Below are 57,671 nucleotides of genomic sequence, written 5' to 3'. Positions count from 1 at the left end.
TATTGGCACTGGGTACACTGAGTAAGATTGCCTGCAATGATAGCAAAACAATTTAAACAATACTTTCGTGAATCAGTTACTGCTTGGGTATTCATTTTCTTCAGTCACTCATGATATTCCTCATTGTAGCGGAAATCAGGATATTTTGCTGTGACTGCCCTCTCTAAAATCTGAATCTGAAGTGAAAGCAAGCTCTCACGTTTCCTCTTTATACCCGAGACTTGTCTCGCTCAAACAGGCAATGTCTGTGATAATGTTAACTATTGAAATATAACTTTACAAAACTTAATTTTTGAGCTATAATCTGGCTATCGCTGGGTTCAAGGAGAGATTCAAATGGTAAGGTTATTGGATAAGGAGCTTAATTTTTTATTGGAACTGATACTCATTTTTCTTTTGAGTGCCTCGTTTTTTCCAGCTTTGCGCTGGGCTTCTGCTCAAGCTGGGCAGTTTATCTTGCTCAATCCCCTCCAAATACAAATCAGTAATCATCCATAGTGTGCATTGGGCGATTCCTGTCAGTGTTTTCATCTATACTGGTATGAACTCGTAACAGGAGGAGCCTTTGCAATGAAAAATTTACGTTTAAAAAATCCAGAATTCAAGCAATTGCAGGCCTTGTTAAAACAACCCGCACAGGATTGGAATCAGTTCTCAGAAGCTGAAAAAGTGGAGTTGAGTTTGAAATTCTTGGCTTTGCCTGAAATTAAACGTCAGGGTTCGCTCAGTGAGCAAACCAAACAGTTTTTGGCTCCGTCTGCATCAGATTTATATCCGCAGGTGAATCAATTGCTCAGTGAAATGCCTTTGGCCTTTGCTTCGATTGAAGACCTACTAAATCAGACAGCGGGACTGTTTCTGCTCTCAACGGGCGAAGACTGACGCGAACTACCAGCGTCCTCCACCCAGGGTGGTCGCAAAGAACTGTTGCATTTGTTTGATGCCTTTGTCAAAGCCAATTTGACCCATATAATTGCCAGCACGGTGAGATTCCACGCGGTTGGGAAAGACCTTATAAATCATGCGATCTTTTGGCAATTGGTATTCATTGCCCTCAATTTGCCCGCCTTTTTTGGACATAATATAGGATAAAATATCCAGGCTTTCAAGCCGTACAGCTTCTTTCATGGCATAGAATTTGGATTCCCGAATAATATCTTCGATGTCCTGGCCATTAAAATCTGAGGGTTGGGGCAGAATAGAGGTATCTACTTTGCCATGTATATCTGTAATTTTTGAATAGAGCTTTTTAAAGGCTTCGCAATTTCTTACAAAAAGGTCCTGATCAGTAACGACACGGGATTGAAGTTTGATTAAAGTTCCAGAGTAATCAACCCCAATGCCCATCGAAAGCACAGAGTTTGTTTTTTCAATCATTGACATGGCACGGGATAAATAGGTATACAAACGGGTAAAATGATGCTCAATAAATTCAGCGTCCTCAAGCAATTTTAAGCGTCCTGCGCTGAGTTCTACAAAACCATCCTCCACCTCATCGGGTTCAACTTTGACATGAGGCGGTAATCCCATCGCGGGCATTAAATGGTGCCACCATTCAATATTGGTAAGCGGGCTGGACGTGATGACCAGGCCACCGAACTCAATCTCAATTTTTTCTAAAGGGGTAAGATATCCGTAAGTCAAAGGGTCAATTCGAAAGCGGTGTTCGGTTTCCCATTTGCCAGTAAAACCTACTGTGCTCTGAATCATTTCGCGGGTATCCATCAGAGTCCTTAAACCTTTCTACATCTCAAGCCCAGTGCTTTGTTCAGCGCAAAGAACTCAGTTTCCTGAAGGGCTGAATTCTTGACTGGTACCAGTATACCATTCTGACGGGCTTCCGTCTCTTTCACAGCGAACAGAATTCAGCGCAGATCAGGGAGATGTAGAATCTGTCGCTTGACTGGGATTTGACTCAATTACTTTGACTGGGATTTCGTTTTGACTGTAGTATCCCAAACGCTTACGTGCAAGTTCTTCAATGCCTTGAGGGGTATTGAAATATTTGAGCGCTGTTTTTAGTGATTCCTGTTCTTTTCGTGCGACCAGGAGTTCCTGATCCAGAGAGACGGTATACTTTTGCAATCTAAACTCCTGGGTAATGAGATTTACCAGGTTTCCCGTTAAGTAGACAAAGGCCGCGATAAACAAAAGATGGTTTTTTTTCATGATTTCAATCCGCTCAGAAAATCTCTATTTAAGCCTAACACAGGCTTTTGTGTGAGAGATGTACAAATGACACAAAAAGGGTGACTTCTGAGACCTGATCGGGCCTGTTATACTTTGCAAAGTTTTACACAGGAGTTCAAAATGCATCCCGAAGATTTGTTGAGTGAATGGCTTCAGCTCTTAAAGATTGAAGAATCAACTGAAAAAGAGGCCTATCAAAAACAGGTTCTTGAAACCCCGCTCAAACTGCGAAAAGCCCAGGGAACCTGTTGGTATCCCGTTGTTATTAAACATACAGAGATAGGCTTTGGGCAAAATTTAGTTTTGGAATTGGAACGCACCACAGAATTGGACAAGCCCCACAGTTTTCAAAATGGCCAGATTTTGGCGCTTTTCAGTCAGACACATACCCAGCAAACCCCGTTGACAGGGGTTGCAAGTTCAGTGAGTAAAAATAAATTAAAATGGGTCTACTCTGGCGAAGAATTGCCGGATTGGTTAGACGATGGCAAATTGGGACTTGACCTCTGTTACGATGAAACGACCTATCGAGAAATGAGAAGAGCCGTTGAACGTCTGATTGGCGCGCAAAAATCACCCCTCAAACAGCTGCGCGAAGTCTTGTTTGGAGTCGTTTCGCCCATCGCCTATCCCCGCAGTCAATTTGCCGATCCGAGCCTGAATCCAGCCCAAACCGCTGCCGTGCAAAAAGTATTGGAAGCTGAAGATTTGGCCTTGATACACGGCCCACCGGGTACGGGAAAGACCACAACGCTGATTGCTGCTATTTCAGCGGTATTGAAATTGGAGGAGCAGGTTCTGGTCTCAGCACCCAGCAATACGGCCACGGATCTTCTCTGTTTGAAATTGTCTCAGGCTGGAGTTTCTGTCGTGCGTCTCGGGCATCCAGCCAGAATGTCAGAAGAGATTCTGGCCTTTACCCTTGAGCAGCAAATAAGTCAGCATCCTGGATATCCAGCACTTGAACTTTTAAGAAAAGAAGCGCGGCTTTTGCGTCAAAGGGCGCTGCGCTTTAAACGCAATTTTGGGCCAGCAGAACGTGCTCAACGCAGAGAAGAATTACAGGACGCACGAAAGATGTTGGCCCAGGCCCGTGAAATGGAACAGGGCATAGTGAACCATATTTTAGATCGCTCTCAAGCCATTCTCTGCACTTTGGTAGGGGCCTCCTATGAGGTTTTGTGGAAAAGACACTTCAATACTGTTTTTATCGATGAAGCGGCTCAGGCCCTGTTGGGTGGGAGTTTGATTCCCATTCAAAGGGCGCGACGAGTTGTTCTTGCTGGCGATCATTGTCAATTGCCGCCCACCGTAAAATCGCAAAGGGCTTTGGCGGGAGGGTTTAATCGGACTTTGTTTGAAATCTGTATTGAAGAACATCCCCAGGCTGCTGCACTCTTAAATATTCAATACCGCATGCATGAAGAGATCATGGGATTTTCAAGTCAGGAGTTCTATCAGGGACAACTGCTTGCAGATCCACTGGTTGCAGAACGAACTTTGCCCGAGAATTCAGAGCAGGCTTGGATTTCTCGTCCGCTTGAGTTTCTGGACACAGCGGGGTGTGGGCATGAGGAGGAAATGAACCCAGAAACACGTAGCCTTTCAAACTCTGGAGAAGCTGAATTGCTGATCAAACATTTGTTTCAGTTGGGCGAGGGCTTGCCGCGTCTTGAAACTGAAGCAGAGAGATTAACTCTGGGAATTATCTCACCCTATCGCGAACAGGTAAATCTATTGCAGTCCTTGCTAGAGAAAAGACCTGAGATCCAAGAATTCTTTCAAATCAGCATTGACACGGTGGATGGATTTCAAGGCCAAGAGCGGGATCTGATCTATATCTCTCTGGTAAGAAGCAATGATCAGGGGGAAATTGGGTTTTTAAAAGATACCCGACGCATGAATGTGGCGATGACGCGCGCGAAGAAAAAGCTTGTGGTGGTGGGGGACAGTGCAACCTTGGCCCATCACTCCTTTTATAAAGATTTTCTGGATTATTGTGAAGCGCTTGATGCCTGTCGCAGTGGCTGGGAATTTTTTTGAATTATTCCCATGCCTGAAAGATCCTGTCTGAACTTCGTTTTCAGTCAATACAAGCTGCTCTGCGGTACAATTACAGAAACGATCCGCGAATCTATTGTTTGAATTTTTGGAGAGCATGCTTCGAATGAAACACCCGTATCAAGATTTTATTACCCAAGTAGAGAAACCCGGACGCTATCTGGGGGGAGAATATCAATCCATTGTTAAGGATTGGGCAGAAACGCCTGTGCGCATTGGCCTTTCCTTTCCAGATCTTTACGAAATAGGCATGTCCCATATGGGCATGAAAATTCTCTATTCAATTTTAAACAAAGAACCCGATATTTTGGCTGAACGGGCTTATACTCCCTGGTTTGACATGGAGAAGGAATTACGTGATCGGCAATTGCCGATTTACAGTATGGAAAATGTAAAACCTCTCAATGCCTTTGATATTTTGGGCTTTTCTTTACAATATGAAATGACCTTTACCAATGTCCTCACCATGTTGGATCTGAGTGGAATCCCCATTTTGGCAGCTGATCGCGATACCCGTCAGCCATTGATCATTGCGGGGGGGCCTTGTGCCATGAATCCAGAACCCATGTCACGTTTTATTGATGCCTTTGTCATTGGCGATGGCGAAGAAATCTTTATCAAACTGGCAAGAACCTATGTTGCACTGCGGGATGCAGGAAAATCTAAAACTGAAATTTTAATTGCCCTTTCGCAACTGGGGGGGATTTATTGTCCTGCACTCTACGCGACACGGGAAGAGGAATTTACTGGCCTGACCGTTGTCGATCAGCCACTTTATGAGGGCGTTCCTGCCCTCGTGAAGCGCAATATTATTGAAAATATCAACGACTATCCCTATCCCGATGATTCACCTGTGCCCTTGACGGAAGCCGTTTTTGATCGCACCACCATGGAGATTGCCAGAGGCTGTACGGAGGGTTGTCGTTTTTGTCAGGCAGGGATCATTTACCGTCCGGTTCGCGAACGGGATCCTGATCAGATTATCAGCAGTGTTTTAAGCAGCATTGAAAAAGCTGGGTATGATGAGAGCAGTCTGACCTCGCTTTCTACAGCTGACTTCAGCTGTGTTTCACCCTTGGTAAAAAATTTGATGGAGAAACTGAAACAGAAGCGTGTTTCACTTTCGGTCTCTTCGCTGCGGGCTTATGGTTTAACCGGGGATTTGCTGGATGAAATTGCAGATGTTCGCAATACCAGTCTGACCTTTGCTCCTGAGGCTGGAACTCAGCGCATGCGGGATGTGATCAATAAAAATATTACTGAAGAAGACATTGCCCAGAGTGCCCATAATATTTTTGCACGGGGTTGGCGCAAAATGAAACTCTATTTCATGATTGGCTTGCCCACTGAAATGGATGAAGATGTGGTGGGAATTGCTGATACCGCCGCTCGGATGTTGGATATCGCGAAAAAGTATTATAAAAATTGGAAGATGGTAAATGTTACCGCTTCAATCTCCTCTTTTGTGCCCAAACCACATACCCCCTTCCAATGGTGCCAAATGATGGATTTGCCTGAAATTCAGCGCAAACAGGGCCTGTTGATGGGCTTGGCACGAAAATACCAGATTGGTCTCAAGTGGCATGAGTCTTTAATCAGCCATATCGAGGGCATCATTGCCCGTGGGGATCGAAAAGTAGGAGCTGTAATTGAGGGCGCCTGGAGAAAAGGGGCCCGTTTGGACGGTTGGGGAAACTTTTTGAAGTTTGATGATTGGATGGCGGCCATTGAGGAAGCCGGGATCGATAAATATACCTATTTGCGAACTCTCCCGCTTGATTCTCAATTGCCCTGGGGACATATCCATGTAGGTGTTGAGCCTAAATTTATTATTCAAGAATATAAACGAGCGCTCAAAGATCGGCTTTCTCCCCCCTGTGGCAAACCTTTTACTGCAAAGGTACATTCTACCAATCTTGCTGATCATGAAGCGGATCAACGCAAATTGATCTGTTATTCCTGTGGAATTGCCTGTGATATGAAGCAGATGCGAGAAGAGCGGGGAGAGTATCTTGTAAAATTGGGGGCGCTTGAAAAACGCGAAGTTCTTGAAACACCTGAGGTTGGGCAGGTGAGAGCGCCCAAATTAGAGAAGTTTGAACAGTCAGAACCCTTTACCTATCGGGCTTTGTATACAAAATTAAAAAGGGCACAATTTGTAAGCCATTCTGATTTGATTCGATCCTTGCCAAGAATCATTCGCAGGGCGAATCTTGAGGCTTATTATTCGCAAGGTTATCACCCCAAACCCGTGATGGTTTTCGCACCTGCTTTAAGTTTGGGGGTTCCCAGTTTTGGGGAGTATCTTGATTTTCAATTGGTTGAAGATTTGCCTGTCAATCAAGTGCTTGAGCGTTTAAATGCCGTCTGTCCTGAGGGGATTCAATTTCTCTCGATTGAAAAGGTAGAAAACAACAATAAAGATTTGGCAAAACGGATCAATGGCGCTACCTATCTGGTAGGGATTCAAAAATCTACGCTGATGGGTTTGATGCAAGTACGCGAAGATCATTTGCTAGAAACCTTAGCAAAGCGCATTCAGGCAATTTTGGAAAGCGAGCATTTATGGGTTACCCGAAAACGGCGGGATCGCGTCCGCGAAGTGGATATTCGGCCTTTGCTTGGCAAAATTGAAATAATGGATTCTGAAGACTTAGCAAGCATGCTTTCTCAATTGGATTGGGAAACAGATCAGCTCTTTCTGCGTATGGAAATGCAAATTGCAGGCACAGACAGCTTGAAGCCCGAAGAAATTCTTAAATCTTTGTTTGGGCACGATGATTTTTATTATGCGACAGCCCGGCTTTCGCTTCAGCCGTTTCAAGCAGAACTTCAACTCGAAACCGTTGAGGTTTAAATGAGCGTTTGGGAACTTTTATTCGCACGAATTCATCTTTTGTATTAAAGTGATGAAATTAACACTTACGAAAGCTATATCGAGGAGGCAAAATCTGTGAAAAATTCAAAATTCCTGGTCAGACTGATGTTGGCCACTGCCCTGGCAACGGGTAGTTTAAGTTATTCACTTTCGCTCACGCAACCTGTTCAGGCCCAGGCCATTCAAACCATGGGGGCAGGCACGATTGATTGGACCAATGGCTCCATGAAGGTTACGGGTTCGGGGGCTCCCCCTGCCAAAGGCAGTGCTGCCCAAAAAAGATTGATGGCACGTCGTGCTGCTGTCGCTGATGGTTACAGACAGTTAGCCGAGTTGATAAATGGGGTACGTGTAGATTCTGAAACCATCGTAAAAGATTTTGTAACTGAAAGCGATACGATTCGCACCCAGGTTTCTGCTTTGATCAAAGGCGCAAAAATTGGCGATACCCGGTATCTGTCTGACGGAAGCGTTGAAGTGGATATGATGTTGGGCATGTATGGCCGCAACAGCCTGTCTTCTGTGGTTCAGCCCACCGTATTAAAAGATCACCAAGTCAACCACCCCACACCCGCCAAAACGCCTGAACCGACCGTGGTGAGAACCCCTGAGCCCCCGATAGAACCCAGTACCCCAGATTATAGTGGCACAGGCTATACCGGCGTGATTATCGATTGCAAAGGTTTGGGCGTGGCCCCTGGTATGAGCCCCATGATTATGGATGCAAATGGCAAAGAAGTGTATATCGGAGATCGTCCGATTGACCCCGACATGGTTGTAAACATTGGCATTGTTGGCTATATGCGTTCAATGAGTGAAGCCAAATCCAGCAGCCGTGTAGGTAAGAATCCCTTGGTGATTCGTGCCAATCAAGCAGGTGGCAAGACCCGTGTAGATGCTGTTCTTTCCAGCCAAAATGCTCAGCTATTGCTTCAGGCAGACAGCCGGAAATCCTTTTTAAGTGAATCGAAAGTGATTTTCGTAATCGATTAGTATACTTTGATAAAAAGGCCAGTTGAATTTTCAACTGGCCTTTTTTATTGGCGCTCAGATTTTATTGAGCCTCAGAGGTTTACTTTGACTTCTTTTTGATAGCTTAATTGCTGGGTGTTTGGGAGGGTGAGGGTATAGTTTATAAAGACCGTTTCACCTATGAGGGCCTGGCGTTGAGAATCCAAGGGTACGGTAAAAGGTTCATTGCTTTGTGTGAGCACAGATTTGCCAGAAGTGATCAGTTCACCTGCTGCACTGCTGCCATTTGTTATTACAGATTGTGCCAGATAATACTCTACCTGGACCACTCCCCAATTCCAGACGATCGGTGCGCCACTTAATTTAAACAACATGAAATTGAGCTCAATGCCCGTGGGTTTGCGTTTGAGAAAGATATCGGTACCTTTTGCTTCATCCAGAGCAGGATCATACAGGGGGGTGGCCGTTGGGCTGGGGGTGGGGAGGGGAGTGGCTGAAACTGTTGCTTCAGGAGTGGGCGAGGGGAGGCCTGAGGCTTGAGGCTGGAGAGTCGCGTCAGGGACTGGGGTGGGGCTGGGTGAGGAGAGCGTGTCTGGAGGTAAAAAATAGGGGGTGCTGGAGGCTTGTGGCGTGAGGGTAGATGGATTTTCACCGTTTGGAAGTGGCTGGGCTTCCAGGGCGAGATCCTGAACCTGTTTTGACGATTTCAGGGCAACCGTCACTGCCTGAGGTTGGTAGCCTGGTGCTTCAGCAATCAATTTCATTTCGCCGATTTCAAGGTTTTCAAAAGCAAAAAATCCTGTTTGATCGGTTTGGGTTTCAAGCGTATTCAGACGGACCTTGACACCCGCAAGCAAGGCTTGCGTTTTCGCGTTTTTGACAATGCCGGTCAGTTGAACTTTTGTTCCCGCTGCTTGCGGAACGAGTGTGGCTGAACTTGCTGAAATGGGCTCTGCAGTTAGCGGTTGGTTTTCAATCACAGGATCCAGGCAACTGGCAAGACTGAAGAGACTCAGTCCCAGAAGACAAAGTTTATTAGTGCTCAAGCCGTGCATTCCCCATTCCTGACTTTTCATCTATTGTGGCACTTTCGGCGCGCAAAAATCCACTCAATAGTGCGTTTTATCCACATACATTGACGATCACATATTCAAAATCAAGCTATTTGTTATATTCTTAAGATAGGGTTATTTATCAAAATTTAATTTTTCCCTTGAAAATGAGCTGCAAAGTGAGAATCTGCCTATGTGTCAAGCGAAAATTATTCTGAGTATGGTATTGGCCATAAGTACTTTGGGAAGCACTTTACCTGCTTCAGCGCATGAAGACACTGAAAACTGGTTAAGTGCCAGCGCAAAGCAGGAATCCAATTTTCGTTTGATTCCCTCGAAGGTGGTGGGAGTGAATGATGCTGAACGAGAAGCCGGTGTGATTGGGTTTAAGGATTTGCTTCCCCATTTGCAAAAGGTCAATGAGCGTTTTCATATTTTTTCTCCCCAAGCCTATCAACATTTTGTAGAAAACTTTCACTATCCTTTTCGCCAAAGTTTTGATCTGAATGAGAAAAAACCTCCGACACAAGTTGTTTTGCACTGGACAGCCAATAAACGAACAGATATTCCCCTCTATACACTTTCTGCTTTTTTGCGTCGCATGCAACGTGGCAGAGTCGTTGAACGTCCGCATGCCTATAAAAATGTTTCAAACTATTTTTTGACAGGCAATATTGCCCAGACAGAGAGTGGGGCTCAAGCGCAATTGGTCAAGATGACCCGTGGGGATTTAAGCCATGGCGGAGATATTCCGCGTGTGACAGCTTATCCCACAGGGGATGCTTGGGATGATAATAAATATGATGGACGTGGAGCAATTGGGATTGAAATTGAAAGTCCTGATTTCACTACCTTTTATCAGAATTCTAGCCAAAGAGAAAAATTACATAATTTTTTAATTCTTGTTCTGAAGGAACGGGGAGTTCTCAAGCAGTTTCAAGAAATTCGTGAGTCTGCAGCTTGGGACGATTTGCTGAAGATTCATGCTTATTTAAGCCAGAATCTGAAAGCATTGGATGTGCAGTCGAATGGTGGAATTCCTCGAAATTGGCAGCTTTTACACCTGATCTCGCGGAATATTCCAGGTATTCAATCAGAGAGTTTGAAAACAGCGGAATCAATCTTTCAGTTTATTTCTGGGCATGGCGTTATTGCACATGAATATAACCGTCGCATGGTTCAGGCCGGCCGTCCCAAAGAGGCAGATTACGATAAAATCGATTTTACTGGACCCCATGTTTTTTTGGTGGCCATGGATTTATTGAAGAGTGAAATGCATTACCTTGGCAACGAGGCCTATCAAAATTATGATTTGGCCACCCAACGTTTAATTGATGCACAAAAACAAACCCGCACTGTGTCTGATCTTTCTCCTGTTTCTCATGACGTGGGGAGTATTTCTGGCCCCCCCTTGCTTTTTTACCAGGCTTTTCCCAGCAGTGATGAACCCAATGCCGTCCACGAACCTCATTAAACCTGGGGTACAATGATTAAAAATTGACGGAGAGGAACATCAAGTGTTGAAGCGCTATCTTGCCGCACTTGTTGGGCTTTTGCTCTGGACGGGGCCGGCCCAAGCCCTTTGGGTGCCCGCACAGTCGGTTCCGGGCGAGGGCAAATTATCTGGACATAAGCACGAAATTTTCAGTGTCGCCTTTAGTCCAGATGGAAATTATCTCGCTTCAGGCAGTTTTGATGGCACGACTCGGATTTGGGAAACCAAAAATTGGAGTTTGCTGCATGAGCTGGCAGGTCATGCCAATTGGATTTCTGCAGTGGCCTTCAGCCCGGATGGAAGATGGTTAGCTACTGCTGGCTTGGATCGTCGCGTTCAAATCTGGGATCTGATTACGGGAGCGAATCTCTTTTCCTCCATGGAGCATACCAAGGGCGTACTCAGTCTGGTTTTTAGCCCCGATGGCAAACAACTGGCCAGTGGCGGGCTCGATGGCCGTATCCTGATTCATCAATTATCCGATTGGAAAAATCTTAAAACCTTAGCCCCCCAATCGGGTGGCATTGCTGCTTTGACCTATAGTCCCGATGGAAAATATCTTGTTTCGAGTGCCTATGATGATACTGCGATTCGGATGTGGGATGCGCTCTCTGGGGAAGCTGGGCCTGTTTTGCCAGGGCATTTGAAGGAAGTTTACGCCTTAAGTTTCAGCCCTGATGGAAAATATCTTGCCAGTGCTGGGGAAGATCGAATGATTCGGCTCTGGGATATGCACGAAAAAAAAACGATTTCAAAATTTGCCGGCCATTCTCAACCTATCTGGACTTTGGCGTTTAGCCCCGATGGTCGCTTTCTGAGCAGTGGCAGTTTGGGAGATCAATCCCTACGTTTTTGGACGGTTCCGCAGGGGGTCAATACCCAGTCTCTCTATGGAATTCCTGCTAAGACCTATGCTTTAAGTTTCAACCCGGTTCAACCGCTCTTGGCAAGTGGTCACAATGACCCAGACATCCGTATTTGGGAAAATATTCAACCCGGCTCTGCACCCGCGATGGGAAGTGCTTCTGCTCGGGCCATCGCCAATTGGTTCAATCCTGCTTTATCCTTGCGTTTAGTCGGCATTGACGATGATGCCAAAGACAATTCAAACGGGAATCACAATCATCGCATTGAGCCGGGTGAGCTGATAGAAATTGTCTTGGCGCTTGAGAACGAAGGGACTTCCCCGCTGAAAAACCTCAAAATTGATCTCAAACTGAATTCTGAACAGGCCCTTTTTCAAGGGGAAAGTACAGCGTATCAACTTGAGGAATTGGCAATGGGTGAACAAGTTCCTTTGGTTTTACCCGTGTTTATTCCGAAAAAATTTGCTGATAAGGTTTTGAATATCCAAGTCTCTATGCAGGCAGCCAATTTATCCAAGCCCATACTTCAAAACCTGAGTATTGATCTGACACTTGCTTATCCTTTGCCCGAAGTGAAAGGTGAAAAACCATGAGGAGCTGTGTGGTTGTTGGGGCCGGAATTTCTGGAATTATCGCTGCGCGACGCTTACAGAAGAAGGGTGTTGCAGTCAAAGTGATTGAAAAATCGAAAGGTTTTGGTGGACGCATGGCCACGCGCAGAGTGGGCGAGGCTGTTTTTGATCATGGGGCTCAGTATCTCACTGTGCATGGAATGTTTTTTCGCGTCGTGATTGAAGATTTGCAGGATCAGGGCTTGGTGAAGGAGTGGGGGCGCGGCTTTTTAAATGGTGACAAAATTTTGAATATGGATGGCTATTTGCGTTTTTTTGGCAGCCAGGGCATGGCTTCGATTGCACAAAAATTAGCCGAACCGCTTGAGATTTGTTTAGAAGAGAATATAGTCTCTTTGCAAGCAAAGGATTCAGAATGGATACTTCAATCTGAATCTGGGGGAAGCTGGCAGGCCGATGCTGTGATTTTATCGCCCCCGCTGCCGCAGTCTCTGACACTTTTAAATAAATCTGGAATTGAACCAGAAGAAGAAATATTGCAGCGCTTAAAAGCCGTCAAGTTTGATCCCTGCATTGTGGTCATGGCTGAATTAGAAGCACCCAGTACTTTGCCCTCTCCAGGGGCTCTGTCGCAAAAAGATCCAATGAGCCCGATTGCTTGGATTGCAGATAACCAGGCCAAGGGCATTTCACCCGTGCCAGCACTGACCATTCAAGCCACAGCTCACTTCAGTCGCAGCCATTGGAAGGAGGAAAAAGAGGCTGTGGGTTTGAAGCTTTGGGAGGCTGCCCAGAAATATAATTCTGTAAATTATGTCGCCTTAGATGTGCACAAGTGGCGTTTTGCCCAGGTTCAAAACCCGCTGCAGGAAAATTATTTTGAGTTAAATCACCCCTTGCCACTTTATCTGGCTGGGGATGCCTTTGGCGACCCCTTTAATCCTGTGGAAGGTGCCGCAGTTTCTGGTCTGGAATCAGCGAAGGCGCTTTTGAAGCGATGGGCTTAATGGCATCGCCAATTTTCAGATGCCCCTGGGGCTCATGCGCGATCAGGTTTTCGCCAAATATCGCTTGATTTTGCCAGCTGATTTGCGTCTGTAATTGCTTTAGTAACTGGGGGTGCTCGCTTTTGCCCGTCTCAGGATTTTGAGTAATCATGACACAGCGGGTACAGGGTTTAACAGCCTGAAATTTATAATCTCCAATCTTGAGAAAGCCCCACGCATTTTCTTCCCAGGCCAGATTGCCTTTGACTACCAGATTGGGGCGAAACAAACGTTGATTTAAACTTGCCCCTGTTTCAGCAGCAAGAGCGTTTAAAGAAGCTTCAGAGGTCAATAAAAAAGGGTATCCATCTGCAAAGCTGACTTCTGCTCCTGGGGCCCAGGTCTCTGAGGTGGGGCGAAGGCTTGAATCTGGAAGGTAAACCAAACTGACCGTTTGCCCCAGTTGCTCAGAAAACCAGTGATCCAACTGTTCGGAGAGCTGTTCAGCAAGTACCAGGCTATTCCAGATCTTGACTTGCATTGGCTTGGCAGATGGGTAGGGTGGGAAGGGAATTTGAATGAAGCTTCCCTGCGGATTGAAGACGCGCAAAGCTTCGTTCAATTCTACCTTGAGTGAAGCCATGGCCGGAATTTTACGTTGGCTCAAAAATTTGCCTTGGGAATCTACCAGCATCCAACGTCTGTCAAAGAGCAATCCCCGTGCCTCAAACCGGGATGCTTGAAGTTCAATGCCCTGTAGAGACTTGATCGGGTAGATCCAAATTTGCGAAAGCTTCATGATTTGAGTTGATTGGCGTAAATTTCTTTGGCGGGTCTGAAGAGTATCCAGGAAGTCAGAATATATTTATCATTGGTCAGGGGAATATGCCCTTTATGGGTATGGGTATAGCCGCAAGGGGCAAAAACAAGTTGTCCACGGGTAGGCTTGAATTTTAAGTTCTGATAGAGAAATTCAGTTTCTCCGCCTTCTCGTACATCGTTTAAATAATACATAAACAACATCACGCGATGTAAGGGCGATTGATCGGGATCCGCAGTCATCGAGGGATAGGTTTCAGAGTGAAAGTGGTGGTATCCCCCTTGTTTGCGTTGATATTTCTGGAGATTGATAGTGCCCAGATGGTAAATTTTACGAATCAAAGCTTCAACGGTTTCATCATCCAGAATGGCGATGATTTCAGGGGTTATCATCATGGTACCCCCTTCTGGATTGGGAATGGACATGGCCACTGCACCCGTTAGCAGATGGGGATATTTTCTGACATATTGAACCAGGTAGCGAAAGGTACGGTTGACTATCCAGGTATTTTCTTTTTCCCAGGCAGGATCCAATGAGATATTGATATCCAGACTGTCTTTTGCCGTTGCATTATAACCATGTCCAGTAATGCCGGGTTCTTTGGTTTTGCTGCGTTCAAACTTTTTGATTAATTCCTGTGACTCTTCAGGGCTAAGTACCTGGTCAAAGGCTTGAATAAACTGTGCCATGGTGAACCTCTTGATTAAGCATTTGCAGGTATTTTATCAGCTCTTGTGTGCTTGACTACACCAATGACGCCAGATTTCTCGATAATAGGCTTCGCATTCAGCGCTGAATTCGGAAAGATTGGAAACCGAAGAATTGAATAAATCTTTTCTTAGGCAAGCGCGGTAAGCATTCAATTGTTCGCTATCCTGGATCAGTTTCACTGCTTTATCGATATAGTTTTGGCCTGAATTTGCTAAAAATTCAGGATGACCGATTGCATGCATCAGGCTTTCTGCACCTCGGTTTCCTCCCTGTAGAGAGATAATGGGGACTCCCATATACAAAGCTTCGCATGCTGAGATTCCGGCTTGATAGGGGAAAGTATCTAAAACCAGATCGACTGATTGGTAAGCCTGAACATGTTCTCTTTGAGAGGTTCGGCCCGCAAATAAAATGCGCTCTGGGGCAATGCCTTTTGCTTTAAACAGCAGGCGATAATAGGCTTGCGCTCCCGCATGATCAAGCCCCCTGTCTTTAAGCAGAAGGCGTGATTCAGGAATGGTTCTCAGAATTTCGGCCCAAAGTGTGAGCATGCTGTGATTGATTTTGAGCACCTGATGAAAGGCACCAAAACAGGGAGAGGGGGGGCGGGTCTTTCTGTGGGGCTCAAAATTCTGAATGTCTTGGTCAGCCAACCAATGAAAGATACTGCTGAGATACAAGGGCTGCTCTGGCACTGCTTGTGCCAATTCCGGGGGAAGAAGATAGTGATCCGTAAAAATATAATCCATACTGGCCAGGCCTGAAGTCCAGCCAAATCCAAGACCTGTTATTTGGATTGGAGCGGGTTTAGCGGCGAAAATATCCAGTCGGTTCCCGAAAGTGGGGCCATTTAAATCTACCAGAATATCGATTTTGTCATTTTGAATGCATTTGACAGCGTCTTCAGTAGAAAAACCTTCAATATTCCGCAAACAATGGGCCTGATTTTGAAACCATTCGTGCATTGGCCCCTCACGTCCAATGGTGGCATAGGCGTAGACTTCAAAGGCTTGGGAATTTTTTAAGGCAAACAAAGGGGCATACATATGCACCACAGAATGGTCATAAAAGTCTGAAGAGACATAGCCGATCCTGATTTTTTTCTCGGGATCGATGTTTACTTGATAGGCGCTCGCTTGGGGATGATGGTGTGCTAAGATTTGACCATATTCCTGGAAGGGTCTGATTCTGGCTTTGAAATTCAATTCTGGGTCGAGTAAATAGCTCCAAAGATAGGCTTGGTGTGTTTTGAAAAGTTTAAGATTCAAGCTCAGGCTTTGTTCCAGCCAAAATCTAGCTCGCTTGGGCAACCCCGATTGTTGTGAGCATATCCCCAAGACAAGATAGAGTGAAGCATTTGCTGGAGCTTCTTCTTGCATTTGAAGCAAGAGCATTTCTATAAATTGAAAATGGCCTTGAAATACGAGAGTGATGAGCTGATCCCAGTAGCGGGTTTGTTCATTTTCAGAAAGACAGAGGCTCAAGGCCTGTAAAATTAAAACTGCACCCAGATCAAAATCTCTGAGTTGCCAGGCCTTTTCAATTGCAGCGTCCAATTGAGATCGGTGCTTCAAATGGAATACCTGGCCTCTCCTGATATGCTTACCTATAACAGTATAAAGCAGTCAGATTTTTCTCTTCAGTTAGAAATGCTCAAAAATTGATTTCTGTTATACTTTTTTCTGGTTTAGTCTGAAAGAAATATTGAGGCCAGTGAAGATGAAGTGTTTAAAATGTGGCACAAATAGTCTATATCGTGCAAGAAGCAATGGAAAATGTCCTCAATGTGGAAAACGCTTTGTCTTTGAGCCGAAAAGAGGAGACCCTTATACGGATGGTTTTTTTCAGGCAGCCTTGACGCAGATCTCAGCCAAACAGAGCTTGTATTTTCATCCACGGCATTTGTATTTTGAATTGGCAAGAAGAAAAAAGGCAAAACCTCTTCAAAATCCCAAAGCAGCAGCGATAGGAACCGTGGTTGCGGGTCTGATTTTTGGTGTAATTATGTCTTTTCCGCTTGCCTCTTTTTTGGGGAATGCCTTCTTTCTTGTAGCTTTGGTCTATTTATTCATCCTATTCCGGGCTGCAAAAAAAGTCATCAGTGCAGCTGAATCCCCTGAAATCCAGTTCAAATGGCTTGATTTTAGCAAACACCTGAATCGCTGGAAAGCGGTAGAGGGGGAGACGATTCCCTATTTACTTCAAACTTCTGATAAACCGTCAAAATTGATAGCCGCCCCCCCCTTTAAGGACTTGTTGGACTATAGTGTTGAGCGGCTGATTCTCTGTGATAAACCAGAGATCGTTGATTTCTTGGTTGCCAATCAATTTCATTTGGAGCAAAAATGTGCCATTCTCAGTTTTAATGGCTATCCACGCGAGAATTTTGAAGAAATTCGTGCCATGCTTCAACGCAGTGAACATTTAATGGTCTATTTTATCCACAATGCCAGTCTCAATGGCTGCAGTATGGTTTCAGAATTGAAACGCCCTGAGTGGTTTCCCCATGCGAAGATCTTTGATTTGGGCTTGAATCCTGTGCATGCGGAAAAATTTAAGGGTTTATGGGAAAAATCAAACAGTCCCTTTCGTACGCTTGCAGGTTATTCTGAGGAAGAATTGGCATGGTTGAAAGAATGGAAACTTGATTTGATGGTGATTCCCCCCAGTCGTTTGTTGCGGCATTTACGCAATCAAATCAATGCCCATCAGGAAAAAATTGTGGATGCCTATGCCGCAGGGGATGGTGTTTCAGATTTTGGCGTAGAATCGGGTTTTGTTTTAGATTTTGATGATGGTGGAGGGGGAGATTTTGGTTAGTTTGGGGCTTTCAAAAAAACAAACCCATGTCCGACCCTTGGCCAAAGGGGAACTTGTTTTGCCTGGGCAAAGACAGAGAAATTTCCCTGTTATTGCAGGGGGCGTGGGTCTTTCTGTTTCACAGACTCACACGCTTGAGCAAAGCTGGAGGGCCCAGGGGGTCATTCCTCAATTCATGCAAGGTTTACGTTTTGAAAGCTATGCCTGTGAAGTGGGGGGGCAGGACCTGCGCACAGCCCAGGCTTGGAAGCAGCAGATTCAGCAGGGGCAAATTTCAGCGGTAAAGGGTGGCTTTGTGGTGGCTGACCATGAATCCGACAGACAGTTAAGCCTTTACCGTGACCCCATGGGCGAGAGAACCCTGTTTTATACGCGTATTGGTGCCGGGTTGATATATGCCTCAAATTTAGATTTGTTATTGGCCTCTGGGATGGTTCAACGGAGTTTAAATCTGGATGCGCTTGCCCGCTATCTGAGTTATGCTTATCTGCCCGGACGCGAGACGCTTTTAAACGATGTTTTTGAACTTCTGCCTGGAGAAGCACTCCACTGGAGCCAGGGAGAAGTCAAAACCGAGCATTTTTGGACTTTGCCCGAAATAGACAGGGAATGCTCTGAAGAGACTGCCATTCGGCTTTTGCGTGAGGAGCTGGAGTCGGCCATCCTCAGGCGAATGCCCGCTCAGGAAACTGTTTGTGCCTCACTTTCAGGAGGCATTGATTCCAGTCTGGTCGTGGCTTTGCTGTCAAAGTTTAGTTTAAGCAAGGTGCGAACCTGGTCTGTCTCCTTTGGCGAGAAGTATCGCAATGAACTTCCTTTCAGTCAGGCCCTTGCTGAAGCTGCGCAGACTGAACATCAGATTTTAGAGATAATGCCGCAAACGGTGATGCATTTTTTAGATGCAACCCTTGCTTGCTTAGGGAATCCGATCGGCGATCCTTTGACAGTACCCAATGCTTTGCTGTTTCGAACTGCAAACGCCTATGGCCCTGTGCTCTTCAATGGCGAAGGGGGGGATCCGCTTTTTGGGGGGCCCAAAAATATCCCCATGTTGCTCTCAGCACTTTATCTTCAAGAAACTAAAACCCCTGAATTTGAATTGGCGCGTACCTATTTGCACAGCTATCGCAAGCTTTATGCCGACCTGCCTCAGCTTTTTGAACCTGAAACCCTCAAAGCCTTGACCCCTGGCGGCTTGGAGAAAGACTTAATTCCCTGGTTTTCAGCTCAATCAGAACAAAGTTTGGTGCACCAGTTGATGAGCGCCAATACCCGTTTAAAAGGTTCACACCATATTCTCTACAAGGTCAATGCCATCAGCCAGAAATTGGGAGTGTATCCCGCCTCTCCACTCTTTGATAAAAATATTGCTGAACTTGCGTTTTCAATGCCGCCACAATTTAAACTGCGCGGGGGAGTTGAAAAATACATTTTAAAGCAGGCAGTTTCAGATTTGCTCCCTGCTCAAATCCTCAATCGACCCAAAAGTGGAATGCAGGTGCCTGTTGAGCAGTGGTTTAAACCGGGTGGGCCCTTAAACCGCGAGGCAAAGCATCGTCTGCGCAATCTGGCCAAATATCCATGGTTTAAGCGAGACTATTTTCAGCGCTTAGCGGCTTGGGATTTGGGGGGATATCTGCCCCGTCATGGTCTCAAAGTATGGATTTTACTCAGCCTTGAGGCCTGGCTCAGGTACTATATTGGAGGGCCCTAAGTTCCGCTTTTAGAGAACATCTTGGGTTATAATGCCCCCTTAGATAAAAGAATACGAGGAATGCATGGGACAGTTTTCACTATTTGATACAGAAGAATTTGTGAAAGATGAAGTATTTATCTTTTTCGATACCGAAACCAATGGTTTGCCTTATAATTTCAACGCGCCGATCACTGAAGTGGATAATTGGCCCCGTATGATTCAATTGGCCTGGATTCAGGCTGATGCCCAGCAAAATGAGCTATCACGGGGAGATTATTTGATTTTTCCTGAAAATTTTTATGTTTACGAAAGTGTTCATGGAATTACCAATGATCAAGCTATGAAAGAAGGGCATGACTTAACGGAAGTGCTGCAAAAATTTTCAAAGGTAGTTCAGGAGTCGACAGTCTTGGTCGCGCATAATATTTCCTTCGATGATAAAATCTTAGGCGCGGAATTTATCCGCAAAGGCTTGCCGAACCCGATGAAGGAACTCAACCGTATTTGTACAATGGAAAGTACAGTGGATTTTGTGGCGATCAAATCTGGCAACCGCAATAAATTTCCAAAACTTGAAGAATTGCATCATAAGCTCTTCAATATGGGTTTTGAAGGTGCACACAATGCCATGGTGGATGTCGAGGCTCTTGCCCGCTGTTTCTGGGAGTTGAAAAAAAACAATATTGTTTCACTCTACTAAAATGAAAATTGCACTTTGCGGAACAGGTCTCATGGGTGCGCCCATGGCACAAGAATGGCAAATTTTGGGCAACCAGGTTTCAGTTTGGAACCGAACGCTGTCTAAGGCCGAACCCCTAGCGACTTATGGGATAAAGGTTTCTCAAACCCCCTCTGAAGCGCTGGTTGAGGCTCAAGTTTTGGTTCTCATGCTCAGTGATTATTCAGCCTCTCAGGCAGTAGTGCAGACATTTTCTTCAGGAGAGCTTCGCAATAAGACGATCTTGCAAATGGGAACCTTGGCCCCTGAGCAAAACTTAGCACTGCAGGAATTCATTCGTTCTGAGGGGGGGCATTTTCTTGAAGCACCGGTTTTGGGAAGTATTGCGCAAGTCAAGGCCCATGAATTGATTTGCATGGTGGGAGGGGAGGAGTCGCTCTGCTTAGAGTTCCTGCCAATTTTGGAGCAGCTCTGTAAATCTGTAAAGTGGATCGGGCCAGTGGGCTCTGCTTCCAGTTTGAAACTGGCACTTAATCAAATGATCCCCTCTTTACTGGCGGTCTTTGGACTCAGCTTGGAATTTGTGCGTGCTTCTGGCGTGCCTGTTTCAACATTTATGGAAATTTTAGAGCAAAGTGCCTTAAATGCACCCACCTTTGCAAAAAAACTTCCCCGCTACCTGAGCCAGGATTATACCCACCCCAATTTTCCTGTTCGCCATATGCTGAAGGATCTCGCACTTTTTGAATCGGCCTCAGCGGGGATGGACTTGAATACAGGCAGTTTAATGTCGGTTAAAGCCCTCTTAAATCAAGCCGCGGAGGCCGGTTTTGCAGACCAGGATTATTCAGCCCTGCTGACCTCGATTAAAAACTGAATTTCAGATAAGGATTCTGGCTGCGTGTTTGATTTAAGCGGTGTTTTCAAACAAAATTGTAAATTTTCAGTACAATGAAGGAATCTCTCCCCATTTTTTCTTGTGCAGATGCGGTCGACTTCTGTGTACAGGCGCTTCGAACTCAGGGTTGTTTTCTCTGGCAGAATGTTTTTGCAACTAAAGCTTTAAGGCTTTTGAAGGAGCAACTTGAAGTAAAATTTGACAAGGCAGAAGTTGCTTATCTTTCAGGTAAAATGCACCCCTCTGTCTATCAGGAGCGCTATCAGTACGGACATTTGCCCGCAGAACTTGAAGGTGACTTCGTTTCTGAGAGCTTAAAATTATTGGCTGTTCCAGCGCTTCAGCCACTCTTAAAGAGCTTGTTTGGAGCTGAAGTGGCGATTCTTATAAAAAATTCCCTGCCGCGCAGACAGTCTCATCAATGGCCCCAGCGGGTGATTCCTTTTCATCAGGATGCTGAATTTTTGGGGGGCTGCCCTGCGATAAATTTTTGGATTCCTTTGAATGCCTGTGGCCAAAATGCTCCGGGTTTAGAACTTTTGCGAGAACCCCAGCAAAAACTTTGGTTTCAGATCGGTTCAGATCGCCAGACACCCTTTGTTGAACAACGCGATGAGCGCATTGTTCTCGCACAGAATCGCAAAGACGCCTTTTGGAAACCTGAGATGGAACCCGGTGATTTACTGGTTTTTGATTCTTACCTTTTGCATCGTACTTCGCTCTTGCCTTCTATGTGGGAAACCCGATACAGCCTTGAGATCAGATTGGCTCCAATGGCATTTGCTCAATATCTACCCCATCTTAAATTGCAGCTTTAGTTCCCAATCAGACTTGTCAAAGCCAGAATCTACGGCCCCTCTCGATAGATTGCACAAAAAAAGGTATAATGTTGACATGCAATCAAACGCAGCAGGCTTCAATGTAGCAATTTTTAAAGGAGTAATGAAGCAGTGGACGTTCTGAAGGTGTCATCGCGGTCTAAACCTACTTCTGTCGCAGGGGCTCTGGCGGGAGTTGTTAGGGAAAAAGGATATGTTGAAATACAGGCTATTGGTGCGGGTGCTGTCAACCAAGCCATTAAGGCCATTGCAATTGCAAGAGGCTATGTCGCACCCAGTGGACTGGATCTTGTTTTTATTCCTGCCTTTGTCGATGTGATGATCGATGGCGAAGAAAGAACTGCAATTAAATTAATGGTGGAAGCACGGCGCTAATGGTAATCACAATTCTTGCAATCGTAATGGGTTTTATTATGACCTTGGGGGGCCTTGCACCCAATGTTGCCAATGGTATTCTGCACGATCGTGTGGATAAAGCCTTGAATCACCCAGAACACTTACGTGTCAAAGTGCATGCAAATGCTCCCAGCTTTTCGCTGCTTGGAGGGCAATTGGCTTATCTTGAAATGGATGCGAAACGTTTCACGCTTTCTGATTTCCCGGTGGAATCTTTATCGTTACGTGTCGATCAGGTGAATTTGGACACTGATAAATTACAACTCAATCAACCGACACAAGGGGTTGTTAAAATTCGCATCAATGAATCTGATCTCAATAAATTTCTGCAATCCGATACCTTTAAAGTTATGCTTGAAAAAATCATGAAGAACCAGGAACTGCTGGCTTCTTTTGGTGCGGATATTACCATGCTCAGTGTGGATTTACAGAAAGGCAAAGCCATACTTTCTGGCAAGGCCACGACCATGGGGGGGTTCTTTACCATTCCTTTTGAGGTTGGTGGGCATTTTAAGCTGGGAACCGAACGTACTTTGCTGGTTTCAAATGCACAAGCCGTTACCATGGATCATCCCATTTCTCCTGATGTGATCCAATCTGTTTTGAATGAGGTCAATCCCCTGATTGATCTGACAAAGTTCAGCAATGAGGATATGCAATTGTATTTTAGAGAACTTCACTTTTTAGAGGATGCAGTTGAAATTCTGGCTGAAGTTGAATTGAAAAAAATTCCGAAGTAATTCTGAGTAATTTAAAAAAGCACCCACCCATTTGAGGTGCTTTTTTTTACTTCGTTGCTTAAAAACAACTACAGGCTTTTCTTCCGGTTGAGAACCCCAGATCATTGCGGAATAGGGGGCCAAAACAAAAAGCCCAGGTTCTGCCTGGGCTTTCAAATTTCGAATCAATTAGACGTGTTGGCTGACCATGTTTGAAAGGCGGGCCTTGGGAACTGCGCCTACGATTTGGTCTGCAACTTGACCTTCTTTGAACAGGAGCAGAGAGGGAATGCCACTGATGTGATAATTGACTGCCGTTTGAGGATTATCGTCTGTATTCACTTTGACAACTTTTAATTTGCCTTCATATTCTTTGGCGATTTCTTCTACCACGGGAGTCACCAAGCGACAGGGGCCGCACCAGGGTGCCCAAAAGTCTACCAATACGGGTGAACCAGCTTTAAGCACTTCTTCTTCAAAATTTTGATCTGTAACTTCTTGTAGCGCCATGTTGGATTAAAAATCTCCTTACCAATTCTTGGCTACCTGGGAGAGGGCCCAGGAATGCATTGAATTATAGCACAAGCCCAATCCCAGGTTGGCCGTTAAGACTTAGTCTTTCACTTCCATTGTATTTTGCTCGAAGACTGAGCGGAGCATGGGCAGAGAGGCTGCAGGAACACGTTCTTTCAAAAGTTGATAGGCATCCAGAGCCGTATTGATGGCAGGTTTATTGGCCTGACCGAAGGCACTGAATATTTCTTTCAAAGAAAGGTTTAAGTGATCGGCCTGATCTTCATGGGTATCATAGAGATCCCAAATCACAGACGCGACTCTCCATTCGTTGCGGTTGCCTGGGCAGACATCACTGGGGGTATTTTCAATTCTGATCGGCGCTCTTCGGGGCACAAGTGAGGAGCCGAAATGGGCGTCTTGAGCATTGCGCTCAAGCTGGACAGCTCCCGAAAAAAAGGTTGCAAAACCTTCGGAAAAGGCCAGCGTGCCGTTATAGCATTCGTCTATTTTGTGTTGTCCACCTGTGGAGTTGGCATTGAGAGCTTGATCATAAATCGCATGCCCAATTTCATGTCCATTGACATCCCATTGCTGTGCCCCGGTCAGGTTCACAGTGTAATAGCTATAATAATCACCCGATCCTGGCCAAATGGTTTTGATGCGGGTTTTCCACCAGCTTAAATCCATTTGTTCACGTGAAAAGAGCCGAAGGGCCCGATTATAAACTTCGTGAATCAATCCCACTTCAGAATTTTTTGTGCCTTTTTCAAGGGCATAAACGCCTGTATCCAGGGCATTTTGTACTTGAAGACTGGGGCCTTCCCAGGAATAACGTTCAATACTCCAACGCGGATTGGCAAAACTATAGCGAATTTGATAGGCTCCGGGGGCAGGGGCAATCAGACTCCAATGCCCTTCAGCATCGGTAATGGCTTGGGCGACAGCGCGGGAACCCTGATACAAACTCACAGTTGCATTGGCAGCAGGAATCAATTGAGCTTGCAGATCATAGTATTTAAATTGGCCGACCAGCTCCAAACGGTTGCTTGCAAGTGGGAGAGGAGACTGTCTGTTTAAGGAGACAGCACGGAAAATCAGTTGATTTCCTTCTCGTTTCGCTTCTTTTTCAAGAATGGGAATTTGATTGACTTTGACAGGTGCACTGATATCGCTGTCATCGATCACGTGACCAGCGCTTTGCGCACGCAGAGCAAGGCTGTTCGCAAGCGGTTGAATTTGGGGTTGTGGGGCGCAGGCTGCAAGCATCAGGGCAGATGCGAGTGTTGCAAGGTAAATTCGCTGAAGCATGGGGATTCCTTCCAAGGTGATCAGAATCTAAACATGCGTATTTTACGCTATCTAGGCCTGCAAGACCAGCTTCATTTTGATATTTGGATTTATTTCAGCGAACTGATCCCAAATTCTGGTGCAGATGCATCGCTGCTGCTGACAAAGAGCAAGGGGGTTGAGGATATATAAGTTAGCGTGCGATCTGAGCCTGGAGGCGTCGCTGTAAAGCGAAGGTAATAACTGCCCGCAGGTTTATTGCTGAGATTCCAGAAAATTTCTGGCAAGGCACTGCCACCCATCGGAGTAAAGGGGCCCGCAGCACTTTTTCCATAGGCCCAGCCATAATTAAAGGCTCGGCCTCGGGTATCAAATTGTGCTTTGATTGTGACATGTTCAGTGGTTTTAATCCGACCTGAACTGGGGTCAAGACTGAAAAAGGGTTGTTTCTCTAAAATCTGTACAAGCGGTTGTTCAGAGATAAAACTCACTGCTGATTTGCTGCCTGGATCTGAAATGTCTAACTTGATATAATAGCTTCCGCTTTGGGTGGGGTACCAAGTTACCGTCGACAGTGCCTGAGATTCTAAGGAGGGAAGTGGGGTAAATGGGCCAGAGGCATTGGTGGCATAGGACCAGGCGTAGCTGCCATTTGCGACTTGTATACTTGAACGCAAAGTAACAGCCTGTCCGAGTTGTAGGTTTGCAAGTTGAGGTTCAGTTTGAATCGCGTCACTGCGATCTGAAACTGTGACCAGTGAGTTGGCTGATACAAAGGTGGCAAGACTGCCATCTGCTCTGGGGGCTTCGGCTCTCAAGTAAAAACTTCCCGAAGCGGGGGGGGTCCAGAGTATTTTTTTACCCGTTGCAGGGATGGGTAAGAAGGGGCCTTGTGAAGTGCTCGCGTAGCTCCAAATAATATTTTCAGAACTGCTATCATTCAGACTGATGTTTACGCTGCTGCCTTTTAAGAGACTGGCTGGGCTGGGATCTGTCGTAAAGACGGCATCACTGTCGCGGACACTGACCAAACTTTTTGATGAGGTATAGCTTACGCTTTGATTGGTTTTGGTATTGAAAGTGCGCAGGCGCAGATAAAAATCGCCGGTAAGATTCGGAGTCCAACTGATATTTTTTCCACTGCCGGGTATGGGTGTAAAACTGGCTTGGGGACTGAATCCATAGAACCAAGTATAGCTGAGTTCTGGTGAGTCAACCAATTTTGCACTTAAATTGACAGATTCACCTCTGATTAGAGAGCCAGATGCAGGCAGCGTTTCAATCACGGAGTCTGCTGGAGATACCTGAACCAAGGCTTTTGAAGAAGTGTAAGTAGAATTGCCTTGATCTGATAATACCTGAAGTCTGAGAAAGTAACTTCCGGCACGCGGGGGTTCCCAGGTAATCTGTGCACCTTCTTCAACAATGGGGCTGAAACTGGCTTGGGTTGAAACTGAATAGGACCAGAGGTAGCGTAGATTGGGAAGATTTTCTAATTCAGGCAGATTGGCTTTTAGCTTGATTTTTTCTCCTTCCAGAATCACACCACTTGTGGGTTCTGTCAGGGCAAGATGATCACTGTCAAGTACTCTCACCAAGGCTGTGGGAGAGGTATAGCTAGAAGTGCTTTGGTTTTTCTTGTGCCGCATTTCTAAGTGAATAAAATAATTACCGATTTTAGCAGAATCCCAACTGATGGTATCTGAGTTTCCACTGATGGATTGCCAGGGGCCAGCTGAAGCTGTTGCAGCAGACCAGAAAAAGTCATAGTCAGGAATTTTGCTGGGATCTTTAAAGTTTGCTTTTAAACGAAGCCGGGTTCCTTGGGTAATATTCATCGCCGGTTGAACCTCAATGGCGGGGGTTGCCAATTCCAGTTCAGGGCCGGTTTCAAGGAGAATAGAATAACTGAAACGTCGATCGCCGACGATTAAAACTGGGAGTTCACCTTCTCCGCTGATCGGCCGACTTGAGCGGTAAGGAAACGTCAGTGTTCCATCGGAGTTGCGAGTAATCGGAATTCTGGCTTTGGTGGTATCAAAGACAATTTCCAAAAGGCTTGCATTTTTGAGGGCTTCTGGTAACTTATCCACCTCAAGAATGGTAAGCGTAGCCGCTTGCAGTGAGGAACTTGCTGCTTGAAAATTGGCTCGAATCTGGAGAGTGGGTTGATCTTTGCGTTCAGCAATCAGTGCTGAAGGGGAATCACAGGCAGACAAGATACTGAAAGCCAAAATAAGCGAGGTAGTAAGGCCAGACAATTTTTTCATGGGTCTCTTCCAGATTAAACTATGAATTATTTTACTATCTAAAATACTTACTACCTAAAATACCATGGAAAAGAGACCGGTGGCGAGAGTTTCTTTAGGATTTCGATGAGAAGAGAGCCATGAGCAGCCAAGCCAGCAGAAAACTCAATCCACCCAGGGGGGTGACAGCGCCCCAGGCCTTGATACCTGTGAGCGCTAAAAGATAGAGACTGCCTGAAAACAAGAGAATTCCCAGATTAAAAAAAAGTGAAACCCACTTCAATTTTGTTTTTTCTGGAGACAGATTTTGAAGCACGCCGGTCAAGAGCATGGCCAAGGCGTGATAGAGCTGGTATCTTACCCCTGTCTCAAAAATCTGAAGAAAATAGGGATCCAGACGGGTTTTTAAGGCATGTGCACCGAAAGCCCCCAATCCAACCCCCAGAAAACCCCAAAAGGCTCCCAAACGGATAGACTGGTGGCTTTCAAATGGAAGTTTCATTTGCTGAATGCTTCGTAAGTGCCAATTTCTCCGGGCTTGCGTAACATTTTGTCGACTTCAGTTGCGTGTACCACTTCATCATGTATTAAGCGGCGCGCATATTCTTCAAGGGTAATCGATTTGCCTTCAACCAAGGACAATAATTCCCGATAGGCTTTAATAGATTCCTGCTCATGGTACATGGCTTCGCGGAGAATATCGCCAATATCATGTTTATGGGTTTCAAGCAGGGGGCCAATTCCCAAGGAGGGATGCCCGCCCAGACTGGTGATCAGCTCGCCAGCTTCCAAAGCATGGGCCATGGATTCATTGGCCTGTTCCCGTAACCAGGATACAATTGGGATTCTGCTATAGCCAAAAACCATTAAGGAATAATGGGTGTAGCGGACCATTCCCGCCAATTCCATTTCGAGAATATGGTTTAGTAAGTCAACGACTTTTTTCTTTTCAACATCTTGTTCAAACATGGGTTCACTCCTGAAAAAAAATGGGCTTCTCGGCCTGCCTCATTATACACCGATGCGTGATGGGGATTATGTTATACTTGCCTTTAGAATGCCGTTAAAATGGCTTAGCATATGACGATGAGGGAAACCCAAAGGAACGCAATGCAGGTTGAAAATGATCCTTCACGAAAAAGGCGATCGGGAACTGAAAAAGTTCAATCTGCGCGTCAGGGCCTTGCCCGCTCAGAGCAAGGCCAAGGTTTTCATCAGGTTTTTTCAGCCGGTGCCTCCCAAATTCGTGAAGGACTTGAAGTTCTACAACAACAGGTTGACGCGTTGGGGGATGAATTATTGCAGAACCCCTCTGAAAGAGCATTGATCAGCTATACCCAGGCTGTACGCAACTTTATCCGCAAAGCCCAGGGCCAAGCCTTTGCCGTTGAGCGAAATTATGATCGTCACAACCGTTTGTATACTTTGGTCAGAGAGGTGGATCAACATCTCGCTGTTTTGACGGATCAGGTCCTGTCGGGGCAGTGGAAAGCGCTTGAAATGGCTTCACGCTTGCAGGAAATACGTGGAATTCTTTTGGATATGTATATTTAATGTTGAAAACCTTGATTTCATTGAGTCTCTTTGGTCTACTCTTGGGGTTGAGCGGAACCTGCTGGGCCACTGAAAGTGCTTGGCCTGTACGTAAGGACGCTTTATTTCTTGAAATTCAACCCCAATGGGGCAGCTATTCTAACGACGAACCCTCAGCAGTACAAGAACTCAAGTCTACCACCCGTGTCGAGTTTGGTTATATTGAAAAAGGTGTTTTCGCTTTTGAGGTTCCTTTTCGGGCCTTGGCTCGCCAAGCCAGTGAAAATCTGGCCTCCGGATTTTCGACTCAAAGTACAGCCAATGCCTTTACAGATTTGTGGATTGGCCATTATTACCAAATCTTTGAGGAGCCCTTGAGCTTGACCCTGCGCACGGGTTTATCGCTGCCTTTGGGGTATGCGCTGGATACCCAGCCTGTTTTGGGAGAGGGGCAATTAAACTTGGATATGGCCATCTTAGCAGGTTATCTCTTGAAGCCTTTGCCGGCCTATCTTCAAGCGGGTACTGGCTACCGTCTGAGAGGCAATTACAGTGCTTTGCATATTCGACGCCAAGTTGCTCTGGCTGCAGGAAAGACCCTCGATAAGCCTTCTGACCAACTTGAGGCCTTTGCCGAAGCCGGCTATTGGCTTCACCCTGCCCTTTTGCTTTCGTTGGGAATTGATGGGGATTTTGGGCTAACACAGGAAAATGCACTGCAACAATCCAGCCTTTATTTTCGTCCCCGTTTGGCCTGGCGCATTCAGCCCGATTTTGATCTTTCCCTGCAATATGATCAGCCGCTCTGGACGCAGAACCTGCCGTTTATAAGCTCTTTTAGACTGGGGGCCCACCTTCGCTTTGGCCAGGCTCAGGATAAAACGACTGGTTTGCGGGGGGGCGAAACCGAAGCCGATTTCAACACGCCATGATTCCCTGGGAGATTTTACGCTCCCAATTGGGCGAGGAGCGTGTGATTACCAATCCTACGCTTTGCCGGGCAATGGCCTCAGACGCCAGTTTTTATCACCTTATTCCCCAAGCTGTGGTCTATCCTCGTTCTGAATCCGATATTCAGGCACTGTTTCAATTCAGTCAAACTGAGCAGATTCCGCTGACCTTTCGTGCGGCAGGCACCAGTCTCTCTGGTCAAGCCATCAGTGAGGGGATTTTGGTGGGTTTGGCCCGTGATTGGCGAAGTTTTGAAGTTTTAAATGCAGGTGAACAGGTAAGTTTTCAACCCGGCGTGGTGGCTGGGCATTTAAATGCCGCGTTGAAGCCCTGCGGAAGAAAAATTGGCCCAGATCCGGCTTCCATCAATGCCTGTATGATGGGGGGGGTGCTTGCCAATAATGCCAGTGGCATGTGTTGTGGGGTTGCTCAAAATGCCTACCACACCTTGGCTTCGCTCCGATTTATTTTACCTTCTGGTCATCTCCTTGATACCTCAGACCCCGATGCCGAGCAATTATTTGAAGCTGAATTGCCCGAACTTGCAAAAGAATTGCGCCTGATGCGTCAGGAAATTCATGAGCATCCCGCTTTGTTGCAGCTGATTCGTCAAAAGTATCGGCAAAAAAACACAATGGGTTACAGTCTGAATGCCTTTGTGGATTTTGAAACGCCCTTGGAGATCCTCAGCCATCTTCTGATTGGCTCAGAGGGAACCTTGGCCTTTATCTCAAAAGCGGTTCTGAATACTGTCGCTGACGCGCGCTTAAAAATGACAGGATTGCTTGTCTTTCAAGATATACAGTCTGCCTGTTATGCAATTCCTTCACTTTCAACTTTGGGGGCCCAGGCCATCGAATTGATGGACAGGGCTTCGCTGCGGGCGATAGAATTACAAACCGAATTGGAGTGGATCCAGGCTTTACCTGAAGCGGCAGCCGCTTTGCTGGTGGAATTTCAGGCCCATGAAGAAACGAGCCTTCACTCCCTGCAAGCTCAACTTGAAGACTTGCTGAAATCCTGGCCCTTGCTGGCCGCAACTGAGTTTACACGGGATCAGAAAAAACAAGCGGAGCTTTGGAAGATTCGCAAAGGGCTTTTTCCCTCTGTGGGGGCCGTCAGGGCGCAGGGGACCACCGTGATTATCGAGGACTTTGCCGTTTCCCTGGAGGTGCTGGCGGAAGCGGTTACTGAGTTACAGGAATTATTTCAACGCTATGCCTATCAGGAAGCGATTATCTTTGGACATGCCAAAGATGGAAATCTGCATTTTGTCATCACCCAATCGTTTAATCAGCCCGATCAGATTCAACGCTACCATGATTTTATGGCCGATCTTGTCGCCATGATCGTCTCCAAATTTCAGGGGGCTTTGAAAGCAGAACATGGGACAGGTCGGAATATGGCCCCCTTTGTTGAAACAGAATGGGGGCCTGAGGCCTATGCCCTGTTTAAACGCTTGAAAAAGCTTATCGACCCGATGGGGTTTTTAAACCCTGGCGTGATTTTGAATGATGATTCCCAGGCCCATGTTCAAAATTTGAAAACCTTACCTGTGATTGAAGCTGTGGTGGATCAATGTATTGAATGCGGATTTTGCGAAAAACAATGCCCCAGCCGAAACCTCAGTCTGACTCCCCGTCAACGGATTGTGCTGAGAAGGGAAATGCAGCGTTTGAAACACGATCCAGCCCAGGCTGGGCTTTTAAAAGTTTTACAAGAGGATTACCCGTACTATGCTCTGGATACCTGTGCAACCGATGGACTTTGTGCCTTGGCCTGCCCTGTTAAAATTGACACGGGTCTTTTGGTCAAACAATTGCGTTCTGAATCCTGTTCAGATTTTAAACAGGCAATGGCCCTTCGCATGGCAAAACAATTTCCGCTGCTTGAAAAATCTCTGCGTTTGGGGCTTCAATGGGGAAAGTGGGGGCACCACACGCTGGGGACTCACAGGATAAATCAGCTGAAAAAGCTGTTTTTAGATGCTCTCTTTGATTTGCCCGATTGGCCCCCTGAATGGCCTGAGCCGAAACCCTGGCAACCCCTTGCTGTCTCAAATCTTTCAGCAGATGCTGTCTACTTCAGTTCATGTATTACCCGAAATTTGGGTTACGAAGCTGAAAATCCTTTGCCTGAAGTGCTGCATCGGCTTTGCAAAAAGGCGGGGATTAAACTCGCTGATATTCCCATGGGACACTGTTGTGGTCTGCCCTTTGGCTCAAAGGGACTGCATGAAGCGGGCAATTACCTGCGCAATCAAAGCATCGACATGCTCTGGCAGCATTCTGATTTTGGGCGACTGCCTGTCTTGGTGGACAATAGCCCCTGTACCTGGCAGTTGCTCAGTCAACCCGAGGGGCTGAATCCTGAAAATCAATCTAGAATCCAAAAGCTGCGCATTATCGACAGCATTGTGTTTGCCCTTGAGTTTCTACTCCCCAACCTGAAATTGCAACCCATCCATGCAAAAGCTTGGGTGCATCCGGTTTGTTCAGTTCAGAAAATGGGAATTGAAGACCAACTGCTCAGTTTGGTTTCAGCATGTGTGACCCAGGCTGAAATTCCGCAAGCTGCTGGTTGCTGTGGTTTTGCCGGGGATCGGGGGTATTGGGTTCCTGAATTAACGCAATCGGCCTTGAAAGACGAGGCTTCAGCCCTTGAGCTTCAATCTTCAGCTGACTTCTATTGTTCCAGCAGCCGTACCTGTGAATTGGGCCTGGAACGCGCCACTCAAAAAGCCTGGCATTCTTATCTCTATCTTTTGGACAGGGTCAGCGAGGCCTGATCAATTCGGCGTGCAGGCCTGGTTTCGAATCCCTGCAAATCCCCCATTGCCATTAAACCAGAGTTTACAAACCTGTCCTCCTTTGACACCCGCTGGCCAATCCATCATGACAATATCCCCATGGGAACCCAAAAACGATACTCGGGTTAAATCTTCGCCCCAAAAAAAGAGGTGATTGATTTTAAAGACCTGTTTAAATTCTGCGGAGTCTGTAGTTCGTGCGGCTTCAAGGTCAAGTTCCTGATTCTGCTTGAGCAAGGCATTGCGATTTGCCGCGCTTAAACTGAGGTCTTTCCAGGCTTTGAAATAATATTTTGATTTCTCTCCCTGGTTGAGCAGGATACCGATTGGATCTTGCGGGCTTGTCATGGCCTGAGCGGGAAGTTCAGCAAAAACTGTCTGAAAGACAAGCGTGAGCGAAAGGAAAAGGCCCGTTTTAAATGGATGCAACATAATTTACCCTTCTGGTTTTCACTGATTTTAACGAATCTGGCGCAGAGATACAAATTCTTTCTTCTTCGGAAGACGTTTAATAGTTGGTTTGTTATACTCACTAAGTCTGTAAGACTTTCCTATTTATAAAAAGGAACCCAAGCATGCCATCAAGATTCAGCCTGACAAAGCCTGCTCTTCTCTCTTTTCTTCTCCCTGGCGTCTTAAACGCCTGTGCATCGCCTTCACAGTCTGGCGGCCCCCAAAGCCCGAGGGTTTTGGGGGCTGCGCTTTCGAAACAAGCAGCCTTCAACTGGACAGGCAATGAAAAGATAGAGCTTCTGTCTGGAGAGGGCGATTCAGATTTTAAAGAGGGTGGGCCTCAAGAAGCGCAGTTCAGCTATCCTTGGGATATTGTGCAGGGGCCAGATCTTTTTTTTTATGGGGTCGATCGCTTTAACCACAGAATTCGCAAAATAAGCCAGCAAGGCCAGACAACTACCTTTGCGGGGCAGCGTGCGCCAGGATATCAAGATGGGCAAGCTGCCCAAGCCCAGTTTGACAATCCTGTGGGCTTGACCGTGGATCAGGCTGGAAATCTGTATATTGCTGATTCAGGCAACCATTTGATTCGCAAAATTGATGTCAAAGGAAATGTCAGTACCTTGGCAGGTGTGCCCAAAAAATCTGGATTTCAGGATGGAGAGGCACAGACCGCCTTGTTTTCAAGCCCCAGTGGACTCTGTCTGGATGCGCAAGGTAATCTTTTGATCGCCGACAGCAACAACCACAGAATTCGAAAATTAAGTGCTGATGGCAAAACCGTTTCTACACTGGTAGGCAGCGCTGAAAAGGGTTTCTTAAATGGGCCTGCGCTAGAAGCCCGACTCAATTCCCCGCGTGATTTGGTCGCTGATTCGCAGGGAAACCTGTATATTTCTGACGGATTTAACCATGCGATTCGTCGCTTGGGCAAGACAGGAATGCTTGAAACCTGGGTTGGAAATGGCTCCCCCGGAGATCAAGAGGGGGTGGGTGAACAGGCCCGTTTGAATGAACCCCGAGGGCTGGATCTTGATCAGGCAGGAAACCTGTATATTGCAGATTCTGGAAATCATCGCATTCGTTTGGTTTCACCTGATCGGAGTCTTTCAAATTTTGCGGGCAATGGGCAAGGCCGTTTTCAGAATGGGTCTCTTAAAGAAGGAAGTTTTGCAATGCCTTCTGGTTTGGTTCTGACTCCTACGGGGCTGGCGATTGCCGATACCCAAAATCACAGAATTCGCATGATTCGTAGGGCTCAAAAATGATTGATTCCGCCTATCAAACCTATGTCAGACCCGAACTGGGGCAATTGTTAAAGGCTCTCCAGCTCGATAAATATTACCATCGGGGTGAAGGAGCCTATCTTTTCTATCAAAAAGACGGTCAAGAAATCCCCGTATTGGATTTGATTGGGGGCTATGGCGCTACCCTCTTTGGACACAATCATCCGGATTTGGTTTCGGTTTTGCAAGCAGAATTGACAGCTCAACGGCCTTTTCTGGCCCAAGGGAGCGAACGGCGTGAAGCTGGGCTGCTTGCCGAAGAGCTGGATAAACGCTTGGCCGAGATTACGGGAAAACACTATATCAGTGTCTTTGTAAATTCAGGGGCTGAAGCCGTTGAAGCTGCTTTGAAACATGCTGAATTGGTGTATCAGAAGCGTCTCAAAGCTTTTCAATTTGAATTTGAACAGGCCCTTCAGCTTCTAGACCAATACCCTGTGAAACTGACTCCTGAGACAGAGGCCTGCTTAAGTGGATTAGGCCTTGCAACGACTCAAGCAGCCTTGAGCGCGTTCTTAAATCAAAAATTTAAAGCCTATTTTGAGACCGAGCCGATTTTACTTGCTTTGGAGCATGGTTTTCATGGCAAAACAACAGCAGCCCTTCAGTTGACCCATGGCAAAGAGTACCGTGAACCTTTTTCGCGTTTGGGGGTGCCTGCTTTTTTCTTGGAACCCGGTCAGAGCCAAGGATTGCGTGAAACGATTTTAAATTGGCAATCTGAATGGTATCTCCCGATACTTGGCAAATCTGGTTTGAGTCTTCAAGCCAAACAAGCCAGCCGGGTGCTTGCGCTCTTTGCTGAACCCTTGCAAGGTGAGGGCGGGATTTTAAGCATTTCACCTGAGTTTATGCAGAGTTGTCGCAGCTTGGCTTCTGAATTTAAATTCCCTTTGATCCTCGATGAAATTCAGTCAGGTATGGGCAGAACCGGTCAATTTTTATACTCTCAGACCCAAGCTATTGTGGCCGATACCTATCTGCTTTCGAAAAGTCTGGGTGGGGGGCTGACCAAAATGGGGGTTGCTTTGATTGCGAAAGAGGTCTATCAACCTGAATTCAGTCTGATTCACAGCTCTACTTTCGCTGAAGACCCGCTGAGTTCCAAAGTCGCCCTGGAGAGCCTGTCTTTATTGGATCGCGAAGAAATTCCCAGACGCTGTGCAGAAATGGGTGAGCAGCTCAAACAGGGATTTTTGGCTTTGAAAGAAAGGTTCCCCACCGTTGTAAAGCAAGTAAGAGGCAGTGGCCTCATGTTGGGGATTGAATTCCATCTTATTACAGAGAGTTCTTCTCCTGCTCTAAATATGCTGGCTGAACAAGGACTTTTGGGCTATGTTTTGGCTGGGTGGTTGCTTCATCATGCCCAGATTCGGGTTGCTCCCACCCTGAGTAATCCGCAAACCTTGCGTTTGGAACCCTGTTATTTACTGACCCAGGAAGCGCTTGAAAAGATCTTCAAGGCCTTTGAACGCCTTTTTCAAATTTTGGCTGAAGCCCAGATTGCTGCCCTCACTGGCTATTTGGTGGGCGCAGATTTAGATTTTCAACCTTTACCTGAGAAGCTGTATTCAGGCGTTTCGATCGCGGCAGAGGATGAAAAACTTCCCCAGGTGACCTTTCTGGGGCATTTTATTAAACCAGAACATGTTCCCCTCTGGGATCCCGGATTGGCTGTGTTTTCTGCGCAAGAATTGAAACTATTTTTAGATCAGTTGTGGCCTTGGGTGGGCCCTCAAATCTATACCCGCCTCAAAGTTACTTCCGAGTTGGGGACTTCTGTCATTTTAAATTTTATGGGCCTATGTCTCGATTCTGAGATTATGCACCGTCATTTGGAAAGCAGAAAGCTGGCACCCGTTCAGAATTTGGTCCAAGAAGCTGTGGACATTGCCCGTTCAAAACACCATCAGGTTTTGGGGCTGGGGGGCTATAATTCAATCGTAACCTTCAATGCAACCACGCTTCTGAGCCAGGAACTGGCATTAACGACGGGTAATGCGCTGACTGTCGCAATGGGCATTGAAGCCATGCTCACTGCTGCCCGAAACAAAGAGATTGAACTGAATACAGCGCGGCTTGCTGTGATTGGTGCGGCTGGAAATATCGCAAGTATTTATGCTGAATGCATGGCCGGGGAGATTGCTCAGATTGCTTTAATTGGCAGGCCGGGCAGTGAAAGCAGATTGGAGAAGACAGCCGATAGAATCTATGCTGAGGTTTTAAGATCTTTTGCTTCCCCACTTCCCCTGAAAGGAATCGCTGCCAGCTTAAGTTCGCTGGGTGTTGATTTTGCAGAGTTTCTGGCTCCTGTCGAAGAACGGGGACTTTGGAGAAAATTCACTGAATTGCTGGGTAAGCTTGCCCCGATTCAAATTTGTACAGACTTCTCCGCTTTGGCGAGTTCAGAATTGATTCTGGGGGCAAGTAATTCACCCGAGCCCGTTATTTTTCCCCAAGTTTTGGGGAAAGGTGCCCATATCATTTGCGATATCTCTGTTCCGATGGATACGTCTGCAGAGGTCAAACTTCAATGTCCGAATGTAGATGTGATCTTGGGGGGCTTGGTGCAATTGCCCTTGAATCCAGATTTTTATGTGCCTGGCATTCCCCTTGAACCTGGCTATTCCTTTGCCTGTATGGCTGAAACTCTCCTAATGGGTTTGGAAGGCATCCAGCAAAACTATAGCCATGGACGATTGCATAAACAGCAGGTTGAACAGATCAAAAAAATAGCGGATAAGCATGGTTTCAAATTGGGGCGTCCCCGACTTGAAGCCAGTTTTTAGCTCAGGTCTTGAGGCTTGCACCATAATAAATTGCGATCAAGGTCAGCAAGGCACCACTCGCTTCGCGGGCACTCAAGGGGTGGTGGAAGAAGAGTACATCCCAAACCAGAGCCAATGCAGGTTGCAGTAAAAGAATTAAACTTCCCCGAGAAGCAGGAACCTGCGCCAAGCCCTTGCTGATGAAGAGCCAAGCCAAACCTTGAATAAAAATACCATAGGCTATCAAGATCAGCCAAAGATTTCCTGATGCCAAAGCAATGGAGCTCTTTTCCATTTGCACGGTCATGAAAAGGATCAGCAAAGAGCTGAAGGTATTCCAGAGCATAACCGGGGAAGGGCCTTCGGGATTTGTTTTGCGATGGTTTTTTTCTGCCGCTCTTAAAACCAAGAGATAGAGGGAGTAACTGATCGCGGCGAGCCCCCCCAGTAAGATTCCGGCTGGGCCATCGCTGAGCGAGTTCCAGGAAGGCCCCACCACCAGCCAGAGACCTAAAATTGCAGTAGGAATTGCTATCCAGAGACGGGGATGGGGTTTTTCTTTGAGCACCGCCCAACCGATCAGGGTAACAAAAAATATTTGGCAATTGGCTAAAAGAGTAGCCAAACCCGGTCCAATTAAATGAATTGAACGCTGCCAGAAGAGAATATCCAAAGCGAAAAAGAGGCCTGCTCCCAGCGCGAGTTTAAAGGTTTTTGAGTCAACTTTGCAGTTTTGGCGCCGAAAAAATCCAATCAATATCAGCACGAAGAGTCCAAACAACATGCGATAGAAGCCGATCACAGCGGAGGGAAGATCGACAAGACGCACCAAAACAGGCGCAAAACTTATGATAAAGGCCCCAGCCAGTAAAAAATGCATGGGGCTTAAAAGTGCTTAGTGGTGGGGCCGAACTTTAACTTTTTCACAGGCATGGAGAAGTGCTGCCTCCACTTCTACTTTTCGGGCGGCCTGGAGTTCGGGAGTCAGGTAGAGATCCTTGTGAATGGATACTGAGTAACGGGGGGGTAAGTAGTTGAGCGCGACTGCTGTGATGTCTAAAAGGCATTCGCGACAATCACAGGGCAATTTACCTTCATTTTGAAATTCAAAAACCAAATTGAGTAGATCAACTTCATTTTCGTTGCAAATTTCATCCTGCAAATCGTAAATCGAGAGTTTTCGAAGGGGAATATCTTCGTTTTCAGCTATATCTGAAGAAATTTCCAGTTCAATCTCTGGTTTTTCCGCTGAAGATTCATTTTCTTCACGCATGTTCAGCTTTTCCTTTCTCTGCGGATTTTTCAAATCGGATATAACGGTGCACAGACAATGCGCTGCCGAGAATTCCCATCATTATACCAACTCCTGTCACGATTGCAGTAACTGGCAAAATTGGGCCCAATCCGGGTTGAAGCTGAATAAAACTAAACCAGGTTTTGATCTGTTGCAAAGGCACCAAGCGCCAGAAGACCAAAAGACCTGAACTGGTCATGGCACTTAGCACTCCAAAAATACATCCTTCAAGCAAAAAGGGAAGGCGGATAAACCAATCAGGGGCTCCGACCAGGTGCATGATCTCAATTTCACGCTGGCGGTTATGAACAGCCAATTGAATCGTATTGATGACAATCGACAAGGTGCCTAAAAAGAGCAGCCCGGCAATTGAAAAACCGATCAATTGCACAGCATTTTGAATTTGTTTCAGTTGTTCTGCCAATTCCTGGTTAAATTGTAATCCTTCAACGCCCGGTACACTTGTTTTAATTTCTTCTGCCAGAGCAGACATATTTTCAAGTTTTTCTACAGAAACTTCAAGCGTTGCAGGAAAAGGGTTATTCAGAACTTTGGTATCGGGATTTTCGAGCAAACTCTTTAAGTCAGGAAGTTCTTCAGTCATGCTTTTCAAGGCGTCTTCTTTACTGACAGATACGACAGGAGGACGCACACCTTTGATGGCTTCAATTTGAGCTGCAGCCGTCTCAGGTTTCTGATCGTCCTGTAAAAATACGACGATTTTCAATTGGCTCGACATTTGCTCAGACATATAGTTGATATCACTGAGGGTCAGCAAGAGGAAGCCGAGCACCCCCAATGCGATCGTCATGGTACTGACCACCACCAAGCTCATAAAGGGGCTGCGCACCAAATTTTGTGTGCCTTGTTGCAGGCTGAACAACCACTGCCGTGAAACTTTATTTACGTCTGGCACGCTGATTATAGCCTCCTTCAAGAGTGTCTTCTACAATTCTTCCTTTATCGAGTTTAACCACCCGTCTTTGCAATAAATCGACAAGGTGTTTATTGTGGGTCGACACCAAGACAGTGGTCCCTGCCGCCGAAATTTTGGAAAGCAATTTCATAATTTCCCAAGAGGTATCTGGGTCGAGATTTCCGGTGGGTTCGTCTGCCAAAAGCAAAGGAGGTTTATTCACTATCGCGCGAGCCACCGAGACCCGCTGTTGCTCTCCCCCTGAGAGTTGGGTGGGAAAGGTATGTGCGTATTGAGACATATTGGTAAGTTCCAGAACACTTTCAATTCGGCTGTTTTGTTCCTTTTTGGAGACCCCCATGATTTCAAGCGCGAAAGCGATGTTTTCCCAGACAGTTTTTTGAGGGATCAGTTTAAAATCTTGGAAAATGACCCCCGTCTGTTGTCTTAAAACAGGCACTTCATGGCGGGTTAGATTTTCAATGTTTTTTCCAAAAACCCAAATTTCCCCGCTGCTTGCCAATTCTTCGCGAAAGAGCAGTCGCATCAAGGTGGATTTTCCTGAGCCGGTAGTTCCCACGAGGAAAGTGAAGGAACCGGGTTCGATTTCTAAATTAATATTGACCAGGGCTTTAACACCCGTTGAATAGGTTTTGCTAATATTGACAAAGCGTATCATGCGGGTGAAAACATCACTTTTAATACAAATTTTGGGAGGGCAAGCATTCTGCGCCATCGGCTGGGTTGTTGAATCAGCCGATAAAACCATTCGAGATGCATTTTACGCATCCAAAGCGGAGCACGTTGAAGTTGGCCTGAAATCACATCAAAGGAGCCGCCGACTCCGATTAAAATCGGAACTTTCAGCTCGGATCGCCATTTGGCAATAAATTCTTCCTGTTTGGGAACCCCCAACGCCACAAAGAGGATATCGGGTTGGGCCTGGTTAATTTCTGCAATCAGTTGGGGCACGTCCTCGGGCTGAAAAAATCCATTGCGGCGGTAGACAAGTTTAACCTCACCAAAGCGCTCCTGAAGAATCCCAGGCAAGATTGCATGGGTGCTTTCACTGCTGCCCAAGAGAGCAAGCTTAAGATCCGACTGTGTAGATGCTGCCAGGAGATCTTCGACGATTTCCACCCCTGGCAGACGCGCGACTTTGACCCCTTGACGCGCCAGGGCCCAAACCACCCCAATTCCATCGGGGATGATCAGGTCAGCAGACTGCAAAATACGCATAAAATCAGGGTTTTCAAGTGCTGAATAGGCCATTTCTGCATTCATGGTCACCAGATGTATGGGGGCATTCAAGCTTCTACCAGATTGAAGCAATTCAAGCAGTGCAGATTTTCCAATACAATCAACAGAAATATTTAATAGGGCCGTTACAGGCCAGTTTTTATTCAAAGTTTTCATAATCAATTCCAAGTAATTGTAATGCAATCCTGACAGCTTCGTATACACGATTCTCAAGTGCGGGCAGTTTCTGGTCGAGACTTTTTCGGATCGCCTCTCTTTCCTGCCAGGTTGTGAATAGATATTGATAGAAATGATCTGAATGGCTTAAGGATGTCACGCTGCCCATAAAGGGGTAGCCCACCATTTCAGAAAAACTTCTGACCTTGGGATCGTAGACAATGCCCACAGCAGGGACACGGTTGGCGGCAGCCATGATCAGAGAATGAAGCCGCATACCCACTATCATATCCATCTGTCCAATTAAACTGAAGATTTCCAAAGGTGAATAATTTCCGCGCAGGACATGCAGGCCGGGTTGACAGGCCGCCGGTCGGGTCTGGATGGCGTAAGCGGCTTCATGACACATCCAGGTATCCTGATCGGCTTGAAAGGGGATAAACAGAAGTTGAGCCCTGGCTTGCCGAGCAAATTGAGACAGGACGGCCGTAAAACTTTTTAATTGTTTTTCATACCAGGTTTTCCAGGGGCGAATCGAAACGCCAATGATGGGGTAATCTGGGTTGAGCCCTTCTTGTCTGAGAATTTCTTCAGCCCTTCCAGGTGGCATTCCCCGCATGGCCAATACAGGATCGGCACTTAAAACCGTTCGTTGGACGGGGCCCTTGATTTCCTTGAGCAAATCAATGGCATCCTGATCTCTTAAGCTGATTCCAGAGCAACCATGAAAAATTTTACTGACGGCCCAGCGCGACCAGGGCATTCTCAAGGGGCCCAAGCCCTGAGAAAAGATCAGGGTGGGCACATTCAAACGGCGGGCCAGCCAGAGCAAGCCCCCATAATAGGGGATGCTTCCCAAGCCCGTTACATCTTGAAACAGCCCTCCCCCCCCGCTGATAAACAAATCCGTATTTTGCAGGGTTTGGTAAATTTGGGCCATTTGGGTTCTTTGAATCGCTTGAAACTGACAGCCTTGCAGTTCATGATCTTCCTGGGCCGTCAAGACTTTGATTTCAAGCTCAAAGGGGCTAAGTAACTGACAGATCGCAGTTAAAATCGCTTCATCACCCGTATTGTGAAATCCGTAATAGCCAGAGATTAAAACGCGTTTCATGAGGGGATTTTTTCGTCTTTCCAGCCGCGTATTTCATAGATTTTGACACTGCTTGTTTTCCCCATTAGTTTTTCTTCACCCAGTGCCACCGAATCCATCCAATCTTTTACATATTCATAGGTGCTGTGGCTGATTAAAATATGGGTGTGGTATTTTTTATTCAGCTTTTCAATTCGGGCCGCTGTATTGACCGTATCGCCAATAACCGTCACCTCTTTGCGTTTGGGGTGGCCTACGTAGCCGACCAGCGCTTCACCGGTATTGATCCCAATTCGGATTTGAATCGGTCGCAATCCTTCGTGCATCCATTTCTTCTGAAGTCTTTCCATTTCAATTCGCATTTCTAAAGCTGTTTTTACTGCATAGTAGGCATTTTGCCGTGGATTATTCTCACCAATATTTCCATAAACAGCCATGATACCATCCCCGATATACTTATCGAGGGTTCCTTGATTGTTAAACACAATATCTGTCATGGCAGTCAGGTATTCATTGAGGATGTGAATAATCTGGTCGGGGGGCAATTTTTCGCCCATTCTTGAAAAGCCCTTAATATCTGTAAACATCACAGTGACCACCCTTCGCTCATGCAAAGTCAAACGATCGGGTTCGCTGTTTTCAAGCAGTTCTCTTACCATATTGTCTGGCAGGTGGCGTCTGAAAGTACTTAAAATGGCAGCTCTGCGCTGACCCTCTGTTCGATTAAAAAAGACGGTCACAGCGCCTGCGGTCATCAAGATGGCGAATAAGGGGGAACTCATTGCGAAAACGGTATTAAAATATTGAAAAAACAGAATATTGAGTGTGGCATAAGAAAAAAATAAGGTAAGCGTCGAAAGCGCAGAAACCAACATGCCCCAGCGGAGGGTAAAACTCAAAACGCCAAGGGTCAGCAAAGCCAGCAGCAAAGGCAGTAAAAGATTGAAGAGGGCAGGGATTCGAAAATAGGTTTGATTGAGCCAACCTGAAAGCGTTTGGGCATGGAGACTTAAAATCGGGATGCGGGCATGGGTTGGGGTATCGAAGGGTAAGATTTCCTGGCTGTCTCCTACCAGAACATATTTATTATTGAGTGCATGCGCAGACATTTTTTTCAATTCAGAAAATTCAAGTGTGGGATAAAGCTGGTTGGGCCCTGAGAAGTGAATCAGACTGGAGGCCGGGGGCCTGACCCGCTTATTTTGAGTTTGTTTAAACAACGCCCAGGTAAAGGCCTCGATGGCTTTGATTTTTTTTTCTTTGGCTGATTGATAATAAAAAACGCCAGCTTGTTTACGCAGAACCCCGTCTGGATCCGGCAAATAATCTGAAATGCCAATGCTGAAGTTTTTTCCGCTGATTCGCTGGGGGTTGTAGATTGAAACCGGTGCCTGCCCTTTAAACTTGAGTCTTGAGGAAAGAACCACGGGAAAAGGGGCCGAACGCAGGGTATCAAGAGCCAATTCATGTTCATAAAAATCTTTGGCCTGAAAATCCATCCCCAAGGCTTTGAGACCAGTCAAATGCTTTTTTTGAATCCAATCAATCAATTCTGGTATTTCTGAGGGCAGAAGATCCACCAAAAGAATTTCAGGGTTGGGGCTTGAAGGGGTTTGAAAATAGATTCTCAAATCATAAAAGCGGGATTCAAGCCATTCTAAGGGGGGCAGGGTGAGAACCGCCAATTGACAGAGGGCCCCCATCAGCAAACTCATCACGATTTGTATCCAAAGCGCTCGGTTCACGCGCCCTCAGATTCTGGAACAAAGGTCAAACCTTCAATGAGTTTTTCAAGTTGAGCCGAACGGGAGGCCTTTAAAAGGAGCAGATCACCGGGGGCAAGTAATTGAGTCAGGGCTTGAATACATTCAGCATGCTCTTGAAACCAGAGGCGTTGAAAGGCTCCCCTTTCAGCATTCTCAATCAGAATTTGGGTTTCATCACCCAAACCGATTAAGTAATCGAGCTCGAGTTGGCTACAAAATTTTCCCAATTCAGCATGGAGTTGGGGGCTCTGGGGGCCCAGTTCTCCCATTTTACCCAAGACTGCAATTTTTCGTTTTGCTTTGCGGCGACCAAAAACTTCAAGCGTGGCCCGCATGGATTCGGGGTTGGCGTTGTAGGCATCGTTTATGAGTGTGGCGGAATTCGGGAGTTCAATGATTTGATTTCTGCCAAACAATTGTTCTGGCTCAATCTGCGTATGCTCAGGCAAGACATAACCCAATGCTGATAAAACACCCAGACAAAGCAACAGATTTCTGACCTGGTGACGGCCTGGCATCATCAATTGAAGTGTGTGGACCTTGCCCGCTTGAACCTGGTATTCAATTTCTTGAAAAGTATCATATTCAGTGACAGACAGTAACCTGACCAGACTGTCTTCGCTTTCACCACACCAAGAAATAGCCAGCTGTGGGGTTTGCTGCGCAGCGAGTCTTTGCAAGGGGTCTTCAGCTTGCGCAAAAAGTTTTCCCTGATGTGCCTCAAGAAATTTCGCCAATTCCCATTTTGCGTCTGCAATATTTGCTTGTGAACCCAGTTCGCTTAAATGGGCGGTTCCGATTTGCGTAATCAAACCCAAATTGGGTTCTGCAATTTCAGCCAGTTCAGTAATCTGGCCCTGGCCGCGCATGCCCATTTCAATGATCGCCACTTGGGCATCAACGGGGATTTCCAGCAGCGTTTTGGGTACGCCAATTTCATTGTTAAAATTGGCTTTGTTTTTATGCACCTTTAAAAAGGGACTGAGCACTGCTGCCAAGATTTCTTTGGTGGATGTTTTTCCTGAGCTGCCCGTGATCCCAATGACTGGAATATTTAACTGTCTGCGCCATTGCCTTGCCAGTGCCTGATAGGCGCTTAAACAGTTCTCCACCAAGAGCAGGGGGAGATCTGCATAAGTGTTGCGGTTGGCCTCATAGACCTGTTTTTCACAGAAAGCAGCCTGGGCCCCCAACTCAAAACTTTTTAAGAGATAGGCATGGCCATCATGAAATTCCCCTCTTAAGGGGATAAACAAACCGCCTTCGGGAATCGCTCTTGAATCGGTACTGATTTGCTCAGGACGGATTTTAATTGTCTCCACAGCGAAGGTCGCTGACACGGGGGTGGTCTCAAAAAAAGCCTGAATATCAATGAACATATCTCTGCTCCTGAATTCGCTCACACTTCATAATACTCAATGAAGAGGCTTCCTGCCACTCCCCAAGGAGCAGTGAAGCGAGAAATAATCGCTCAGGTGACTTGAAATTGTTTCTTAGAATCCCCTATGATTAAAATAAAACCGGCAGATGTTCATTCAAAAACTTTTACGCTTTCAAACAATTCCCGGCCCCTATCTTGGGAGCGATAAGTTCCTGCCTAAAAGTTCGTCACAAACCTTTGCTCCGCTTTTGGCCCCCAAATGTGAGCCTCCCGTATTAAAATCTTTGACCCAACAACTTGATTTGCGTGTGCAATTTCAGAACAAACCCGTTCTGACACCCCCTTCACCTGAATTGATGAGTCCTGAATCGAGCAAATTATGTAAATTGACCCTTAAAAATCTGCAATCCCATCCTGTTCAAGTGCGTGAAAAGCAGCCTGAGGTTGTACTTGATATTCTAGAAGTTTCACAATCAGAAGAAACAATAGAAATTCAAAAAGAGGTTTTGCTTTCCTTTCTGGCATTGGAGAAGCCTTTGGAAAAGCGGAATGCCAAACCGACACGCAAAGTGCCCAAGGGTATCCCCTTTTTGGATTTTCATTTCAGTTGGGAAGATGAACTTCCAGAGACTGAAAACCCTGAATCTGAAACAGAAATGTCTTCTGGTTTTGCTTGAAAAGATCAGTTTGCAGATCAATCTGACCCGCGCAGATCTAGGCGTTTTATACTGGCTTTTACCACGTCAACTCGACTATTTTGCTGGCTGCTGTGGTGATATTCTCTTGGTATTAGATGAACCCTTAGACGCTCCAAACTTTCCCGTCTCACTTCGAAAGGCAGAATCTCTGGCTCTTGAAGACTTACTCGAAAAAATGCAGAACTCTTACCCGCATTTGCGTTTGCTTAGACTGAATGAAGGGTTCTCCAGTGAAATCCCAGACCCTTTCTTTGGCTCCGCCATTCCGCACAGAGATTTTAGAGGGGGCCCCTTTCGTGCCTATTTTGAAGGTCTGGCACAAACTGAGTCTGAGTGGGTCCTTCATTTGGATGCCGATATGATTTTGGGGGGAGAAGTCCAGGATTGGCTTGAAACGGCTTTAGAGATTCTCAAGCAGGATCAACAAATCATTGGCTGTTGCCCTTTGGCGGGCCCTCCCCGAGCGGATGGTTCGGTGGCCCAATTTTATGTTGCTCCGTATGCCCAGCCCGATGGTTTTTGTTATTCAGCCTGGACTTCGCGAATTTTTTTGACACAAAAAAGCAGATTCTACAAGGCTCTTAAACTTGAATACCTGAACAGCGAAGGCACTGATCAGAAAATCGTTCTGCCAGGGGTATTATTGGCAGAAACGATCATCACTCAGTGGATGCGTGCAAATGAGTTGCTTCGTCTTGAATTTTCAGGCGGTTTTCCTGGTTTGTGGAGTCTTCATCCTGAACCTAAAGATTTGGCTTTTTATCAGGCTTTGCCGCTCCTATTAAAAGCAATTGACAGCGCTCAGATTCCTGAATTTCAAAAAGGCAGGTTTAATCTTGAAAAAGCCTGGGTAGAAAGCCTCTTGGCTTAAACCAAGGCCAATTCTTTTGCGCTGGCTTCGACCACCCGTGAGACATGAATCTGCCTTAAGAGCGAATCCAAGAGTTCGTCTTGAGAAATATAGCCTTTCTCAACGGCAAGATCGCCAATTCTTTTTTCAGGCATGGCCAGTTGATCTTCCATGAGAGCTGCAAATTGCTTTAGTTTGAGTTTTCCATCCCGTAACAGGACTTCTCCCAGACGCTCTACCTGCGTTAAGTGCTTCCATGCGGGAGTTTTTTGTGATTCTTTCATTTGAAAATACTTCTTATCTGGATTTTATATGAGGGTGGATCATTGTGCCCTTGTAAAGATTGCGATATCAGTCTTGCCATTCGCTTTCATCTCAATCTTGAAAAACTTGATCTAGATCAAGAAATCAAGCTAGCTTAATTTAATTTCAATATTAATATTACGAAAATTTATAGCTGCTGGCAAGGGTTCGAAGATGCTTGAACTTTATCACTCTCGGTTTGAGTGCATGGACAATTTTTGTTTGCTTCCCGTATAATGACTCTGGTTGTGCTAGATGGGGAGATAGCGGTGCCCTGTACTCGCAATCCGCTTTAGCGAGATCGAATTCCCGCTCTGAGGCCCGAATGGGTTGGAGTGACTTTGATGCAATGGTGTTGATCGTAAGGTCTTCATGCGACGGTAAACTTGTGAACCCCGCCAGGTCCGGAAGGAAGCAACGGTAAGCATGCTTTATCGGGTGCCGTGGAATAGCCGGATGGGAGTCGTTGTTCAAATGTATCGTCAATTTCGTGACGGTCGAAGACGGGTGCACAACCTTTACTCTGAATCTTAGGGGAAGCGATATGGCGTTAGAATCAGAAAATTCCGTACCCAAGATTGTGGGCGGTTTTAATATTCCCAAGGCAGTGATTGAGAACAAAGTGGATGTTCTCTCTTTTTTAGAAATTCTGGTGCGCAAGAATTTGGTGACTGCCCAGGAACTGGATGATGTAAGATCTGCAGTTGTAGAACATTTGAATGCAGCCTATCCTGATTTACAACTTTCAGTTTCAAATGGTTCTCCAATTCCCCCTCCTGCCAAACCCATGAGCCAGGCCTTTGTTTCTGCCCCCCCTCCTGTGATTCAACCGATGGCGGCTCCTGCTGCTCCCACTGTGGCACCTGCTGCGCCTGCAGCCTCATCACCTACTCCCATTGCCGGAGGAGCCCCTACTCCCCCAGCCAATTTATCTCCTACGCCCTCAAGTCCTACCCCTGGTGGATCCGGCGCAAAACCCTTGTATGTTCAGGCTCAGCCTCCAAAATTTATTAAATAATCAGTTGAAGTGATTCGCAAAGATTATTACGGTATTTTGGGGATTGATAAAAATGCCACACCTCAAGAGGTCAAAAAGGCCTATCGCAGGTTGGCGCGAAAATATCACCCGGATGTCAATCAAGGCGCTTCAGATGCAATGCAAAAATTCAGAGATATTTCTGAAGCCTATGAAGTTTTAGGAGACCCAGAGAAACGTCGCCATTTTGATAATGGCTTTGTGGATCAAAGCTGGTTTACTGAACAAAATATTGACAATATCCGTGATGTTTTTGAGAAAACCTATCGCAAAGCTTTTTCGAAAGAAGAAGAGCCCCATTCCAAAAACAAATTCAGTTTCAGCGAGATCTTCAATAATATTGTTGATTCCGTCAATGTGAAAAAGGAAGAGAAACCTCCTGGCGAAAAACCTTCTGAAAAAAAAGCAACAGCGGATAAATCTTCCTTAGACGTGGAACAAAAGATGGAAATCACCCTTGAGGAAGCGACCCGAGGGGCACGCAAAACCATTACCGTACACAGGGAAAAAGTATGTGTGCTCTGCGGCGGCACAGGCCAGGTCAGACGTCAAACCTGTCGTAACTGCAATGGCAAGGGGGGGCAAACCAGCAGTAAAAAACTGGAAGTTAAAATCCCGTCTGGAGTGCGCAACGGATCAAAAATTCGCATTTCCAAAGAGGGCAATACCCTGGGGGAGAACACCGGCAATCTCTATCTCTTGATACAATTGGCCCAACACAACTTTTTTCTGATTGAAGAAAATGGCGATTTACGTTGTGAAGTTCCGATCACCTTTACTGAAGCCATCCTGGGGGCAGAAATCGAAGTTCCGACCTTGGAAAACAAAGTGAAAATTAAAATTCCCCCTGAATCACAACAGGGAAAAACCTTTCGTATCAAAGGCAAAGGGATGAAGCCCGCTAAGGCGAGCCAGTCTGCGGGAGATCTTTATGTCAGTTTAAAACTTGAAACCCCCCAAAATTTGAGTGTGAAGGAAAAAGAGCTTTACCAAGAATTGGCCCGCTTTCCGCATCCTGTCAGAAAAAATCTCTACAGCCCCGATTGAAATCAACTGAGATTCCAGGGATAGATTCCCCCTGTATGCACAAAGAGTATCTTTTTTTCAGTTTGACTGAAGACTTGATTTTCCAAGATCTGCATCAAGCCCCAAAAAGCTTTGCCCGAGTAGACTGGCTCGAGCGGAAAAGGTATTTGAGAGGCAAATTCAGTTAACCAGTGGCGAAACTGAGGTGAAACTTTGGCATATCCCCCTGCATGATAAGTTGTTTCAAGTTTCCATTTTGCTGAATTTTGGACTTGAAGTAGCTTTAAAAACCTTTCGACTTCAGTCTGAAGGTACTCTCCCTGTTTTAAAACCGGAATTCCGATAACCTGGCTTGTAGGGGGAGCAGCGGCAATCAATCCTGCCAAGGTTGACCCTGTGCCCACAGGTGAAACAATGACATCAAAGCTTGCAGGAAGATGGTTTAAGATGGTTTTGCAGCCCCTTACACCTTTTAAATTGGAACCCCCTTCAGGGATCCAGAAGGTATTCGGCCAGTCTTGCTTGAGTTGTGCAAGAAAATCAGGATGATGTTTTTGCCGGTAGCTCGAACGATCCAACCAGTGAATTTTCATACCCCAGCGCAGACATGATTTTAAAACTGGATTTGGATTTAGCGGGGCTTCTCCTCTAACCATCGCGACGGTTTCAAATCCAAACAAATGCCCGGCTGCTGCAAGTGAAAAGAGATGATTTGACCAGGCTCCTCCAAAACTGCCAATGGAATCTATCTCGTTTGCTAGCGCAAAGCGTAAATTCTCTGCGAGTTTGAACCATTTATTGCCCGATAATAGGGGATGATTTAAATCTGTACGCAGTACGAAGACTTCTTTTGAGGCCTTTTGAAACTCAGGCAATTCTAGTTTTTGAATGGGCAGAGGGCCCCAGTCAAAATCAGCTTGAATTACGCGTTTTGCATTGATCCAGAAAACTTTCCAAAGCGTTTCTTCAGCATTTAGGGGCAAACTGGCCCAGGAGAGTTCTTCAAATAAAAGGCGGGTTTCTCGATCACAGTGAGCTTCCAGTCGTTTCAGATTGAGTTCTTGAAGCAGCAGTGCCAAGATTTCCTGAACTTGACAAGCCGTCGGTTTTTCGGTTTGAAAGGAAAGCGAATCTAAACAGGCTGTATTTGGGCTGATTTCGATTTCCAACGTTGCAATCAGTGATTCTGAACGAATCCAGCCCCAGTATTGCCTTTGGCTGGATAAGTCTTGGGCACTGTGAAGCACTTTAAAATTTTGAAGCGGAGGTGCGATTAGGATTTCATGAGCGAGTGATTTGGGCGTATTTAAACGTATCAGCATCGGATTGGTTTCAGAGATATTTTTTGATTAACCATGGAGAGCCTGTCAGTGCCAACGCGATCATATTTTGAAGAACTAAATTCCCAACCAGATAGGGTAAAACACAAAGACAAAATCCAAGCAACATCAACAGGACAGAATTTTGCTTTTTTCCATAAATAAAATAACCTGCGCCAATACTTCCCCAAAGCAATCCCATCCAAAGCGAATTTGCCTCCAAACATCCACCTCACCTTTTGAGCTTTTACTTCTGAGCATAGCATACGCTGTTCGTGATGTTTTCTTTTCATGCTTTGGGATTTTGTCGCCGAGGGTACTTTCTCAAGACATTCTTAAACGTCAGGATTTCGAAAAAATGAGTTTCAAGATTTTCACGAAACCCGTATTCTGCTTGCTCTGCATGTGTTTTAGGTGCTTGGAAGGTGCCGAAGATTCTGTCCCAAACAGGCAAATCTGAATAGTTATTCCGATGCTTGCCACGCAAATGGTGAATGCGGTGTAATTCAGGCGTATTCACCCAATAGGATAACCAAAGGGGGGTTTTAAGATTGCTGTGATAGAAAACGCCGATCAGGGAAAAAAAGAAAATTGACCAAATAAACCCCTCAGTGGAAGCTCCCAAACTGAAAAGCAGAGCGGCATTTAAAAGTGAAGAAACCACAGATTCAAGCGGATGCACATAAAAGGCTGTAAAACCTTCAATCCGTTTGGGGGCATGGTGCATTTGGTGAAAGATATTCCAGAGCCATTCAATTTCGTGTCGCCAACGGTGCCACCAATAAAAAAAGAAACTGCCCAGCACAAATCCCAAGCCTCCTTGAGCGAGATCGGGAAAGGGGGCCAGCAGTTTCAGAGCCGCGCTGTGTTTTAGAAAAGGAATCCAGGTATTTTCTGCAAGCAAACCCACGCCATTGGCTGCGAGAAAGAGCAGGGCAAAGCGAGGATACCAAAATTTCGATTTTTCAAGGGCTTGATAGGGGAAAGCACGTTCACAGATCAAAATACAGATCAGCAATAGTGCCAGCAAAGTATAGATATCTGCTTTAGGCATGGTCGCAATCAATTGACCACAACGATTTTTTTAGTTTATTGACGTAGCGGATATAGCGGGAAACAGGGGCATCCATATTCAATAGATTATGGGTATTGAAGCGAATATTGTCATAAATGATTTCATCATCATCTTTTAAAAAATAATAGAGACGTTTGGTGAGCCACAATCTGAAATGGCTTTTGATTTTGCCCCAAACTCCGGGTTCAAGCGAGGTAATATAAATCGGGAAGGTGAGTGAACTGCCATCTTCAAGGGGGCGATAGGCATAAAACATATGCAAGGCGGGCCATTTCCATGACTCTTTTAGAAAATAAACATTTTTTAAGATCGTCAAAGAGGCCAGACAGGCATCGGCATACTTCATCTGATAGCAATAGCGTTTGCCAATAAAAAAATACATCATTTTTTCTGTCCATGAGCCTCTTGGGGTGTCACCTGTCAGACTGAAAAATATCTGTGTTTGATCTTCCTGGACTTCAAGTTCCATTTGAATATTCAAATCATGGACGGTTGCCAAATGCTGGGGATCAATGCCGTTGATCATGCTGATATGGTGGTGCCCTTTTGAAAAATTGGCTCGATCAAAGCGCGTAATGGTCTCTTTCCCTTCAAGATCAGGAACCTCTAAGAGTGGCGTGTGAGCGATGGGGCCCGCATAGCACCAAACTGCCCCGTATTTTTCGACAGTGGGATAGGCCTGAACTTTGGCGCGCGCGGGAATCTCTGCTTGACAGGGAATTTTCACGCAATTGCCAGAGCCAGCATATTGCCATTGATGAAAAAAACATTGAATATTTTCAGCTACGACTTTTCCAATTTTGAAATCGGCCCCCATATGTGCGCAATAGCTATCGAGAGTATAGACTTTACCTGATTCACCACGGTAAACTACGAGTTTTTGCGCGCCAATTTTGAAATCTTTGATTTGTTTGGGACGGAGTTCCTTGGATTGACAGAGAAAATACCAGCCCTCTGGAATGACTTGGGCATTGTTAAAGATGGGATGTTGAGACTGTTTTTGGGTGTTGCGGTTTATCTTGTCTAACATTTTGACCATGCCATCTGCGAATTAAATGAATTATAATAAAGTATTGCGAAGATGACCAATTACTCCTACCCCCGCTATCGGTTAAATACCAATCTTCAATTTTATGGGAAGTTTATAACTTCGCTTTTAAATCCCCTCGCTTATCAAAAAAAGCCTCTAGCTGCGTGTTTACAGCTTTTATCTCAACAGTTTCAATCTGAACAGATTTTGCTCTTTCCGCAGGCCAGAATAGGTTTCTATCACTATTTACAAGCTGTCTTGCAAAAAGAAGATCAGGTCATCATTTCAAGCTATACCCTGATAGATATGGTCAATATGATTCTGGCGACGGGTGCGCAGCCTGTGCTTTGCGATACGGCTCCGCATAAATTTACGCCCGGTCTCACAGAAATCAAAGCACGTGTAACGGATAAAACCCGTGTTCTGGTTTATACCCATTTGTATGGCATCGTCGAAGACCTGACAGAAATACGTCACTTTTGCAAGCAGCATCAAATCTTGTTGGTTGAAGATTGTGCCCAAGCAGTGGGGTGTGAGGATTCACTTGGCCCCGTGGGTCTGCAGGCCGATGCTGCAGTTTACAGCTTTGGTGCCTTAAAAAATATTGTGGGTTTGTATGGGGGAGCCCTGATGCTCAAAGATTCGGCTGTTTTTTATGCGATTCAGAAAAAAATGCTTCACCAGCCTTATTTGCCACTTCACCGTTTGATAGAGAAATTTCTATTTTGTATATTTTATGAAATATTATCTCATCCCGTGATATTTTCAGTGTTTTTTAAAAAGATTAGTTTTGCTTTTGATGAAAAAGGACATGTCGACAAAATTCCCAAACTGAAAAAAGTAAAACCTGAATTTTCAGATTATGCAATGCATCCCATCCAAGCTGCTCTGATCTTGAATCAATTGCCCTTTCTAAACACGCGGCGTGAAAAAGCAAAATTCTTTGCAAAAACCTATTCTCAGCTGTTTGAGAAGAAATCAAATTTTATGCCATTTTTTAGCTTTGACCCTGCACAGGTATTTACCTATCTGCAATACCCTGTCTACTATCGGGGCAAAAATAAAGACTTAAAAAATATTTTAATAAAATCTAAAATCGATGTGAATATAGATTTTTTTCAAAATATATCGCATTTAGAGGAATTTAAACAAAGTTATTTTTGTCCCAATTGTGAAGATTTGATTGAACATTTGATATTATTTCCAAGCTATTCAAAATTATCGAAAAGGTTTTTTTTGAAAATGGCAAAAGTTTTGGAGATGCTATGAATCCAGATTTCTCGGTTTTGGGGCAAACAGGTTTGCTCCCTCTGTGGGGACGTTATCAATGGCATCTGAACCCTTTGTTGGATTTTAAAGATCCTGTATCAGAGCGCATGGTAAAATCATTGGACTATGATTTTTCAAGCATCGATCGCAAAATTGGTGGTTACGGCATCGCTGCCTGGGGGAATCGTACCTATCAAATCGATCAGATCAGCCGGGCCCATCTGCTTCAACCTCAAGCATGTGTCGTAAATTTAGGCGTGGGCTTGGATGATCCTTTTTCGCGTATTTATCAAGGGCGAGGCAGGGTGCTGGATTGTGATTTTGAAGATGTACTCAATTTTCGCGATCAATTTATTCAAGCAGATCCGATGCGCACGATGGTAAGGGACTCGTTTCTTGCCTTTTCCTGGGTAAATACTGTCAAAGCTTGGCAGCTTGAAGAACCCTTGATCTGTTTGGCTGGGGTGAGCATGTATCTCAAACCTGAGCAGATTGAGGAACTTTTGCGCAAGGTTTACAGTGCGTTTCCCAAGGCCAAAATGGTTTTTGACGCCCTCTCTCCCTGGGGAATTCAACTGCTGAACAAGGGCATGGCCGAATCTGAATTGCCGCAGGAACCTGTTTTTTGGGGGTTAAAAGATAAACAGAGTCTTTTGCCGTGCTTGCCTGAGCATGCAGTTGTTCAAATTGAATCGTTGTTTAAAGGTCTGCCCCCTGGTGTTGCAGATTTTAAAACGCAGTTGCAGATCGCTGCAGCCAATCTGATCGGGATTTCCAAACTTGTGAGGATAAGCTAAGCGCTTAACGTACTTTGTTCTGGTAGGCTGTTTTCTGCTTTTGATAAATGCCCCGAAAACTGACATTCTGCCCCCCACAATGCAGATTGTCATCCACAATCAAAAAGGGGGGCAAGAGCGTGAACTTCACTTTGCAGTCCCATGCATCCTCACCCTCTGAATACTTCAGGAATCTTTGCTGAGGTTCTATGCGCTCAGACCCAATACTGCCCACATGAATTACTTTTTCTCCATTGACGATAGCTCCATACCAGAAAGCTTGTCCTTCTAAAAATAGGCTTTTTTTGTCTGGATTTTGTTTGATCTTGAGATCTGCTTGAGGCGAAACCCAATGACCGGCCCAATCAGATAATTGCGGGGGCGCTTTTTCTGACAGCAGTGAAATCTGCTTGCGTTTTAACCAACCCACCGTTTCCCGTTCTTTCCCAGCATACCAGGCGCAGACCCACTCCCCCTTGATTTGATTGATCAAAATCGGGTCATTCTGAATAAGGTAGGATTTTGTTTTACAAGTGGGCTTCTGGGGGCAATTTTCAATATCTTCATAAAAATAGGTTTTTGCTGTAGCGCTGACTTTTGCTCTCTGAAAGTGATGCTCAGCATGTACAGCGAAGAGCCCATTTCGACAACTGAAGGCTGGGATCTGCATTTCTTGTGCAGCTTGCGATCTAAGCGGCATAAAAAGGGCGACAGAAACAATGAAGCCCAGGGATTGAGCGCCTGAAATAGACCCTGTTTTTTTATCTTTTGGCTTCATGCTCAAAACTTTCATGCTCAGGATTTAGTTTGATATTCTTCACTTGGGGGCGGTAGAGTTGGGTGCTTTGCAAGAGTTTATTAAAATGAAATGAATTGCAGGCATAGCCAATCAATAACTCATGCGCTTTAAAATTTGAGAATTGAGGATGTGCTTTGGCGGCATAACAAAAACTTTCAGTATCATAAAGAGGCTGTGTTTTATCCATTTCAGGATAGAAATTTGTAAATACCTGTTTATTTATCCAGGGCCCGATCAATTCCCGTGCTTGGTAAATGACGATTTCAGAATGAAGAAATTCGGGTGAAGTATGCACAATCATCCACATTTTGGTTTCAGGATCATAAAACAGAGAGGCTTCTGTTGCGCCGTTTGGGATTAAGACCTGCGCATCAGGCCCTGTCAAACCTTGTTTCCAGATTTTAGATTGACTCAAGTATTCGAGTGGCAAAGGCGTTTGCTGCAAGCTAGAAATGGGGATGCGATTGAGCAGGAACGGGTGATTTTTTTGGGGGGTCTCTTGAAATGACAATAAATAGAGATAGCCCTTTTCTCTCACCATGGCAATGCCCGGGATGATTTCTCTGTTTTCAGACAGGTTTTTGATCGTGATCTGCCATTCAGGGGGGGGCGATTCGGGGTTTGAAACCACAGCCAGATCGACGCCTGTAATTTCAAAATTGAAACCATTTTCGACGGCATCCGTGGTCTGGATTCTTTCAAGGGCAAGATAGAGTTTTCCTGCATATTCAAATCCATGAATCGGCCAGTATTTAAAACCTTCGCCCTGAAAAAATGGCTTCTGAGGGGGGCTCGAATTTTTATGCCAATAATAATTCAATTCAAAACCTTGGGGCCCACATTTTGAGAGGGCGAGGGTATTGGCCACCATCTCTGCACCCAATCGATTGAGCGGTTCGGTTCTTGAATTTGCCTGGCTTGAAACAAAACTGTCTCCAAAGAGCCAAATCGTTTTGCCTGAATTGAGTGGAACAGAAAAAATGCCATCTCCCCCCAACCAACCTTCTTTGAGGGGGAATTCAGGTCTGCACTTTCGATCAGACTGATTGCTTGCTTGCTGGGCAGAGGCAATTTGCTGCGAAAAGCAGAAGAGTAAGCATAGCAAAATCTTCAGGCTCTTGATTTGGGCATGCATTTTAAGCGTCCAGAAGGTCTTTTGCATAGATTAGCCAATTTTGGGCAGAGGTATCGAGGATTCGAACTTTCATTTTACTGAGATTTGCATATTCACGACGACGTGCCTGTGAGTTTTGAAAGGCCTCTATTGCCTTCTGTTCAGAGCCATACCAGGCAATATTGCCAGCGCTCCACCCTTCTGCTTCTCGTTCAGGACAATAGAGGCTGCGTTCTGCAAAGGCCTGATCGGGTAAATCCAAAAGAACGAATTCAAAGCCCCATGCTGCCAATTGGCGATCGAAGCGGCTAAAATGCTCTGCAAGTGGAAATTGCACATAATAGGAAGGATGAAAACGCTCAAGGATGAGATAGTCCAAGTTGAGACTTCCAGCCAGCGCTTGCATGACTTGCTCCATGCGCCAGAAATGAGCTTCAGGACTGGGATGGGTTTTCAGCTCCTCTAATAGTTCACCAAAGGTTTGGCCTTCATCGAAAACTTTGCCTTTCCTGCTTGCTGACTTCAATTGCGCTTTTAATTGGGCAATCAGGGAAGATTTCCCTGTGCCAGCCACGCCCTCGATCAACCAACGTTTTTTTATTTCAGACATTGAAAGTTTTTTACATTGACCACGTAATTGCTGTATTCACATTTTCCTTTTTCGTGTGCTTTGCAGCCCAATTCATATTTACTCAAAATGCCCTCAATTTTCAGTTTGGGACAGGCGATCTCTTTGGGACTGATCAGATTGAGCTGACCTAAATTGCTGGAGAATCGCGTTTGATACTGATACCATTTCCCCATCGGGGGGAGCATATTGGGGTGTTGCAGTATCTCATCGGGTTTTTCTCCATAGCCGGTCATCAGAACTTCCAGTTCCACTTTTTGGTTGAGGCAGGCTTCAGGGGTCTTGCCCTGCTCACAAACCAGTGGGAATTTTGGTAAATCTTTACTCGCGAACAGAAGTATTGTTAAAGGCAGTAAACAGTTGACGGATATTTTCATTGCTTCCTCCTGGGTCTCAGCATTATCCTAACATGGCTTGGGAAACTTAAAAAAAAATCTTTACTTCATGAGCACAAAGTTTTACGTTCTGAAAACAATCTCAACGTAATCTGTTCAAGTTTGAAAATTAGAATGAAACTTACAGACAGTCGAAAAGGCCAAACCAAGCTGACTGTAATCAACAAAATCTGAGAGGTTATTTACATGTCAAGACTCAAATCTTCAGCTCTGAAACTTTTGGCTCTTTCGGCCCTTTTGATGGGGCCAGGTTGCAGTGAGCAGTTGCTTTCTCAAATTGCGAGTACGGGGTTAACCTCGACTTCGATTGAGTCGATTGTCTCTCAGTTTCTGGCATTACCCACAACAGAACAGACGATCGTCGCTACAGAAATTGGCAGCACAGAACTACAAACCTGGGCGCAATCCAACCAAAGTACGACGACAGCGGCAAAGCAACAAAGCCTTCAAACTTTGTTGTCAAGCAAAGCGAGTTTGTCAACACAGTTGAATGAACGTTTATTTAATAAGGGTAATTTCCAAAATCGTCAAAACCAAACAGGCATGCCCCAACCAGGCCAAGCTGGGAGAGGCCCTGGCGGACTGCCACCCAACTTCACTGAAATTCAGACCCAGTATCCTGAACTGGCAACAGCTTTGGAAGAATTACAAAGCCTGGGCCCAGAAGAGCGTCGAACGAAAATGGAAGCTCTCTTTCAGGCGCATCCTGAATGGCAGGCTGTGATGATGCCTCCCCAAGGCCTGGGGCCTGGGGGGCCGGGACAGCCTCCACCCAGTGGAATGCCCTTTCCTTCAGCGACCCCAACAGCGACCCCTTGAGTACACTCATATTCTGAATTCTCCTCGAAACACCCTGCTGATCTCTAAGCGAACCTTAGAGATCTTTTTTTTGAGCGCTGTGAAACTCAGTAGTTCAGAATGAAAGTTCTTCGCACCTTGAATCACGAGATTCGGGGTGCGATTTAAGTTTTTTGACACAGGAAAG

General features: G+C 45.7%; 56 protein-coding genes and 1 other RNA gene (1 of these 57 running past the window's edge). 27 read left to right on the top strand and 30 right to left on the bottom strand.

Features of this window, described 5'->3' with window-relative positions; genetic code table 11:
- Positions 1-95: part of a hypothetical protein coding region (locus COW20_15090; protein ID PIW46753.1), annotated on the bottom strand (this coding region is incomplete at its 3' end). 1,112 nt of the annotated region lie to the left of the window's left edge; the window shows 95 of its 1,207 annotated nt.
- A gap of 475 nt (positions 96-570) precedes the next feature.
- Between COW20_15090 and COW20_15085 the strand changes: the two genes are divergently transcribed.
- Complete coding sequence (locus COW20_15085) at positions 571-882, top strand: hypothetical protein (protein PIW46752.1); 312 nt, start codon at positions 571-573, stop codon at positions 880-882.
- A 6-nt stretch (positions 883-888) separates the two neighbouring features.
- On the opposite strand, the gene COW20_15080 is transcribed toward COW20_15085, so the two are convergent.
- On the bottom strand, positions 889-1,725 hold the full coding sequence (locus tag COW20_15080) for a hypothetical protein (protein PIW46751.1): 837 nt from the start codon (positions 1,723-1,725) through the stop codon (positions 889-891).
- A gap of 150 nt (positions 1,726-1,875) precedes the next feature.
- A complete protein-coding gene (locus COW20_15075; protein ID PIW46750.1) occupies positions 1,876-2,169 on the bottom strand; it encodes a hypothetical protein in 294 nt (97 codons plus the stop codon).
- 141 nt (positions 2,170-2,310) lie between these two features.
- On the opposite strand from COW20_15075, the gene COW20_15070 reads away from it, so the two are divergent.
- The 3 genes from COW20_15070 (at position 2,311) to COW20_15060 (ending at position 8,122) form a co-directional block, all read left to right on the top strand.
- Positions 2,311-4,233, top strand: coding sequence for an IGHMBP2 family helicase (locus COW20_15070; GenBank protein PIW46749.1), 1,923 nt, complete (start codon positions 2,311-2,313; stop codon positions 4,231-4,233).
- Between the two features lie 94 nt (positions 4,234-4,327).
- Positions 4,328-7,108: a B12-binding domain-containing radical SAM protein gene (locus COW20_15065; GenBank protein ID PIW46748.1), complete on the top strand. Its 2,781-nt coding sequence runs from the start codon at positions 4,328-4,330 to the stop codon at positions 7,106-7,108.
- Between the two features lie 96 nt (positions 7,109-7,204).
- Positions 7,205-8,122, top strand: a complete 918-nt coding sequence (locus COW20_15060) for a hypothetical protein (GenBank protein PIW46747.1) — start codon at positions 7,205-7,207, stop codon at positions 8,120-8,122.
- 71 nt (positions 8,123-8,193) lie between these two features.
- On the opposite strand, the gene COW20_15055 is transcribed toward COW20_15060, so the two are convergent.
- Positions 8,194-9,177, bottom strand: a complete 984-nt coding sequence (locus tag COW20_15055) for a hypothetical protein (protein PIW46746.1) — start codon at positions 9,175-9,177, stop codon at positions 8,194-8,196.
- A 169-nt stretch (positions 9,178-9,346) separates the two neighbouring features.
- Here COW20_15055 and COW20_15050 point away from each other — a divergent pair, with 169 nt between their 5' ends.
- The 3 genes from COW20_15050 to COW20_15040 are packed head-to-tail and all read left to right on the top strand — an operon-like array spanning position 9,347 to position 13,093.
- A complete protein-coding gene (locus COW20_15050; GenBank protein ID PIW46745.1) occupies positions 9,347-10,627 on the top strand; it encodes a hypothetical protein in 1,281 nt (426 codons plus the stop codon).
- Between the two features lie 43 nt (positions 10,628-10,670).
- Positions 10,671-12,107, top strand: a complete 1,437-nt coding sequence (locus tag COW20_15045; GenBank protein PIW46744.1) for a hypothetical protein — start codon at positions 10,671-10,673, stop codon at positions 12,105-12,107.
- A complete protein-coding gene (locus COW20_15040; protein ID PIW46743.1) occupies positions 12,104-13,093 on the top strand; it encodes an NAD/FAD-dependent oxidoreductase in 990 nt (329 codons plus the stop codon). Before COW20_15045 ends, COW20_15040 begins: the two co-directional genes overlap by 4 nt.
- Here the strand turns inward: COW20_15040 and COW20_15035 are convergent.
- Genes COW20_15035 through COW20_15025 form a run of 3 tightly spaced genes read right to left on the bottom strand, consistent with a single transcriptional unit; the run spans position 13,023 to position 16,177 of the window.
- Positions 13,023-13,871, bottom strand: coding sequence for an MOSC domain-containing protein (locus COW20_15035; protein ID PIW46742.1), 849 nt, complete (start codon positions 13,869-13,871; stop codon positions 13,023-13,025). The two genes, COW20_15040 and COW20_15035, sit on opposite strands and share 71 nt — an antisense overlap.
- Positions 13,868-14,581 carry a hypothetical protein gene (locus COW20_15030; protein ID PIW46741.1) on the bottom strand — a complete coding sequence of 238 codons (714 nt, stop codon included), beginning with the start codon at positions 14,579-14,581 and terminating at the stop codon, positions 13,868-13,870. The genes COW20_15035 and COW20_15030 overlap by 4 nt, the downstream gene beginning before the upstream one ends.
- A 36-nt stretch (positions 14,582-14,617) precedes the next feature.
- Positions 14,618-16,177 carry a hypothetical protein gene (locus COW20_15025; GenBank protein ID PIW46740.1) on the bottom strand — a complete coding sequence of 520 codons (1,560 nt, stop codon included), beginning with the start codon at positions 16,175-16,177 and terminating at the stop codon, positions 14,618-14,620.
- A 145-nt stretch (positions 16,178-16,322) separates the two neighbouring features.
- Between COW20_15025 and COW20_15020 the strand changes: the two genes are divergently transcribed.
- The 7 genes from COW20_15020 to COW20_14990 all read left to right on the top strand — a co-directional run bounded on the left by COW20_15020 (position 16,323) and on the right by COW20_14990 (position 22,671).
- Entirely contained in the window at positions 16,323-17,423 is a 1,101-nt protein-coding gene (locus COW20_15020; protein ID PIW46739.1) for a hypothetical protein, read from the top strand.
- Positions 17,395-19,137 (top strand): asparagine synthase, encoded by a 1,743-nt coding sequence (locus COW20_15015; GenBank protein PIW46738.1) that lies wholly within the window; start codon positions 17,395-17,397, stop codon positions 19,135-19,137. Before COW20_15020 ends, COW20_15015 begins: the two co-directional genes overlap by 29 nt.
- A 64-nt stretch (positions 19,138-19,201) precedes the next feature.
- Positions 19,202-19,819 carry a 3'-5' exonuclease gene (locus COW20_15010; GenBank protein ID PIW46737.1) on the top strand — a complete coding sequence of 206 codons (618 nt, stop codon included), beginning with the start codon at positions 19,202-19,204 and terminating at the stop codon, positions 19,817-19,819.
- A gap of 1 nt (position 19,820) precedes the next feature.
- Positions 19,821-20,675 carry a hydroxyacid dehydrogenase gene (locus COW20_15005; GenBank protein PIW46736.1) on the top strand — a complete coding sequence of 285 codons (855 nt, stop codon included), beginning with the start codon at positions 19,821-19,823 and terminating at the stop codon, positions 20,673-20,675.
- A 74-nt stretch (positions 20,676-20,749) separates the two neighbouring features.
- Positions 20,750-21,514: a hypothetical protein gene (locus COW20_15000; GenBank protein PIW46735.1), complete on the top strand. Its 765-nt coding sequence runs from the start codon at positions 20,750-20,752 to the stop codon at positions 21,512-21,514.
- A gap of 132 nt (positions 21,515-21,646) precedes the next feature.
- Positions 21,647-21,910 carry a stage V sporulation protein S gene (locus COW20_14995; GenBank protein PIW46734.1) on the top strand — a complete coding sequence of 88 codons (264 nt, stop codon included), beginning with the start codon at positions 21,647-21,649 and terminating at the stop codon, positions 21,908-21,910.
- Positions 21,910-22,671: a hypothetical protein gene (locus COW20_14990; protein ID PIW46733.1), complete on the top strand. Its 762-nt coding sequence runs from the start codon at positions 21,910-21,912 to the stop codon at positions 22,669-22,671. Before COW20_14995 ends, COW20_14990 begins: the two co-directional genes overlap by 1 nt.
- A gap of 168 nt (positions 22,672-22,839) precedes the next feature.
- Here COW20_14990 and trxA read toward each other — a convergent pair whose 3' ends face one another.
- The 5 genes from trxA to COW20_14965 form a co-directional block, all read right to left on the bottom strand.
- Positions 22,840-23,160 carry a thioredoxin gene (gene trxA, locus COW20_14985; GenBank protein PIW46732.1) on the bottom strand — a complete coding sequence of 107 codons (321 nt, stop codon included), beginning with the start codon at positions 23,158-23,160 and terminating at the stop codon, positions 22,840-22,842.
- 102 nt (positions 23,161-23,262) lie between these two features.
- A complete protein-coding gene (locus COW20_14980) occupies positions 23,263-24,474 on the bottom strand; it encodes a hypothetical protein (protein PIW46731.1) in 1,212 nt (403 codons plus the stop codon).
- Between the two features lie 89 nt (positions 24,475-24,563).
- Positions 24,564-26,723 carry a hypothetical protein gene (locus COW20_14975; GenBank protein ID PIW46730.1) on the bottom strand — a complete coding sequence of 720 codons (2,160 nt, stop codon included), beginning with the start codon at positions 26,721-26,723 and terminating at the stop codon, positions 24,564-24,566.
- 94 nt (positions 26,724-26,817) lie between these two features.
- Entirely contained in the window at positions 26,818-27,204 is a 387-nt protein-coding gene (locus tag COW20_14970) for a DUF423 domain-containing protein (protein ID PIW46729.1), read from the bottom strand.
- Complete coding sequence (locus tag COW20_14965; GenBank protein PIW46728.1) at positions 27,201-27,671, bottom strand: bacterioferritin; 471 nt, start codon at positions 27,669-27,671, stop codon at positions 27,201-27,203. The genes COW20_14970 and COW20_14965 overlap by 4 nt, the downstream gene beginning before the upstream one ends.
- Before the next feature lie 111 nt (positions 27,672-27,782).
- Between COW20_14965 and COW20_14960 the strand changes: the two genes are divergently transcribed.
- From COW20_14960 to COW20_14950, 3 genes are read left to right on the top strand one after another with little or no spacing between them, the layout of a single operon-like run.
- The gene (locus tag COW20_14960) at positions 27,783-28,256 is read left to right on the top strand and encodes a hypothetical protein (GenBank protein PIW46727.1); all 474 of its coding nucleotides are present in this window, start codon (positions 27,783-27,785) and stop codon (positions 28,254-28,256) included.
- Positions 28,256-29,167 carry a hypothetical protein gene (locus COW20_14955; GenBank protein PIW46726.1) on the top strand — a complete coding sequence of 304 codons (912 nt, stop codon included), beginning with the start codon at positions 28,256-28,258 and terminating at the stop codon, positions 29,165-29,167. The genes COW20_14960 and COW20_14955 overlap by 1 nt, the downstream gene beginning before the upstream one ends.
- Positions 29,164-31,974 (top strand): FAD-binding oxidoreductase, encoded by a 2,811-nt coding sequence (locus COW20_14950; GenBank protein ID PIW46725.1) that lies wholly within the window; start codon positions 29,164-29,166, stop codon positions 31,972-31,974. Before COW20_14955 ends, COW20_14950 begins: the two co-directional genes overlap by 4 nt.
- On the opposite strand, the gene COW20_14945 is transcribed toward COW20_14950, so the two are convergent.
- A complete protein-coding gene (locus COW20_14945; protein ID PIW46724.1) occupies positions 31,975-32,427 on the bottom strand; it encodes a hypothetical protein in 453 nt (150 codons plus the stop codon).
- Between the two features lie 143 nt (positions 32,428-32,570).
- Here COW20_14945 and COW20_14940 point away from each other — a divergent pair, with 143 nt between their 5' ends.
- Both COW20_14940 and COW20_14935 read left to right on the top strand, forming a co-directional pair.
- Positions 32,571-33,716, top strand: coding sequence for a hypothetical protein (locus COW20_14940; GenBank protein ID PIW46723.1), 1,146 nt, complete (start codon positions 32,571-32,573; stop codon positions 33,714-33,716).
- Complete coding sequence (locus tag COW20_14935; protein PIW46722.1) at positions 33,713-36,523, top strand: hypothetical protein; 2,811 nt, start codon at positions 33,713-33,715, stop codon at positions 36,521-36,523. The genes COW20_14940 and COW20_14935 overlap by 4 nt, the downstream gene beginning before the upstream one ends.
- Position 36,524: 1 nt before the next feature.
- On the opposite strand, the gene COW20_14930 is transcribed toward COW20_14935, so the two are convergent.
- The 8 genes from COW20_14930 to COW20_14895 are packed head-to-tail and all read right to left on the bottom strand — an operon-like array spanning position 36,525 to position 44,366.
- Positions 36,525-37,382, bottom strand: coding sequence for an EamA/RhaT family transporter (locus COW20_14930; GenBank protein ID PIW46721.1), 858 nt, complete (start codon positions 37,380-37,382; stop codon positions 36,525-36,527).
- Positions 37,383-37,397: 15 nt separating this feature from the next.
- Complete coding sequence (locus COW20_14925) at positions 37,398-37,775, bottom strand: hypothetical protein (GenBank protein PIW46720.1); 378 nt, start codon at positions 37,773-37,775, stop codon at positions 37,398-37,400.
- The gene (locus COW20_14920) at positions 37,768-38,712 is read right to left on the bottom strand and encodes a hypothetical protein (GenBank protein PIW46719.1); all 945 of its coding nucleotides are present in this window, start codon (positions 38,710-38,712) and stop codon (positions 37,768-37,770) included. Before COW20_14920 ends, COW20_14925 begins: the two co-directional genes overlap by 8 nt.
- Positions 38,696-39,391, bottom strand: coding sequence for a cell division ATP-binding protein FtsE (gene ftsE / locus COW20_14915; protein PIW46718.1), 696 nt, complete (start codon positions 39,389-39,391; stop codon positions 38,696-38,698). The genes COW20_14920 and ftsE overlap by 17 nt, the downstream gene beginning before the upstream one ends.
- A complete protein-coding gene (locus tag COW20_14910; protein PIW46717.1) occupies positions 39,388-40,128 on the bottom strand; it encodes a glycosyltransferase in 741 nt (246 codons plus the stop codon). The genes ftsE and COW20_14910 overlap by 4 nt, the downstream gene beginning before the upstream one ends.
- On the bottom strand, positions 40,112-41,242 hold the full coding sequence (csaB, locus tag COW20_14905) for a polysaccharide pyruvyl transferase CsaB (protein ID PIW46716.1): 1,131 nt from the start codon (positions 41,240-41,242) through the stop codon (positions 40,112-40,114). Before csaB ends, COW20_14910 begins: the two co-directional genes overlap by 17 nt.
- Positions 41,239-42,966, bottom strand: coding sequence for a hypothetical protein (locus tag COW20_14900; protein PIW46715.1), 1,728 nt, complete (start codon positions 42,964-42,966; stop codon positions 41,239-41,241). The genes csaB and COW20_14900 overlap by 4 nt, the downstream gene beginning before the upstream one ends.
- Complete coding sequence (locus COW20_14895) at positions 42,963-44,366, bottom strand: UDP-N-acetylmuramoyl-tripeptide--D-alanyl-D-alanine ligase (protein PIW46714.1); 1,404 nt, start codon at positions 44,364-44,366, stop codon at positions 42,963-42,965. The genes COW20_14900 and COW20_14895 overlap by 4 nt, the downstream gene beginning before the upstream one ends.
- Positions 44,367-44,514: 148 nt before the next feature.
- On the opposite strand from COW20_14895, the gene COW20_14890 reads away from it, so the two are divergent.
- The gene (locus COW20_14890; GenBank protein ID PIW46713.1) at positions 44,515-45,045 is read left to right on the top strand and encodes a hypothetical protein; all 531 of its coding nucleotides are present in this window, start codon (positions 44,515-44,517) and stop codon (positions 45,043-45,045) included.
- The gene (locus COW20_14885) at positions 45,038-45,937 is read left to right on the top strand and encodes a hypothetical protein (GenBank protein ID PIW46712.1); all 900 of its coding nucleotides are present in this window, start codon (positions 45,038-45,040) and stop codon (positions 45,935-45,937) included. The genes COW20_14890 and COW20_14885 overlap by 8 nt, the downstream gene beginning before the upstream one ends.
- Here the strand turns inward: COW20_14885 and COW20_14880 are convergent.
- Positions 45,934-46,200: a hypothetical protein gene (locus tag COW20_14880; protein ID PIW46711.1), complete on the bottom strand. Its 267-nt coding sequence runs from the start codon at positions 46,198-46,200 to the stop codon at positions 45,934-45,936. The two genes, COW20_14885 and COW20_14880, sit on opposite strands and share 4 nt — an antisense overlap.
- Before the next feature lie 265 nt (positions 46,201-46,465).
- Here COW20_14880 and ffs point away from each other — a divergent pair.
- The 3 genes from ffs (at position 46,466) to COW20_14865 (ending at position 48,302) form a co-directional block, all read left to right on the top strand.
- Positions 46,466-46,734, top strand: an RNA gene (gene ffs, locus COW20_14875) — signal recognition particle sRNA large type.
- 29 nt (positions 46,735-46,763) lie between these two features.
- On the top strand, positions 46,764-47,237 hold the full coding sequence (locus COW20_14870) for a hypothetical protein (GenBank protein ID PIW46710.1): 474 nt from the start codon (positions 46,764-46,766) through the stop codon (positions 47,235-47,237).
- Positions 47,238-47,246: 9 nt separating this feature from the next.
- On the top strand, positions 47,247-48,302 hold the full coding sequence (locus COW20_14865; GenBank protein PIW46709.1) for a hypothetical protein: 1,056 nt from the start codon (positions 47,247-47,249) through the stop codon (positions 48,300-48,302).
- Positions 48,303-48,304: 2 nt separating this feature from the next.
- Here the strand turns inward: COW20_14865 and COW20_14860 are convergent, their stop codons facing one another.
- The 4 genes from COW20_14860 to COW20_14845 form a co-directional block, all read right to left on the bottom strand.
- Positions 48,305-49,603: a hypothetical protein gene (locus tag COW20_14860; GenBank protein ID PIW46708.1), complete on the bottom strand. Its 1,299-nt coding sequence runs from the start codon at positions 49,601-49,603 to the stop codon at positions 48,305-48,307.
- 10 nt (positions 49,604-49,613) lie between these two features.
- Complete coding sequence (locus COW20_14855) at positions 49,614-49,823, bottom strand: hypothetical protein (GenBank protein PIW46707.1); 210 nt, start codon at positions 49,821-49,823, stop codon at positions 49,614-49,616.
- Between the two features lie 66 nt (positions 49,824-49,889).
- Positions 49,890-50,654: a desaturase gene (locus COW20_14850; protein PIW46706.1), complete on the bottom strand. Its 765-nt coding sequence runs from the start codon at positions 50,652-50,654 to the stop codon at positions 49,890-49,892.
- On the bottom strand, positions 50,647-51,714 hold the full coding sequence (locus COW20_14845; GenBank protein ID PIW46705.1) for an aromatic ring-hydroxylating dioxygenase subunit alpha: 1,068 nt from the start codon (positions 51,712-51,714) through the stop codon (positions 50,647-50,649). Before COW20_14845 ends, COW20_14850 begins: the two co-directional genes overlap by 8 nt.
- A 42-nt stretch (positions 51,715-51,756) precedes the next feature.
- On the opposite strand from COW20_14845, the gene COW20_14840 reads away from it, so the two are divergent.
- Complete coding sequence (locus COW20_14840) at positions 51,757-52,974, top strand: hypothetical protein (GenBank protein ID PIW46704.1); 1,218 nt, start codon at positions 51,757-51,759, stop codon at positions 52,972-52,974.
- Positions 52,971-53,771: a hypothetical protein gene (locus COW20_14835; GenBank protein PIW46703.1), complete on the top strand. Its 801-nt coding sequence runs from the start codon at positions 52,971-52,973 to the stop codon at positions 53,769-53,771. The genes COW20_14840 and COW20_14835 overlap by 4 nt, the downstream gene beginning before the upstream one ends.
- 4 nt (positions 53,772-53,775) lie before the next feature.
- Here the strand turns inward: COW20_14835 and COW20_14830 are convergent, their stop codons facing one another.
- The 4 genes from COW20_14830 to COW20_14815 are packed head-to-tail and all read right to left on the bottom strand — an operon-like array spanning position 53,776 to position 56,668.
- Positions 53,776-54,528: a hypothetical protein gene (locus COW20_14830; protein ID PIW46702.1), complete on the bottom strand. Its 753-nt coding sequence runs from the start codon at positions 54,526-54,528 to the stop codon at positions 53,776-53,778.
- Positions 54,512-55,711, bottom strand: coding sequence for a hypothetical protein (locus tag COW20_14825; protein PIW46701.1), 1,200 nt, complete (start codon positions 55,709-55,711; stop codon positions 54,512-54,514). Before COW20_14825 ends, COW20_14830 begins: the two co-directional genes overlap by 17 nt.
- Positions 55,686-56,273 (bottom strand): hypothetical protein, encoded by a 588-nt coding sequence (locus COW20_14820; GenBank protein ID PIW46700.1) that lies wholly within the window; start codon positions 56,271-56,273, stop codon positions 55,686-55,688. Before COW20_14820 ends, COW20_14825 begins: the two co-directional genes overlap by 26 nt.
- Entirely contained in the window at positions 56,261-56,668 is a 408-nt protein-coding gene (locus COW20_14815; GenBank protein PIW46699.1) for a hypothetical protein, read from the bottom strand. Before COW20_14815 ends, COW20_14820 begins: the two co-directional genes overlap by 13 nt.
- 204 nt (positions 56,669-56,872) lie before the next feature.
- Here COW20_14815 and COW20_14810 point away from each other — a divergent pair, with 204 nt between their 5' ends.
- Entirely contained in the window at positions 56,873-57,505 is a 633-nt protein-coding gene (locus COW20_14810; GenBank protein PIW46698.1) for a hypothetical protein, read from the top strand.
- Positions 57,506-57,671 lie beyond the last annotated feature (166 nt).

The organism is bacterium (Candidatus Blackallbacteria) CG13_big_fil_rev_8_21_14_2_50_49_14 (genome assembly GCA_002783405.1).
Lineage (GTDB): Bacteria > Cyanobacteriota > Sericytochromatia > UBA7694 > UBA7694.
This window is presented reverse-complemented; position numbering and strand designations above follow the sequence as displayed.

Coding starts and splice junctions, on each gene's coding strand:
- COW20_15085 (PIW46752.1), top strand. CDS start 571: ATGAAAAATTTACGTTTAAAAAATCCAGAATTCAAGCAATTGCAGGCC.
- COW20_15080 (PIW46751.1), bottom strand. CDS start 1,725: ATGGATACCCGCGAAATGATTCAGAGCACAGTAGGTTTTACTGGCAAA.
- COW20_15075 (PIW46750.1), bottom strand. CDS start 2,169: ATGAAAAAAAACCATCTTTTGTTTATCGCGGCCTTTGTCTACTTAACG.
- COW20_15070 (PIW46749.1), top strand. CDS start 2,311: ATGCATCCCGAAGATTTGTTGAGTGAATGGCTTCAGCTCTTAAAGATT.
- COW20_15055 (PIW46746.1), bottom strand. CDS start 9,177: ATGAAAAGTCAGGAATGGGGAATGCACGGCTTGAGCACTAATAAACTT.
- COW20_15050 (PIW46745.1), top strand. CDS start 9,347: ATGTGTCAAGCGAAAATTATTCTGAGTATGGTATTGGCCATAAGTACT.
- COW20_15040 (PIW46743.1), top strand. CDS start 12,104: ATGAGGAGCTGTGTGGTTGTTGGGGCCGGAATTTCTGGAATTATCGCT.
- COW20_15035 (PIW46742.1), bottom strand. CDS start 13,871: ATGAAGCTTTCGCAAATTTGGATCTACCCGATCAAGTCTCTACAGGGC.
- COW20_15030 (PIW46741.1), bottom strand. CDS start 14,581: ATGGCACAGTTTATTCAAGCCTTTGACCAGGTACTTAGCCCTGAAGAG.
- COW20_15020 (PIW46739.1), top strand. CDS start 16,323: ATGAAGTGTTTAAAATGTGGCACAAATAGTCTATATCGTGCAAGAAGC.
- COW20_15015 (PIW46738.1), top strand. CDS start 17,395: ATGATGGTGGAGGGGGAGATTTTGGTTAGTTTGGGGCTTTCAAAAAAA.
- COW20_15010 (PIW46737.1), top strand. CDS start 19,202: ATGGGACAGTTTTCACTATTTGATACAGAAGAATTTGTGAAAGATGAA.
- COW20_15005 (PIW46736.1), top strand. CDS start 19,821: ATGAAAATTGCACTTTGCGGAACAGGTCTCATGGGTGCGCCCATGGCA.
- COW20_15000 (PIW46735.1), top strand. CDS start 20,750: ATGAAGGAATCTCTCCCCATTTTTTCTTGTGCAGATGCGGTCGACTTC.
- COW20_14990 (PIW46733.1), top strand. CDS start 21,910: ATGGTAATCACAATTCTTGCAATCGTAATGGGTTTTATTATGACCTTG.
- trxA (PIW46732.1), bottom strand. CDS start 23,160: ATGGCGCTACAAGAAGTTACAGATCAAAATTTTGAAGAAGAAGTGCTT.
- COW20_14980 (PIW46731.1), bottom strand. CDS start 24,474: ATGCTTCAGCGAATTTACCTTGCAACACTCGCATCTGCCCTGATGCTT.
- COW20_14975 (PIW46730.1), bottom strand. CDS start 26,723: ATGAAAAAATTGTCTGGCCTTACTACCTCGCTTATTTTGGCTTTCAGT.
- COW20_14970 (PIW46729.1), bottom strand. CDS start 27,204: ATGAAACTTCCATTTGAAAGCCACCAGTCTATCCGTTTGGGAGCCTTT.
- COW20_14965 (PIW46728.1), bottom strand. CDS start 27,671: ATGTTTGAACAAGATGTTGAAAAGAAAAAAGTCGTTGACTTACTAAAC.
- COW20_14960 (PIW46727.1), top strand. CDS start 27,783: ATGACGATGAGGGAAACCCAAAGGAACGCAATGCAGGTTGAAAATGAT.
- COW20_14955 (PIW46726.1), top strand. CDS start 28,256: ATGTTGAAAACCTTGATTTCATTGAGTCTCTTTGGTCTACTCTTGGGG.
- COW20_14950 (PIW46725.1), top strand. CDS start 29,164: ATGATTCCCTGGGAGATTTTACGCTCCCAATTGGGCGAGGAGCGTGTG.
- COW20_14945 (PIW46724.1), bottom strand. CDS start 32,427: ATGTTGCATCCATTTAAAACGGGCCTTTTCCTTTCGCTCACGCTTGTC.
- COW20_14940 (PIW46723.1), top strand. CDS start 32,571: ATGCCATCAAGATTCAGCCTGACAAAGCCTGCTCTTCTCTCTTTTCTT.
- COW20_14935 (PIW46722.1), top strand. CDS start 33,713: ATGATTGATTCCGCCTATCAAACCTATGTCAGACCCGAACTGGGGCAA.
- COW20_14930 (PIW46721.1), bottom strand. CDS start 37,382: ATGCATTTTTTACTGGCTGGGGCCTTTATCATAAGTTTTGCGCCTGTT.
- COW20_14925 (PIW46720.1), bottom strand. CDS start 37,775: ATGCGTGAAGAAAATGAATCTTCAGCGGAAAAACCAGAGATTGAACTG.
- ftsE (PIW46718.1), bottom strand. CDS start 39,391: ATGATACGCTTTGTCAATATTAGCAAAACCTATTCAACGGGTGTTAAA.
- COW20_14910 (PIW46717.1), bottom strand. CDS start 40,128: ATGAAAACTTTGAATAAAAACTGGCCTGTAACGGCCCTATTAAATATT.
- csaB (PIW46716.1), bottom strand. CDS start 41,242: ATGAAACGCGTTTTAATCTCTGGCTATTACGGATTTCACAATACGGGT.
- COW20_14895 (PIW46714.1), bottom strand. CDS start 44,366: ATGTTCATTGATATTCAGGCTTTTTTTGAGACCACCCCCGTGTCAGCG.
- COW20_14890 (PIW46713.1), top strand. CDS start 44,515: ATGTTCATTCAAAAACTTTTACGCTTTCAAACAATTCCCGGCCCCTAT.
- COW20_14880 (PIW46711.1), bottom strand. CDS start 46,200: ATGAAAGAATCACAAAAAACTCCCGCATGGAAGCACTTAACGCAGGTA.
- COW20_14870 (PIW46710.1), top strand. CDS start 46,764: ATGGCGTTAGAATCAGAAAATTCCGTACCCAAGATTGTGGGCGGTTTT.
- COW20_14860 (PIW46708.1), bottom strand. CDS start 49,603: ATGCTGATACGTTTAAATACGCCCAAATCACTCGCTCATGAAATCCTA.
- COW20_14850 (PIW46706.1), bottom strand. CDS start 50,654: ATGCCTAAAGCAGATATCTATACTTTGCTGGCACTATTGCTGATCTGT.
- COW20_14845 (PIW46705.1), bottom strand. CDS start 51,714: ATGGTCAAAATGTTAGACAAGATAAACCGCAACACCCAAAAACAGTCT.
- COW20_14840 (PIW46704.1), top strand. CDS start 51,757: ATGACCAATTACTCCTACCCCCGCTATCGGTTAAATACCAATCTTCAA.
- COW20_14835 (PIW46703.1), top strand. CDS start 52,971: ATGAATCCAGATTTCTCGGTTTTGGGGCAAACAGGTTTGCTCCCTCTG.
- COW20_14830 (PIW46702.1), bottom strand. CDS start 54,528: ATGAAGCCAAAAGATAAAAAAACAGGGTCTATTTCAGGCGCTCAATCC.
- COW20_14825 (PIW46701.1), bottom strand. CDS start 55,711: ATGCAAAAGACCTTCTGGACGCTTAAAATGCATGCCCAAATCAAGAGC.
- COW20_14820 (PIW46700.1), bottom strand. CDS start 56,273: ATGTCTGAAATAAAAAAACGTTGGTTGATCGAGGGCGTGGCTGGCACA.
- COW20_14815 (PIW46699.1), bottom strand. CDS start 56,668: ATGAAAATATCCGTCAACTGTTTACTGCCTTTAACAATACTTCTGTTC.
- COW20_14810 (PIW46698.1), top strand. CDS start 56,873: ATGTCAAGACTCAAATCTTCAGCTCTGAAACTTTTGGCTCTTTCGGCC.